This is a genomic window from Pseudomonas jinjuensis, from assembly GCF_900103845.1.
Taxonomy (GTDB): Bacteria; Pseudomonadota; Gammaproteobacteria; order Pseudomonadales; family Pseudomonadaceae; genus Pseudomonas; species Pseudomonas jinjuensis.
The window spans coordinates 167,176-224,570 of record NZ_FNIJ01000004.1 but is presented as its reverse complement, the minus strand read 5'-3'; the positions used below and the strand labels follow the sequence as shown (position 1 = coordinate 224,570).

Genomic DNA, 57,395 nt, shown 5'->3' with positions numbered 1-57,395 from the left:
GTTATGGTGGCAGAAGCGGTAGGCGGCGCGCAGCAGGGTGTCCTCGACCTTCTCGTGAAGGGCGCCGCCCTGTTCCTCGAACAGCCGGAGGAAGGCGCGTTGCAGCAGCGCATCGGCGGATTCGTCCTGCGCCGCGGCGCTTTCCCTGCGACGTTCCAGGCGCAGGTTGGAGAGGTGCAGGTCGCTGGCGCCGATGCGGTCGTCGCGGCAGATCAGCAGGGTGTGGTGGATGACGTTTTCCAGCTCGCGGATGTTGCCCGGCCAGCTGTAGGCCGCCAGCTTGCGCTGGGCGTCCTCGTCGAGAGCGATCTCGCCGTAGCCCAGGCGCCGGCGGTATTCGGCGATGAAATGGCGGGCCAGCGGCAGGATGTCGCCGGGGCGTTCGCGCAGCGGGTGCAACTGCAGGCTGACGACGTTCAGCCGGTAGTACAGGTCTTCGCGGAAGTGCCCGGCGTTGATCGCCTTTTCCAGCTGCACGTTGGTCGCCGCCAGCACGCGGACATCGATCGGGATGCTCTTGCGCGAGCCGAGGCGCACCACTTCGCGTTCCTGCAGGACGCGCAGCAGCTTGACCTGGATCGGCATCGGCAGGTCGCCGATCTCGTCGAGGAACAGCGTGCCGCCGTTGGCTTCCTCGAACCAGCCGGCCTTGGAGGTCAGCGCCCCGGTGAAGGCGCCTTTCTCGTGGCCGAACAGTTCGGCTTCCACCAGCGATTCGGAGAAGGCCCCGCAGTTCACCGCGACGAAGGGGCCGTTGCGACGGGCGCTGAGGTTGTGCAGATGCCGGGCGACCAGCTCCTTGCCCGTCCCGGTCTCGCCGACGATCAGCACGCTGGCGTCGCTCGGCGCGACCTGCTGCAGGTGCGCGAGCAGCGCCTGGGATTTCGGGTCTTCGAAGACCTGCGCCGTGGCGCGGATGGAGGTGGCCAGCGCAGGGGACGGGGGGAGGGTCAGCAGTTGCATGGGCGTTTCTTCCTCAGGCGATCTTGCGCAGGTCGCTGGCACCGCCGAGCAGCGGTACGGCGCGTTCTGCCGCCAGGCGGATGCGTGCCTTGAGCGGTTCGCTGACGATCCGGTAGTCGCGGAAGTCCGCCTCGGTGCCATATACGCCGATGGGCAGGGTCAGTGACTGGAAGAAGGCGAACAGCGGGCGCAACTGGTGGTCGATGACCAGTGCGTGCAGCGGGCTGCCGCCGGTGGCGGCGAGCAGCACCGGGGTATCGACCAGCGCCTCCATGCCGACCAGGTCGAACAGGTGCTTGAGCAGGCCCGGGTAGGAGCCGCGGTAGACCGGCGAGGCGACCACCAGCAGGTCGGCGGTCTCGATGGCGCGAAGCTGTTCTTCCACCTCTTCCGGCAACTCCTTGCGCGACAGGGCGCCACCCAGCGGGCGGGCGATGTCGCTCAGCTCGATGAGGCGCGTCCGCACGGGGACCTGCAGGCGTTCGGCCAGCTCGCCGAGGATCGCCTCGGCCAGGACCAGGGTGCGCGAGGGGCGGTAGGCGCCGCCGGAGACTGCAACGATGTCGAGCGGGGTGGTCATGCGGGTGTCCTTTGCTGTTGCGGGATGGTCGGGTGTCTTCACGCTTTCCGGCATGTTGCCTGGCGGGCGCTTTGTCATTTCGCTGTTGGCTGGGCAGCGGCTGTGGAAGCAAGGTAGTTTCTTGAAAATGAATAGATAAATACTTTTTTAGAATATTTTTATATTAGAGCGATCGGGCAGCCGGAATGGCCGTGTCGCACTTTTGTTTCGGTGCGCTGCCAAAAGCACTTATCATTCAACGACATATCTTGAGGATGGCCGGATGCTGTCTGCCGTTAAGCGCTACAAGCTGATGCTCTCCGGGGCGCTGGAGCGCTATTTCCCGAGAACCACCGAGTACCTGCGCGCCGAGCAACAGGCCGCCGCGCCGAAGAAGAAGTCCCGGGCGAAGAAGTCCACCAGGACGAAACCGGCGGCCAGGAAGCAGGGCGAGGGCAAGGACAAGCCCGCGGCGGCGCGGGGAAGGTCCGCCACGGGCATCTATGCGGCCACGGCGATGAAGGTGGACGACGCGCAGGTCGCCGCCATGCGCGAGCGCGTCGCCCAGGCGGTGGCGGCCGGGGTGATCGCCATGCCGTCGGACGAGCAGTGGGCGATGATCCTCTGCCGCCAGCCGCTGACCCGCATCTTCGCCGGCGCCGGCTCGGGCAAGTCGACCACCCTGGTGCTGCGCGTGGTGTTCATGCTCTGCCACCTCGGCATCGAGCCCGGCAAGCTGACGGTGATCTCCTTCACCAACGCTTCCTGCGCGCAACTGCGCGAGCAACTGGTGAAGGTGCTCGGCTTCTGGCAGTTCCCCTTCGACGCCGCCCAGGCGCGGCAATGCGTGCGCACCTTCCACTCGGCCATGGGCGTGCTGGCGCGCGAGGCGCTGGGTAATCCGGCCTGGTTCGAGCAACTGGACGAGGAGGGCGAGCCGGACAACCCGCTGGCTTCCGCACGATTGCGCCCGCCGCAGCAGCGTCTGTTGAAACAGGCCTACCAGGATGCCTACGCCCGCGAGGCGGAATTCCGCGCCCGGGTGCATCGCCTGCTCGGCCTGCCAGCACCGGCGGAAGTGGAGGAGGGCAAGCGCCCGCGCCTGCCTCGCGAGGCGCTGGACGGCTTCAAGCTGGCCGGCGAATTCAGCCCGGCGCCGCTGTTCGAGGCCTTCCATGCCCAGGCGGGATTCATGGAGAGCATCGGTTTGCGCCTCGACCGGCTGCGTCCGCGCGAGCTGTCCTGTTCCGGCCGCGAGCGGGAATTCGTCGAGGCGCTGCTGACCTTCCACGGCTACTTCGAGGCGCGCCTGCGCGAGCGCGGCCTGATGACCTTCAACGCCGCCTTCCAACGCCTAGGCGACAGCGCCGAGAGCATCCCGGCGAAAGCCCTGGCGCCGCTCAGTCACTTGCTGATCGACGAGTTCCAGGACATCTCGCCGCAGATCGTGCAATGGCTGCAGGCGATGCACCGCGCGCTGGTGCGCCAGGGCGAGGCGGTCAGCCTGATGGCCATCGGCGACGACTGGCAGTCCATCTATGGTTGGCGCGGCAGCTCGCCGGAGCTGTTCATCGACTTCGACCGCCACTTCCCCGGTCGCGGCAGGAAGAAGAGCGTACTGCTGACCCTGGAGACCAACTACCGCTCCATCGAACCGGTGATCCGCGACGGCGAGAAGGTGCTGGACGGCGTGGCGCACAAGCAGGCCAAGGGCAGCCGGGCGTTCAGGCCGATGCAGCCGGGCGACCACGGGGTGAAGCTGGTGCGCGGCTTCGACATCCGCAGCGGCGTGCCGGAATTGCTCAAGGAAATCCGCGCGCAGTGCGAGCACGTCGCCAGTCGTGGTTCGAAGGAGCGCACCGCCGTGCTGCTGCTCAGCCGGCGCAACGAACCGCTGCAGGCGATCCAGGCGCAGCTCGACCGCAAGCTGCCGGTCAAGGCCTACACCATCCACCGCGCCAAGGGATTGCAGGCGGAAGTGGCGATCATCATCGACGACTGCGCCCCGGCGGAGGCGCACCCGCTGCGCAACGCGCTATACGCCCACTCGGGGTTCTTCCGGAACAGCTACGACCAGGCGATGCAGGACGAGGCCCTGCGCCTGGCCTACGTGGCGATCACCCGCGGAGTGAGCCGGGTGCTCTGGTATACGCGCAAGGTGCAGGGGGCGACCAGGTCGCTGGCGTAGGGTGTGTGGCGCGTCTCCATCCACCATCGGCGTGGCCGGTTGGTGGATCGATGGAGCTGATCCACCCTACGGTTCGTGCCGTGCGTATAGCGAGCGCCGATCGTTCCGATTTTCGTAGGGCGAATAACGCGCCAGCGTTATCCACCATCCCGACGATTCGTGCGGTGCCGCGCTTCCAGGAACTCAATTGTCCTGCAACGACTCAGCGAACACCGGCGCACGCTTCTCCAGTGCCGCCCGCACGGCTTCCCGCTGATTCGGGCTGCCAATGAGGCGATCCTGCTCGCGGGATTCCTCCAGCAGGACCTCGGCGGCGGTCGAATCGGTGGTCAGGTTCAGCAGGCGTTTCGCCGCGCGGACGGCGTCCGGATTGCCCTGGGCGATCTGCCGGGCGAGGGTGCGGGCGCGGGTCAGCGGTTCATCGCCCACCCAGGTCGCCAGGCCGAGCGCCTGGGCCTCCACGCCGGTGACGATGCGGCCGGTGTAGACCAGTTCGCGCAGTACGTCGCCACGTAGCACGTCGCGCAGCAGCGGGAAACACGCCATGTCCGGTATCAGCCCCCATTTGATTTCCATCAGGGAAAGCTTCGTCTCCGCTGCCACGCAACGCATATCCGCGCCCAGCGCCAACTGCAGGCCACCGCCGAAAGCCACGCCATGCACGGCGGCGATGACCGGAACCGGCAGCTCGCGCCATCCCCAGGCGGCCTGTTGCGGCTGGTTGGCGATGCCGTGGGTGCGTTGGCTCAGCGGGTGATTGCGGGCGCGACCGCCTTCGGCCATGGCGGCGAAGCTGCTCATGTCCAGGCCGGCACAGAAGGCCCGGCCCTCGCCATGCAGGACGACCGCGCGCACATTCCGCTCGCCACGCAATCGTTCCTGAGCGTCCAGCAGCGCCTCGAACATCGCCGAATCGAGCGCATTCATCTTGTCGGCGCGGTTGAGTTTGACCTCGGCGACACCTTCATCGTCGATATCGATCAGCACGCGTTCGTTCATCATGCCACCTCGCCGAATGCGCCCAGGGCGGATTGCAGGCTGCCGCGGCACTCGCTGACCATGCGCGATACCGGGTTGCTGAAGTAGCGGGCGGTGCGCTTGATCAGGGTGGTGTCGTGCTCGGTGGCAGTCAGCATGGCCGGTTTGATGTTGTCGTGGATGGCCGACTCCCGGGTCAGCATGAAACGGGTACCGGCGTTGGACACGGCCGCCGCCAGTTCCGCGCGGCCAACCCACTGCATGCCGCCTTCGACGATCGGATACTGGATGCCCAGCAGTTCGGTAATTCGGGTTTTCATGCCGCTCATACGAATGCATCTCCAGGTTCGGTAGGAGGCATGGTACGGAAGCCCGGTGCGGGGAGAGGCCACCCGCCGTGGGTAGGTCGGGCGCGGAGCTCTCCGGCGGCCTCGAATATGCGCAGGACGCCGGCCGCCCCGTGAATGCAATTACGCAGTCAGGTGAAAGCGTTCGATTACCGCTCCGATTACATGGACACCTTCGCGCCGGCCTCCGGCGTGACGCGGATCTGCATCCCGCCACTCACCCTGGTCGGGAACCGCTCCAGGCCGATCTGCCGGGTAGCCCCGGCCATGCGGGTGATCTCGACCTTGAGCGTGTCGGGGCCGAGGAGGAAGTCCACCAGCTTCTGCGAGAACGGCCAGTAGTTCAGCTCGGCCGTCAGTGCGAGCGGTCCCACGGCATCCTGCGGCACCAGGAAGGAAAACTGGCGGATATCATAGCCCTTCGGCAGCACGCGGTTGTCCGAGAGGATCTTCGCGGCGTTCCAGACCTCGATGTCCAGTACCTTGCCGTCCTTGTCGCTGAGGTGGACCTTGAAGTTTTCCGTGCCGGGCTCGATCTTGCCGTCCCTGACGGCGCCCAGCCGGTAGATCTCCCGCCCGCTGGCATCGACGACGCGGAAGTCGATCCACATTTCCCGCCCTTCCGGGAAGCCGGTGGGCAGCTTTGGGCAACAGCTGGCGCGGGCCACAGGCTTTTCGAGACGGCGATCGGGCAAAGCGGGAGTTCGGCGCCGGGGCACGCCTCTGGTCCCGGTTCCGGCGTCGGTCTGGGAAGTAATAGGTGTGAGACAGGGGAGTGTCAAGAAATTGATATGGATACTATCTGTCGTCATAAGCCATTGATTTTTAAAAGTATATTTTGAGTAACCGGTCTCGTCGGCGTTACATCCGGCGCACGGCCTGCAGTCCGGAGTGAACGGCAGTTATCGTGAATAGCTGCCGTTCGCGGACGACGACTTCGGCAGCTAGGGTTGTTCCGAAGCGGCTTCCGGCATCCAGCGCGGAACGGCTTTCTTCTCTGCCTGAACGGGCGCATGCCAATGCTGACGATCCAGGGCCTGTGCAAGAGCTATCCGACCTCCCAGGGGCCGGTTGCAGTGCTGCGCGGCGTGGACCTGGAGCTGGAGGAGGGCGGCAGCCTTGCCCTGATGGGCGAGTCCGGCAGCGGCAAGAGTACGCTGCTGCACCTGGTGGCGGGCCTCGACCGGCCGGATGCCGGAGATATCCGCCTCGCCGGCACCTCCCTGCCGACCCTTGGCGAAAGCCGGATGGCGGCCTGGCGACGCAGCGAGATCGGCCTGGTGTTCCAGCAGTTCAACCTGATCTCCAGCCTGACGGTGGAGCACAACCTGGCATTCCAGGCGCGTCTCGCGAGCCGCCTCGACCCGCGCTGGCAGGCGCAACTGGTCGAGCGGCTCGGCCTTGGCGAATTGCTCGCGCGGTATCCGGAGCAACTGTCCGTCGGCCAGCAGCAGCGTCTGGCCCTCGGCCGGGCTCTGGCCGCGCGACCGCGCCTGCTGCTGGCCGACGAGCCGACCGGCAATCTCGACGAGGCATCCGCCGGACAGGTGCTGGAACTGTTGCTGGAGCTGCTTGCGGAGTCCCGCACCACGCTGTTCATGGTCACCCATAGCCCGCAGGTGGCCGGGCGACTGCAGCGCTGCCTGGTCCTGCAGGGCGGTCGCCTGCGGGAGCCATGACATGACTGCGTTCTTCTGGGCCCTGCACGGACTGATCAGCCATTGGCGGCGCCATCGGGTGCAGTTCTTCAGCGTGCTCACCGGCCTCTGGCTCGCCACCGCGCTGTGGAGCGGCGTGCAGGCGCTGAACGGGCAGGCGCGGGAAAGCTATGCGCGGGCCGGCCAGCTGCTTTCCGGCGCCGCACAGCATCATCTGGTCGCCCGCGATGGCGGGTTCGTGTCCCAGCAGGACTATGTCGACCTGCGTCTGGCCGGCTGGCCGGTTTCGCCGCTGTTGCAGGGGCGCCTGCGTCTAAGGGGGCATGACGATCTGCGCCTGCAACTGATCGGCATCGAGCCGCTGACCCTGCCGGCCGGCACCCGTCTCGCCGGACAGGTGGCGAGCAGCGAAGACGTGGTGGCCTTCATCGGCCGGCCCGGACGCACCTGGATCGCTCCGGAAACCCTCGCCGAACTGGGCGTGAAGGCCGGCGCGCAACTGCCGGGCGAGAACGGCCAGACCCTGCCGCCGCTGGAAGAGCGAGCGCAGATGCCGCCGGGCGTGCTGCTGGTGGATATCGGCGCGGCCCAGCGCCTGCTCGATGCACCGCAACGACTGTCCCGCCTGCTGCTCCCCGGCGAATTCGCCCGCGGCAATCCGCGATTGCCGGCGGCACAGGGTGGGCGGCTGGTGCTCGGCAGCAGCGACGACGTGGCGGACATCGCGCAGCTGACGGACAGCTTCCACCTCAATCTCACGGCCCTCGGCCTGCTGTCCTTCGTGGTCGGAATGTTCATCGTGCATGCCGCCATCGGCCTGGCGCTGGAACAACGTCGCCCGTTGCTGCGCACCCTGCGCGCCTGCGGGGTGAGCCTGCGCATGCTGATCGCTGCCCTGGCGCTGGAACTCTGCGGGCTCGCACTGATCGGCGGGATGGCGGGCATGCTCAGCGGCTACTGGCTGGCCAGCCTGCTGCTGCCCGACGTGGCGGCCAGCCTGCGCGGCCTGTATGGGGCGGAGGTGGCCGGGCAATTGCGGCTGGACGCGCTGTGGTGGTTCGGCGGATTCGCCATCTGCCTGGCCGGGACCCTGCTGGCCGGCGCCGCCAGCCTGCTCAGGGCGGCACGACTGCCGCTGCTGGCGCTGGCCCGGCCGGAAGCCTGGCATCAGGCGCAGGCGCTCTGGCTGCGCCGCCAGGTATGGTGCAGCGCGATCCTGGGGCTGCTGGCACTGGCGCTGCTGGCATTCGGCGAGGGACTTCCGGCCGGTTTCGCCTTGCTCGCCTGCCTGCTGCTCGGCGCGGCGCTGGTCCTGCCACCCTGCCTGAACTGGCTGCTGGAGCGGGTCTCGCCGCGCACCCGCACGCCACTGGCGCAGTGGTTCGTCGCCGACAGCCGCCAGCAGCTGCCGGCGCTGGCCATGGCGCTCATGGCCCTGCTGCTGGCGCTGGCGGCGAACATCGGCGTCGGCAGCATGACCGAAGGCTTCCGCCGAACCTTCCAGACCTGGCTCGACCAGCGCCTGGCCGCGGAGCTGTATATCAGCGTGCAGGATCTGCGGCAGGCCGGTGACATCGGCGCGTGGCTGCAGCGGCAACCGCAGGTGCGCGCGGTCCTGCCGAGCTGGCGGGTCGACCTGCAGCTCCGCGGCTGGCCGGCGCAGCTCAGCGGCGTCATCGATCATCCGCACTATCGGAGCCAGTGGCCGCTGCTGGAGTCCGCCCCGGATGCCTGGGAGCGCCTGGCCCGGCAGGACGCGCTGATGCTCAGCGAACAACTGGCCCGACGGCTCCAGCTAAGTCTCGGCGACCATCTGGACCTGCCGACGCCGACTGGCGAGTGGCAACTGGAAGTGGTGGGCATCTATGCCGACTACGGCAATCCAAAAGGGCACCTGCTGGTCAATGCGGCCGGCCTGCGGCGGTACTGGCCGGGACTGCAGCCAGCCAGTTTCAGCCTGCGCCTGCCAGCCGAGGCGGTGCCCGGGCTCAGCCGGGCCGTGCAGCAGGCGTTTGACCTGGAGAGCAGCCGGGTCACCGATCAGGTCCAGCTGAAATCCTGGTCGACCCGCGTGTTCGAGCGCACCTTCGCCGCCACCGCCGCGCTCAACAGCCTGACCCTGGGCGTGGCTGGCGTGGCCCTGTTCATCAGCCTGCTGACCCTCGGCCAGACGCGCCTGACCCAGCTGGCGCCGCTCTGGGCCCTGGGCGTGAGCCGTGCGCAGCTGGCCTGGCTGAGCCTCGGCCAGACCCTGCTGCTGGCGCTGATCACCCTGCTGCTGGCGGTTCCCCTCGGCCTGTTGCTGGCCTGGTGCCTGGTGGCGGTGGTCAACGTGCAGGCGTTCGGCTGGCGGCTGCCGCTGCAGGTGTTCCCGCTGCAGATCCTGCAACTGCTGGCGTTCGCCCTGCTGGCGACTCTGGTCGCCGCCGCCTGGCCGCTGTGGCGGCTGGGCCATGGCACGCCGTCCTCGCTGCTCAGGACCTTCAGCGATGAACGCTAGGTTCGTGCTGGCCGGCGCCTTGCTGATCGCCGCCTGCGACGCCCAGCCGCCAGCCGGGCAGAGCTACGCCGAACTCGGCCGGGAGGTGGCGAACTTCGCCCGGGTCGTGCCGGGCAGGGCGATAGTCTTCCCGGCCGACCACGGCGCGCATCCGGATTTCCGTATCGAGTGGTGGTACGTCACCGCCAACCTGGTGGACGAGCAGGGCCGCGACTGGGGTATCCAGTGGACGCTGTTCCGCAGCGCCCTCCAGCCCGGCTCGACGGAGGAGGGATGGGCCAACCAGAACATCTGGATGGCCCACGCCGCCGTCACCAGCCCCCATGGCCACCGTCATGCCGAAGACTTCGCCCGCGGCGGAATCGGCCAGGCGGGGGTGAAGGGGGCGCCGCTGGACGCCTGGATCGACGATTGGCGGCTCAGCAGCCGCTCGCCGGAGAATGGCGGGCTGGCGCTGCTCGACCTGCGCGCGGACGGTCCCGGCTTCGCCTACGACCTGCAGCTCTCCAGCAGCCGGCCGCCGGTGCTGCACGGCGACGCCGGCTACAGCCGCAAGTCGTTGCAGGGGCAGGCGTCCTGGTACTACAGCCAGCCGTTCTTCCAGGTACAGGGGCGCGTTCGCTGGGACGGCCAGGAGCATGCGGTCAGGGGGCGCGCCTGGCTGGACCGCGAATGGAGCAGCCAGCCGATGGCGCCGAACCAGCAGGGCTGGGACTGGCTGGCGCTGCATCTGGATTCCGGCGGGAAGCTGATGCTCTACCAGTTCCGCCACAAGGACCGGCCCAGCTACTACGCCGGAAGCTGGATCAGCGCGGATGGCCGGTCGCGAGCGCTACGGCCTGACGAAATCGCCATGGCGCCGGTGGGATACACGGAGATCGCCGGACGACGGTTGCCAACGAGCTGGTCGGTACGAATCCCGAGCGTCGGCCTGGACATCTCGACCACGCCGGTGCGCGCGGATGCCTGGATGGGGACGCGCTTCCCCTATTGGGAAGGGCCGATACGCTTCGGCGGGAGCCATGCGGGAGTGGGGTATCTGGAGTTGACGGGGTACTGACGGCGGCTGTCCCACTGCCGGCGGTGCGATCGCGGTTTCCACCTGCCCCGGCATGCTCTAGCCTTCAGATATGGTCGTGCCGTCGTGCTGCCGATCCACATCCGTCGGTTTCAGGATGCGGATAGTCGTTTGGGTGCAATCTCCAGGCAGCGGGGATGGCAAGCTTTCAGGATGCCCCGGGCCAAGGTGCGTCAAGACACCTGGCCGGAGTGCAAGGATGGTGACCGGAGAAGCCACGCGCCCGTGACGTGGCCGGTTCGCCGCAGCCCAAGACTCCGGACAGCTGCCAGCATGCGGCAGCCTCGTTCGTGATGCCGAGGTACGCTGTATGCCCGATGAGATGCTTCACCTGCCCCTGATTCAAAGCGTGCTGGAACGCGAGAAGGACACCCCCGGCGCCCTGTTGCCGATCCTCCACGCCATCCAGGATGGCGTCGGCTACATCCCCGATGCCGCCGTCCCGGAGATCGCCCATGCCCTCAACCTCAGCCAGGCCGAGGTGCGCGGGGTGATCAGCTTCTACCACGATTTCCGCAGCACGCCGCCGGCGCGGCACACCCTGCGCCTGTGCCGGGCAGAGTCCTGCCAGAGCATGGGCGCCGAGCGCCTGGCCGCGCAGCTGCGCGAACAACTGGCGCTGGACGACCACGGCACCAGCGCCGACGGGCAGATCGGTCTGCGACCAGTCTATTGCCTGGGGGCCTGCGCCTGCTCGCCGGCCCTGGAGCTGGACGGCCAGCTGCATGCGCGAATCACTCCCGAGCGCCTGCGCGAGCTGGTGAACGGCTGCCTGGAGGACGAAGCATGCTGAAGTTGTTCGTCTCCTGCGATTCGGTCGCCCGCGCGGTGGGCGCCGACAGGCTGGCCACCGCCCTGGTCGACGAGGCCGAGCGTCGAGGAATGGCGCTGGACCTGCAGCGCACCAGTTCCCGTGGCCTCTACTGGCTGGAGCCGCTGCTGGAGCTGGAAAGCGCCAACGGCCGGCTGGGCTTCGGCCCGCTCACCCCCGAAGACGTGCCGGCGTTGCTGGACGCCCTGGCGAGCGATCCCGGCAGTCATCCGCTGGCCCTGGGGCCGGTGGAGGACATCCCCTATCTGAAGAGCCAGCAGCGCCTGCTGTTCGCCCGCGCCGGCATCACCCGGCCGCTGTCGCTGGACGACTACCGCGCCCACGGCGGCTTCGAGGGCCTGACCCGCGCCATCGGCCAGAGCGGCGAGGACATCGTCGCCGCCGTGCTCGATTCCGGCCTGCGTGGCCGCGGCGGCGCGGCCTTCCCGGCCGGCATCAAGTGGCGCACCGTGCGCGGCGCCGTGGCCGAGCAGAAATACGTGGTGTGCAACGCCGACGAGGGCGACTCCGGTACCTTCGCCGACCGCATGCTGATGGAAGGCGACCCCTTCCTGCTGATCGAGGGCATGGCCATCGCCGGCCTCGCCGTCGGCGCCAGCAAGGGCTACATCTACGTGCGCTCGGAATACCCGGACGCCATCGACGCGCTGCGCATGGCCATCGGCATCGCCCGCGCAGGCGGCTACCTGGGCGCCGACGTGGGAGGCAGCGGACGCGCCTTCGACCTGGAGGTACGGGTGGGCGCCGGCGCCTATATCTGCGGCGAGGAAACCGCCCTGCTGGATTCGCTGGAAGGCAAGCGCGGCGTGGTTCGCGCCAAGCCGCCGCTGCCGGCGCTGGAAGGCCTGTTCGGCCAGCCGACGCTGGTGCACAACGTGCTCACCCTGGCCTCGGTGCCGGTGATCCTGGCCAGGGGCGCACAGTTCTACCGCGACTTCGGCATGGGCCGCTCGCTGGGCACCATGCCGTTCCAGCTCGCCGGCAATATCCGCCACGGCGGCCTGGTGGAGCGCGCCTTCGGCCTGACCCTGCGCGAGCTGGTGGAAGGCTACGGCGGCGGCACCGCCAGCGGCCGGCCGCTGAAGGCCGCGCAGGTGGGCGGCCCGCTGGGCGCCTGGGTGCCGCCGGCGCAATTCGATACACCGCTGGACTACGAGGCCTTCGCCGCCATGGGCGCCATGCTCGGCCACGGTGGCGTGGTGGTGGCCGACGACAGCCTGGACATGGCCCGCATGGCCCGCTTCGCCCTGCAGTTCTGCGCCGAGGAATCCTGCGGCAAGTGCACGCCGTGCCGGATCGGCTCGACCCGCGGCGTGGAAGTGGTGGACCGGCTGATCGCCGCCACCGACATCACCGCCCGCGAGGAACAGGCAGAGCTGCTCAGGGACCTTTGCGACACCATGACCTACGGCTCGCTCTGCGCCCTGGGCGGGATGACCGCCTTCCCCGTGACCAGCGCCCTCAAGCATTTCCCCGCCGACTTCGGTCTGGCAACTTCGGAGGCCGACCAGTGATCAACATATTCGACCCCGCCAGCGACATCGACCTCGGCACCCCGGCCCGCGAAAGCGAGGTGCAGGTCAGCCTGAGCATCGACGGCCGCGAGATCAGCGTGCCCGCCGGCACCTCGGTGATGCGCGCCGCGGCGCTGCTCGGCACCACCATTCCCAAGCTCTGCGCCACCGACAGCCTGGAAGCCTTCGGTTCCTGCCGCATGTGCCTCGTCGAGATCGACGGCATGCGCGGCTACCCGGCCTCCTGCACCACGCCGGTGACCGAGGGCATGGTGGTCCACACCCAGACTCCCAAGCTCGCCACCCTGCGCCGCAACGTGATGGAGCTGTACATCTCCGACCACCCGCTGGACTGCCTGACCTGTTCCGCCAACGGCAACTGCGAGCTGCAGACCGTGGCCGGCCAGGTCGGCCTGCGCGAAGTGCGCTACGGCTACGACGGCGCCAACCATCTGGATGACGCCAAGGACGTTTCCAACCCCTATTTCGACTACGACCCGAGCAAGTGCATCGTCTGCAACCGCTGCGTGCGCGCCTGCGAGGAAACCCAGGGCACCTTCGCCCTGACCATCAGCGGACGCGGCTTCGACTCCCGCGTGGCGGCGGCCGGCGGCGAGGACTTCCTCGACTCCGAGTGCGTGTCCTGCGGCGCCTGCGTGCAGGCCTGCCCGACGGCCACGCTGATGGAGAAGAGCGTGGTCGAGATCGGCCAGCCGGAGCGCGCCGTCATCACCACCTGCGCCTACTGCGGCGTGGGCTGCTCCTTCCGCGCCGAGATGAAGGGCGAGCAGCTGGTGCGCATGGTTCCCGACCGCAACGGCCAGGCCAACCACGGCCACGCCTGCGTCAAGGGCCGCTTCGCCTGGGGCTACGCGACCCACCCGGACCGCATCACCAAGCCGATGATCCGCAAGCACATCAGCGATCCCTGGCAGGAAGTCAGCTGGGAAGCGGCGGTGAACTACGCAGCCAGCGAGTTCCGCCGCATTCAGCTGAAGTACGGGCGCGACTCCATCGGCGGCATTACCTCCAGCCGCTGCACCAACGAAGAGACCTACCTGGTGCAGAAGCTGGTGCGCGCCGCCTTCGGCAACAACAACGTCGACACCTGCGCCCGCGTCTGCCATTCGCCCACCGGCTACGGCCTCAAGCAGACCCTGGGCGAATCCGCCGGCACCCAGAGCTTCGACTCGGTGATGCAGGCCGACGTGGTGCTGGTGATCGGCGCCAACCCCACCGACGCCCACCCGGTATTCGGCTCCCAGCTCAAGCGGCGCCTGCGCCAGGGCGCGCGGCTGATCGTCATCGATCCGCGGCGCATCGACCTGGTGGATTCGCCCCACGCCCGCGCCGAGCTGCACCTGCAGCTGCGCCCGGGCACCAACGTGGCCATGCTCAACGCCCTGGCCCACGTGATCGTCACCGAGGGGCTGGTCAACCAGCGTTTCGTCGACGAGCGCTGCGAGGCGGCGGACTTCGCTCACTGGCGCGACTTCGTCAGCCAGCCGGAGAACGCACCCGAGGTGCTGGGAGCGGTCTGCGGCGTGCCCGCCGAGCAGATCCGCGCCGCCGCACGGATCTACGCCACCGGCGGCAACGCGGCGATCTACTACGGCCTCGGCGTCACCGAGCACAGCCAGGGCAGCACCGCGGTGATGGGCATCGCCAACCTCGCCATGGCCACCGGCAACATCGGCCGCGAAGGGGTAGGGGTGAACCCGCTGCGCGGGCAGAACAACGTCCAGGGTTCCTGCGACATGGGCTCCTTCCCCCATGAGCTGCCCGGCTACCGGCACATCTCCGGCGACGCGGTACGCAGCCAGTTCGAGCAGGCCTGGGGCGTGAGCCTGCTGCCCGAGCCGGGCCTGCGCATCCCCAACATGTTCGAGGCGGCGCTGGACGGCAGCTTCAAGGCGCTCTACTGCCAGGGCGAGGACATCGCCCAGAGCGACCCCAACACCCAGCACGTCACCGCCGCCCTGTCGGCCATGGAATGCGTGGTGGTGCAGGACATCTTCCTCAACGAGACGGCCAAGTTCGCCCACGTCTTCCTGCCGGGCAGTTCCTTCCTCGAGAAGGACGGCACCTTCACCAACGCCGAGCGGCGCATCTCCCGCGTGCGCAAGGTGATGGAGCCGCTGGGCGGCAAGGCCGACTGGGAAGCCACGGTGGCGCTGTCCAATGCCCTGGGCTACCGGATGGACTACAGGCACCCGTCCGAGATCATGGACGAGATCGCCCGCCTGACGCCCACCTTCGCCCGCGTCAGCTACGCCGAGCTGGACCGCCACGGCAGCCTGCAATGGCCGTGCAACGACGAGGCGCCGGACGGCACCCCGACCATGCACATCGACCAGTTCGTGCGCGGCAAGGGGCGCTTCATGCTCACCGGCTACGTGCCCACCGAGGAGAAGGTCAACAGCCGCTATCCACTGCTGCTGACCACCGGACGCATCCTCAGCCAGTACAACGTCGGCGCCCAGACCCGGCGCACCGGCAACGTCGCCTGGCACGGCGAGGACCGCCTGGAGATCCACCCGAGCGACGCCGAGAGCCGCGGCATCGCCGACGGCGACTGGGTCGGCGTGGGCAGCCGCTCCGGGCAGACGGTGCTGCGCGCCAAGGTCAGCGAGCGGGTGGCGCCAGGGGTCGTCTACACCACCTTCCACTTCCCGGAATCGGGCGCCAACGTGATCACCACCGACAACTCCGACTGGGCCACCAACTGCCCGGAATACAAGGTCACGGCGGTGGAAGTCATGCGGGTCTACCACCCTTCGGAATGGCAGAAGCGCTACCAGGAATTCAGCGACGAACAACGCCGCCTGCTGAAGGAACGCCGCCACGCCGAGAAAGCCGAGGTCCGTAGATGAGCATCGACAACCTGATCAAGATGGCCAACCAGATCGGCCAGTACTTCGCCAGCGAACCGGACCGGGAACTCGCCGTGCGCGGCGTGCAGCAGCACCTGCAGAGTTTCTGGACCCCGGCCATGCGCCGGCAGCTCGTGGCCTGGCAGGCGGAGCACCCTGGCGACGGGTTGCATCCGCTGGTGCGGGAAGCGCTGGGGGAATCGTCGGTGGAGGAGGTGTAGCGGCGGCTGCCGGATCGCCGCCAAATCCAGCGCCGGGATGCCGCATTTCTGCATCCGGCGCGCGGGAAGGCGGCGATCCGCTCAGGCGACTCACATGACCTGCGTCGTGCAGGCTTTCATCCGGCACGCCGGGCGCGCAGACGCGCGTACCGGCGTTTCGTCTGCTCCATCGCCGGCAGGCTTTTCAGCCAGTCGCGCGGGCTCATCCCGTACCAGCGCTGGAAGGCGCGGGAAAACGCACTGAGGTCGGAGTAACCGAGAAACTGCGCCAGCTCGCTCAGGCTGACGTTCGATTCCTTCAGGTAGCGCAGGGCCGTTTCCTGGCGAACCTCGTCCAGCAGGCGCTGGAAGGTCGTGCCCTCAGCGGCGAGATAGCGCTGCAGGGTTCGCGGGTTGAGCATCATGTACTCGGCGATCACCTCGATGCTGGCACGGCCGCTGGAGAGGAAGCTGTGTACCAGTTGCCGGGTGTGGACCGCCGTTCCCTGGTCGGAAAGCTCGTCGACGCTCTGCAGGTGGCGCTGGACCAGATCGTGCAGCGTTCCGTCCGCGGTGGCCAGCGGCGCATCCAGCAACCGCGCCTCGAACACATGGCCGTTGAACGGGCTGTTGAACTGCGGCTCCAGGCCCAGCAGCCGCCGATAGACGCTCAATTCGCCGACAGGCGCGTGCTGCACGTAGGCCGCCACCGGCTGCCAGCGATTGCCGAGCAGCATCCGCATCAACTGGGTACCGATTCCCTTGGCCAGTTCAGCCCCGTGATGGGCATCGGCGTGATCAGGCTCCAGCGGCAGATAGCTGATCATGACCAGGTCACCCTGCGGTTCGAGCGCGAACGCCCCCGCACCGGAATGACGCTGGTAGTTCCTCGCCAGGCCTTGTAGCGCCTCGCGCACGTTCTTCGCGTTGAGAATCAGATAGAGCAGGGGACCGAATATGCCGACGCCCTGGTGCAGGCCGAACTGCAGGCTGAAGAACGGATTGCCGCTGCGCTGCACGCACAGCTCCAGCAACCCGAGCAGCTTGCGATAGGAAATCAGCCCCTCCGGATGCTCCAGCACATCCGTTGGGAGGCCGGCGGCCTTGAGCATCTCGGCCGGGTTCAGCCCCTGGCTGATGGCGAATTCGGCGAAACCATGAAGGGAGGAGGCGCGGGAAAGGTCTGTCATGGGATGACTGTTCCGTGGAAAGCGCTCCAAGTAACGCGCAAACTGTCGCCAATTGTCAAATTGGTGGCATCCATTACCTATCTGGCGCTTCCATCCATTGCCAATAATCGGACTCGGCCGAGAGGCTCCATCCCAAAAACAAGAGAGAAGTCCGACTATGCGTATGCGCGACAAGAACGCCCTGGTCACCGGCGGTGCCTCCGGCATGGGCCTGGCCTTTACCCGCCGTCTGGCCCAGGAAGGCGCCAGGGTCTACTTCACCGACATCAACGAAGCCGCCGGGCGCGACGCCGAGAAGAGCCTGCGCGAGGCGGGGCTGAACGTCGAGTTCCTGCAGCAGGACGTTACCCTCGAGGCCGACTGGCAGCGCGTGCTGGAACACATCGAGGCCGCCGACGGGCACCTGTGCGTGCTGGTCAACAATGCCGGTATTGCCCTCTCCAATCACATCGAGAACTGCACCCTCGAGCAGTTCGACAAGCAAATCAACGTCAACCTGAAGAGCGTTTTCCTCGGCTGCAAATTTGGCCTGGCGCTGATGAAGGAGAAAGGCGGCTCGATCCGCGTCAACAGCCTGCACCCGGGCTATATCGAAACGCCCATGATGGCCAACGGCTCGAGTGGACTGGAAACGGAAGAATTGCTGGCTCTGCGCAACCGTCTCGCCAGCGAGATTCCGTTCAAGCGCCGCGGAACGCCGGCGGAAGTGGCCGGCGCGGTGCTGTACCTCGCCAGTGACGACTCGGTGTACGTCACCGGTACCGAAATGATTGTGGACGGCGGCTACGCCTGTCACTGATCCCAGCCCCTCATTTAATCTTGGAGAAAGACCATGGCCCTTCCAGGCACGTTTACACATCAGGACAGTCTGCTCAGCATCAACACCAACGAACACCCGTTCCTTGAGTCGCTGGGCGGGCACCCCGGCATCAACGTATTCCCGCTGTTCATCGACCCGTACAACGGTCTGTGGATCATGCGCGCCCGCTTCAAGCCGGGCCTGACCCTGCCGCTGCACTTCCACACCGGCTCTGTACATCTCTACACCATGTCCGGCTGCTGGTACTACACCGAATACCCGGACCAGAAGCAGACCGCCGGTTGCTACCTGTTCGAGCCGGGTGGCTCGATCCACCAGTTCAACACCCCGGCCGACAACACCGAAGATACTGACTTCATCTTCATGGTCACCGGCGCCAACGTGAACTTCCTCCCGGACGGCGAGTACGCCGGAATGCTCGATGGCGGCACGCTCAAGGCCTGGGTCGATGTCGCGATCAAGGAACAGAACAATCCGCTGAAGTACATCCACGCCTCCGTCCCGACCTTCACGCGCTGAACCGCACCTCCGGCCATGGCTCGCGCCACGGCCGGACTGACATTCGACCCAGAATGCCAACAACAAGAAACTGGAGTTCCGATATGAACCGCCTGACGATGCTGGGCCGCCTGGCCCCTCGCGCACTGCTGGCCCTGGGGCTGGCAGCGACCTTTTCGAGCGCCATGGCCGGCGAAACGCCGACCGCCAAGCCCATTGCCGATCAGCAGGCACTTGACCTGGTGCTCTGGGGCGTTCCGGCCGTCAACTTCGAGCGCCTGTTCAACGCCGCGCGCGCCGCCACCGGCACGCAGGATATCGCCGTGGTCTACTGGTCGAAACCGCCAACCGCGACCCGGCAGACCCTCACCCCCAATGGCGAGACCCTGGCCTGGTGGGCCTTCGCCGACGGCCACGGCACCGGCCCGATGGTCCTGGAGATTCCGCCGTCGGGCGGCGCCGAGGTCTTCGGCTCCGTGGTCGACAGCTGGAACCATGCCATCACCAACCTCGGCCTGCAGGGCGAGGACGCCGGCAAGGGCGGCAAGTACCTGATCCTGCCCGCCGGCAGCGACACGCCTGTGCCGGACGGCTATATCCCGATCCGCCTGGAGACGCTGCGCTTCTACGTACCGCTGCGCATCGTGCCGAAGAGCTGGAGCACGCAGGACCTCGCCAACGCGGCGAACTACCTGAAACAGGTCAGGTTCTACCCCTTGAGCGAAGCCGCCAGCCGGCCCGCCACGGCGATGACCGATGTCTCCGGCGTCGAATTCGACAGCACCATCCCCTACGACCTGCGCTTCTACGAGGCGCTGGCGCAGGTCGTCCGGCACGATCCTTTGCCGCCGGACAGCGCATCGATCAGCCAGGCCCTGGCCAGCGCCGGCATCGCCAAGGACAAGCCGTTCGCGCCCGACGCAGCAACGGCAAGCGCACTGACCGCGAGCGCCCACGCCGGCAAGGCCTGGCTCGAGAATCGCCTGCTCAACTACCGTCCGCCGTTCTATGCCGGCAAGAGCTGGCTGTATCCGGCCGAGCGCCTGGCCAGCGGCGGCCAGGGCACCTTCAAGCCAGGCGCCAACTACGGCCCCAGGGAGCGCGCCGCCAACTTCTTCATGTACGACGCACCGATGAAAAGCCTCGGGACTGCATCGTTCTACCTGCTGGGTCTGCGGGACAAACAAGGACAGTTACTGGAGGGCGGCAACAGCTACCACCTGCACGTGCCGCCCAACGTGCCGGCGCGCCAGTTCTGGTCCCTGACCGCCTACGACCTGGACACCATGGCGTTCATCAAGGGCTCGCCACGGGTGTCGTTGTCGTCCTTCGTCGAAGGACTGGAGCGCAACGCCGATGGCTCCGTCGACCTCTATCTCGCGCCCAAGGCGCCGGCCGGCAAGGAGCGCAACTGGATTCCCACGAAACCGGGCGTTCGCTCGCTGCTGATCTTCCGCTTCTACCGTCCGGACAAGGGCGTTGCCGACAAGAGCTGGCAGTTGCCGGACATCGAAGCGCTGCCATCGCCCGCCAGCGAGACAGCCGCGACGAGGTGAGCCTATGAAAGCTGTAGCCATGGGCCAGAGCGAACTGTTGCTGGAAGTACTCGCCGCCCCGCAGCCGGGGGCCGGCGAACAACATCACAAGGGCTCTCCGATGCCATTCACAAGAAACCTCTCGCCGACCACCGCGTTGAGTGCCGCCACCTTCACGCTGTTGGCGTTCGCCGGCACCACGCTGGCGGCGCCAGCTCCCGCTGCGGCCACATCATCGGACTGGCGGGAAAACTACGCCTATCACGTCGGGGTTCTCGCCTACACCTATGGCTACCCGGCGCTGCATCTGGCCGAATTGCGCTATGGCACTGATCGTGCCGCTGGCGGCCTCATGCTGAACACGTTCAAGCATTACCGGAAACTCAGTGACCTGAACTGGAAGCAGGGTGGCTCACCCAATCGCGATACCCTGTATTCCTCGGCCTTTGTAAACCTGAACAAGGGGCCGGTGGTGGTCAGTGTCGGGAATGCTGGCACGCGCTACTACAGCCTGGCACTGAACGAGTTCTACAGCGATGTCATCGGCTACATCGGCACACGCGCAACCGGCAACGAGGCTGGCGCCTATCTGCTGGCCAGCTCCGACTGGCAAGGTCAGCCGCCCGCCGATGTAAAGGCTATCTACCGCTCGCCAACGCCCTGGGTCCTGTTGGCTGGCCGCGTCGAGGCGCACAGCGATGCGGACCTGGATGACGCCAATCGTCTTCAGGACAGTTTCAGGATCACGCCGCTCGCCGACTGGGGAAAACCCGCGGCATCAGCTCCAGTCCCTGTCGCGCCTATGACGCCTGAGCTCAACAAGAACGATCCGCTTGCAGCCTTCAAGACCATGAATCTGGCCATGACGGAAAATCCGCCGCCAGCCCAGGACCAGGCGCTGATGAAGCTGTTTGCCGAAGTCAATCTGGGGCCCGGCCATAGTCCGGCCGAACTCGACAGCCTCGACCCGGGTACCCGTCAGGGTCTGGCCCGCGCCATCGTCGATGGGAAAAAACTGCTGGTCGATGTCACCCAGGCGGGCGGTCGCACCAAGACGAGCAATGGCTGGGCCTATGGCCAGGAAAATTGGGGACGCATGGCGCAGGCCGGCGACTACCTCGGCCGCGCGGCCACCCAATCCTATTCCGGCATCATCGAGAACTACGTCGAAGAGGCGGTCAAACTGCGCACCTATACCGACGAACAGGGTAGGCCGCTCGATGGCGATAGCCGCTATGTCATCCACTTCACGGCCGACCAGTTGCCGCAAGTCGATGCATTCTGGTCGCTCACCGCTTACGGCCCGGATTACAACCTGCTGGATACGCCGGCCAAGCGCTTCGCGATCACTGACCATCAGCCATTGCAAAAAGGCGCAGACGGCTCACTCACCCTCTACCTGCAGAAGGATTCACCGGGTGCTGACAAGGAGTCGAACTGGATCTCCCTCGCCAAGGGTCCGTTCAACCTGTTCCTGCGCGCCTACCTGCCCCATCGATCCCTGATCGAACAGAGCTGGCAACCGCCGGCCATCCAGCGACTGAATTGACCATCGGGACAAAAGGCACGCGGGCAGCGGGAGCTGCCGGACATCGAAGCGCTGCAATGACCACCGATCAAGACAACCCAGGAAAGATAACGCCATGAAAGCAGTAGTCATGCGCCAGAACGAACTTCTGGTGGAAGAACTCGCCAACCCCGAGCCGGGGCAGGGCGAGGTATTGGTGAAAACGCTCGCCTGCGGCATCTGCGGCTCGGACCTGCACATGTTCCAGCACTGCGACCACGTACTCGACACCTTCAAGCACGGTGGCATTCCGATCAGCTTCAATCCCGACCAGGGCGTGGTGTTCGGCCACGAGTACTGCGCAGAAATCCTCGACCACGGCCCCGGCAGTCCCAAGACCCTGAAGGCCGGCACCCGCGTATGTGCCATTCCACACATGATCACGCCGACCAGCTTCCACCATGTGGGCCTCTCCAACCGCTATCCAGGCGGCTACGGCGAACAGATGGTGCTCGCCGAGCGGCTGCTGGTGCCGGTGCCCGGCGACCTGCCGTCGGACATCGCCGCGCTCACCGAGCCGCTGGCGATCGCCGTACACGCGGTCGGCCGCGCGCAGCTGCAGGGCGACGAGGTTCCGGTGGTGATCGGCTGCGGGCCGATCGGCCTCGCCGTGATCATGGCGCTGAAGGCGCGTGGCATCGGCCCGGTGGTCGCTTCCGACTTCTCCGCCAAGCGCCGCGCCCTGGCCGAGAAGCTCGGCGCGGACGTGGTGGTCAACCCGGCCGAGCGCAGCCCCTACGCCACCTGGGCCGAACTGGCGGCGCCGGGGACCGATCCGCGTATTTCCGCGGCGGTGCTCGGCACCGAGGCGCAGCGGCCCTGCGTGGTGTTCGAATGCGTCGGCATCAAGGGCCTGATCCAGCAGATCCTGCGCGACGCCCCGGCGCGCTCGCGGGTAGTGGTGGTCGGCGTGTGCATGGAGTCCGACAGCTTCGAGCCGATCTTCGCCATCCGCAAGGAAGTGAACCTGAACTTCGCCTTCGGCTACACCGAGGAGGAGTTCTCCCGCACGCTGCACGACCTCGCGGACGGCCGGCTGGACGGCGCGGCGATGATCACCGCGCGCATCGGCATGGATGGCGTGGCCGAGGCGTTCGATACGCTGAAGACGCCCGAGGACCACGCCAAGATCATGATCACCTTCGACTGAAACCCTCGGGAACAGAGGCATGACCCACACAAGAAAATGGCTGGCAGGGTTCGCTCTCGCCGCCTCGACGCTGAGCCCGGCCTTCGCCGCCGACAAACCGAACATCCTGGTGATCTTCGGCGACGATATCGGCCAGACCAACATCAGCGCCTACGGTGACGGCGTGGTCGGCTACCAGACGCCGAACATCGACCGCATCGCCCATGAAGGCATGAAGTTCACCGACTACTACGGCGAAAACAGCTGCACCGCCGGCCGCTCCACCTTCATCACCGGCCAGGCCGCGCTGCGCACCGGCCTGACCAAGGTCGGCGCCGCCGGCGCCGCGGTGGGCATCCAGCCGCGCGACATCACCCTGGCACAGGCGCTGAAAGGCCAGGGCTACGTCACCGGCCAGTTCGGCAAGAACCACCTGGGCGACCGCAACGAGTACCTGCCGACCAACCACGGCTTCGACGAGTTCTTCGGCAACCTCTACCACCTCAACGCCGAGGAGGAGCCCGAGCGCCCGTACTGGCCGAAGGACGGCTCGTCCGCGAAACACGCCGGGCCACGCGGCGTGCTGCATAGCTACGCAGACGGCAGGGTCGAGGATACCGGCGCGCTGAACCGCAAGCGCATGGAAACCGTCGACGACGAAACCACCAACGCGGCGCAGGCGTTCATCGAGAAGCAGGTCAAGGCCGACAAGCCGTTCTTCGTGTGGATGAACAGCACGCGGATGCACGCCTACACCCACATCCGCGACTCGCTGAAGGGCCAGAGCGGCCGCCCGGGCTACGAATATGCCGATGGCATGATCGAGCACGACGGCCACGTCGGCCAGTTGCTGAAGACCCTCGACGACCTCAAGGTCAGCGACAACACCATCGTCGTCTACACCACGGACAACGGCCCGAACCGCTACACCTGGCCGGACGCGGCGACCTCGCCGTTCCGCAACGAGAAGAACTCCAACTGGGAAGGCGCCTTCCGCGTTCCGGCGATGGTGCGTTGGCCGGGGCACATCAAGGCCGGTACGATTTCCAACGAAATCTTCTCCGGGCTCGACTGGTTCCCCACCATCATGGCCGCCGCCGGCGTGCCGGACGTGAAGGAGAAGCTGCTCAAGGGCTGGGCGCCGGTCGCCGGCGGCAAGACCTTCAAGGTGCACCTTGATGGCTACAACCAGCTCGACTACCTGACCGGCAAGGCGCCGAAGAGTGCGCGCGAGGACTTCTACTACTTCAACGACGACGGCCAACTGGTCGCCATGCGCCATCAGGACTGGAAATTCGTGTTCTGCGAGCAGCGCGCCCAGGGCGGCTTCAAGGTCTGGCGCGAGCCCTTCGTGTGCCTGCGCGTACCGAAGCTGTTCAACCTGCGCATGGACCCCTTCGAGACCGCCGACTACGCCTCCGACCAGTACGACGACTGGCTGGTGAAGAACCTCTACCTGGTCGGCATCGGCTTCCGCAAGGGTGCCGAGTTCATGCAGACCTTCGTCGAGTGGCCGCCGAGCCAGCTGCCGGCCAACTACAACATGGAAGACATCGGCAAGGCCGTGAAGGCCAGGTACGTGGAGAAGATGAAGCAGCAGCCCTGAGGCCGCTGCCAGAGAACGAAACGGCGCCCCGAGAGGCGCCGTTTTTCTTTTTTTCGCCACCACCATGTGGAACGCCCGTACAGGCTACTTTTGAAGACATGGATTTCCGCGCGTTCGGAGATCCATTCAGGGATTCGAGGAGGTTGGAGCGACGCCTGAACACTGCACCTGTTTCATCTGCCTGAGCACAAGGACTCGAAGAATAATGAACAAGAAAAAAGTCCCATCTTCGCCTGCCACGCGACAACCGATTGCGGAAGCCGCACCACCCGCTGCCGTTCCTTTCCCGTCTCCCGGCTACCCGACCACGCTGCGTGCCGGCCAGCTCGACCGCGATGCGCGCAACTTCCTGCGGGCGGTCAACCTGGTACCCAACCCGGCGGCCGCCGACAAACCTTCGCCATCCCAGCTGAAGATCGTGCGCGAGAGCTTCCGGCTCGCCGCGCTGGCGCTGGGCAGCCGGCCGGCGGTCGCTTCCGTCAGGGAGCGCGAGATCGCCGGGCCCGGCGGGCCGATAGTCCTGCGCATCTTCGTTCCGTTCGCATCGAAGCAGCCGCTGCCGGCCCTGCTGTGGAACTTCGGCGGCGGCTTCATCGTCGGCGGCCTGGATACGGGCGAATCGATCTGCCGCAACATCGCCCTCGCCGCAGGCTGCATCACCGTGGCGGTGAACTACCGGCGCTCGCCGGAACACGACATCTCCGCCAGCCGCGCGGACGTCCTCGCCGCACTCGAGTGGCTGGCCGGGCATGGCGCGGAGGAGGGGATCGATACCTCGCGCCTGGCCATCGGCGGCGATTCGGCGGGTGGCAACCTGTCCGCCGCCGTGGCCCAGGAGGCGCAACGGCGCGGCGGCCCGGCGCTGCGCATGCAGGTGCTGGTCTACCCGGCCACGGAACTACTGGAGAGATTCCCGTCCTACGAGGAGAACATCGACGGCGGTTATTTCCTCACCCGCGAGGGGGTGGACCTGATCGAAGCCTTCCTTGCCGAATCCATCGAAAATCTCGACCTGGCGGACCCCTGGTATTCGCCGCGGCGCAGCCCGGACCTGGGCGGACTGCCGCCGGCGCTGGTCCTCACCGCCGGCTTCGACCCGATCCGCGACGACGGCCTCGACTACGCCGCGCGCCTGCGCGACGCCGGAGTGCCGGTGGAAGTCCTGCACTATGCCGGACAGTTCCACGGCTTCCTCAACTTCGACACCCTGGTCGGCGCCGCGCGCAACGCCCTGCGGCGCATCGGTGCGGCGCTGAAGGATGCCTTCGCCGACACACCGGCAGTCGACCGGACCATCGAGATCTACGACGACTCGCCGACATCGGCCGTCAGTGCGACCGCCGGGGAGGTGGCCACCCTGGCACTGACGGCATGGACGGCGACCGTGGGCTGGCGCGACGCCCTGCTGCGCATCGTTTCGCCGAAGGCCGCCTCGGCCTGCAGGGTGGTGCTGAGCCCGTGGTCGGTGCCGACGGCATTCCTGCGGCGCCGGCTCCGCCGCCATCTCAATCGGCTAACCGAGTACCAGACCTATTCGGGAGAAGCACCCAACTGATGCGGCCATTGCGCAGCCCCGGCTGCGCAATGCGTCTCGCGCCGACCAGGTGATTCAACCCGGCGGCGTGGCCGCCTTCCGGGGCGAGGAGGGCGAGCGAGCGGCGATTGGATTGTTCGAATCCAATTTTTCTCACGTTTAGGTTTGCAGAAACTCACCTGATCCTTCGCCATCGAACGGGGCCAAAGCCGCATTCCCAGGCGCTTTCCGGGCTAGCCGGCAGCATTTGCGAATCGCCCGAGTCTCCCCATCCGACATACCCCTGAGCGGAAACGACAACCGAACCCGGTTGACAGTCTTTTACGTCTCTCCATACTCTGCATACATCGCTGCACACATCTAAGAGTGCAACAAACCACGCAGCGAAAAGTTGTTTGCCTTCTGCCTACAAAAACAAATCAACGGAGAGGTCAAAATGGCTCGTATGCTCCCTCGCTCCATCCGCAAAGTCCTCGCTTGTGCGACCGCCATCGGCGCCTTGCTCACCCAGGTTCCCTCCCAGGCCGCCGCCGAGCCATCCATGTGGCAGGGCGTGCAGAAGGCCGGCGTCCTGCGCTGCGGCGCGGCGGTCGCCGCGCCCTATGTGATGCGCGACCCCGGCAGCGGCCAGTACAGCGGCTACTTCGTCGATCTGTGCCGTGACTTCGGCGAAAAAGTGCTGAAAGTGAAGGTGGAGTTCGTCGACACCAACTGGGACAACCTGGTCGCCGGCCTGCAGAGCGGCAAGTGGGACCTGGCGATGGCCCTGAACCAGACTCCGGAACGCGCGCTGGCGGTGTCCTTCTCGGCGCCGGCGACCGACTACCAGATATCGCTGGTGGTGAACAAGGAGAACCCCAAGTTCAGCGGCGCCGGCAATGCCATCGCCGACTACGACAAGCCGGGCGTGACCTTCGCCGTGATGTCCGGCACCGCCCAGGACAAGGCGATCTCCGCGGTGATCAAGCAGGGCACCGTGATGCGCCTGCCGGGCATGGACGAAACCCGCCTGGCGCTGATGTCGCGCCGCGCCGACGTGCTGGTGGACGCCAGCGACACCAACCATCTCTTCACCATGGCCAACGACTGGGCCAGGGAAGTCCTGCCCAAGCCGGCGCTGGCCAAGCAGGGCGTCGCCTTCGGCGTGCGCCGTGACGCATCGGCCGCCGACCTGCAGGTGCTGAACATCTACATCACCCAGCGCCGCGAGACCGGCGAGATCGACCGGCTGGTCGACAAGGCTTCCGCCCAGGTCAACGCCGCCAAGGCCCAGTAACTCCCGATGCGCCCAGCGGGCTGCCGCCCACCGGCAGCCCTTCGGAGAAGGTTTGCAATGAATACTCCCCGTTTGGTGGCTGCCCAGCCACAGGCCTCGCTCGCCCCGAATTCCACTGCCGGCGGCGACTTCATCCAGCTTCGTGGCGTGTGCAAGTCCTACGGCGCCGAGCTTGTGGTGATGGACAACCTGACCCTCGACATGCGCGCCGACGACCGCCTGGTGATCATCGGCCCCAGCGGCAGCGGCAAGAGTTCGCTGCTGCGCGTGCTGATGGGCCTCGAAGGCGTCCAGGGCGGCACCATCGCCTTCCAGGGCAAGCCGTACATCGCCGGTGGCCAGCGTTGCGGCAAGCCGCTGGACGAAAACCTGCGCACGCAGATCGGCATGGTGTTCCAGCACTACACCCTGTTCCCGCACCTGTCGGTGCTCGGCAACCTGATCCTGGCGCCGTGCAAGGTCCACGGGCTGTCGAAGGCGGAGGCCACCGAAAAGGCCCGCGCCTATCTCGCCCGGCTCGGCCTGGAGAGCAAGCTGCACGCCTATCCCAGCCAGCTGTCCGGCGGCCAGAAGCAGCGCGTGGCCATCGCCCGTGCGCTGATGCTCGAACCCAAATTGATGCTGTTCGATGAAGTGACCTCGGCGCTCGACCCGGAAATGGTCATCGAGGTGCAGAACGTGATGCTGCAGCTCGCCGAGCAGAAGATGGCGATGATCATCGTCACCCACGACATGCACTTCGCCCGCCACATCGCCACCCGCGTGGTGTTCTGCGCCAATGGCAAGGTCGTCGAGCAGGGCCACCCGGAACAGATCTTCACCCAGCCCAGGGAAGCCCGCACCCGCGAGTTCCTGGAAAAGGTCGTGCACCTGGATTGAGGGCTGGCGCCATGAACTATCAATTCGATTTCCACTTTCTCAGCGGCACCGTCCCGGCGCTGCTCGACGGGCTGAAGGTCACGCTGGAACTGGCGCTGGTCTCCAACCTGATCGGCCTGGTACTGGGCTTCGGCCTGTGCCTGATGACCCTGAGCCGCTGGTTCTTCATCCGCTGGCCGGCGCAGCTGTTCATCGAGTTCTTCCGCTGCACCCCGGCGTTGCTGCAGATCGTCTGGTTCTTCTATTGCGTGCCGATGCTGTTCAACCTGTTCATCGACCCGATCGCCATGGGCTTCCTCGCCCTGGGCCTGAACCTCACCGCGTTCAACGCCGAGGCCTACCGTGCAGGCGTGCAGGCGGTGCCGCGCGAACACCTGGACGCCTCCATCGCCCTCGGCCTTCGCCCCTGGCAGCGCACCCTCTACGTGGTGCTGCCGCAGGCCCTGCGCAGCGCCGTGCCGGTGCTGATGACCAACGGCATCGGCAGCCTGCAGCAGAGCGCGCTGGTCGCGATCGTCGCGGTCGCCGACCTGATGTACGTGGGCAAGAGCCTGGCGACCGAGGCCTACCGCCCCCTGGAAACCTACACCCTGATCGCCCTGATCTACTTCGCCATGTCGCTGCCGATCGGCCAGCTGGTGCAGTACATCGAGCGGCGCCAGGACGTGGCGACGCAGCGCTGAGGAACCGGCCATGATGACCATCGACTTCTCCATCGTCTTCTCGTACTGGCACGTGCTGCTCAAGGGCCTTGCGCTGACCCTGGCCTTCACCCTGGGCTGCGCGCTGGTCGGCAGCCTGGTCGGCTTCGTCCTCAGCCTGCTGCGCAACACCCGCAGCCGTCTGCTGAAGCTGCCGACCACGCTGTTCGTCGAGTTCTTCCGCGGCACGCCGCTGCTGATCCAGCTGTTCTGGGTGTTCTTCTGCTTCCCGGTGGTGTTCGGCGTGGACATCCCGCCGTACCTGTCGGTGGCGATCTCCCTGACCCTGTTCATGGCGGCGATAACCAGCGAGACCTTCCGCGGCGCGCTGAAGTCCATCGCCAGCGAACAGCACGACGCCTGCACCGCGCTGGGCCTGACCTCGCGGGTCAAGGTGCTCTACGTGATCTTCCCGCAGGCCCTGCTGCGCGCGGTTCCGCCGCTGCTGTCGAACGTCGTCAGCCTGTTCAAGGAAAGCGCGCTGATCTCCTCGGTAGGTGTCGCCGACCTGATGTTCGTCGGCCAGAACATTTCCAACAGCACCGCGCGGCCGGTCGAGTTCCTCTCGGCCGTGGCGGTCATCTACTTCCTCGTGGCTTTCCCGCTCACCCGCCTGGTCGGCGTGATCGAAGCCCGGATGCTCAGGCGCTTCGCCTACTGACTCCCTCGTCCAACCCGGAGAATCACCATGCAAATGAAAGGCATCCTGCCCGCCCTCGTCACGCCCTTCGACAAGTCCGGCGCCGTCGATCACGAAACCCTGGCCTCCATCGTCGAGTACCAGCTGAACGCCGGCGTCAGCGGCTTCGTCCCGCTGGGTTCCACCGGCGAGTACTACGCGCTGACCAACGAGGAGCGCCGCCAGGTACTGGCGACCGTGAAGGAAGTGGTCGGCGACCGCGGCGTGCTGATCGCCGGCGCCAACGGTTCCTGCACCCGCGAAGTGCTGGAACAGGTGAAGCAGACCGTCGAGGCCGGCTATACCAACCTGCTGATCGCGCCGCCGTACTACGCGCTGCCGTCCCAGGAAGAACTGGCTGCGCACTACCAGACCATTCTCGACACCTTCCCGGAGATCAACGTCGTTCTCTACAACTACCCGGTGCGCACCAACGTCGAGGTCGGCTTCGGCGTGCTGGACGCGCTCAAGGACCACCCGCGCGTCGTCGGCATCAAGGAGAGCAGCGGCAACCTGCTGCGCGCCATCGAGATCGGCACCACCTACAAGGACAACTTCCAGCTGTCCTGCGGGTCCGACGACCAGGCGCTGGACTTCTTCATCTGGGGCGCCAGCAGCTGGATATGCGGCCCGGCCAACTGCTTCCCGAACCAGGTGGTGGACTTCTACCGCAAGTTCTCCAGCGGCGACCTGTCCGGCGCCCAGGAAGTGGTGAAGTCGCTGTTCCCGGTGATGGCGAGCATGGAAGCCGGCAAGTTCGTGCAGAAGGTGAAGTACGGCTGCGAACTGGCCGGCTTCAAGGCGGGCAATGCGCGCGCGCCGCTGCTGCCGCTGACCGATGAAGAGAAGGCCGAATTCCGCAAGGTGTTCGAAGCCTCCCAGCGCTGACCGCTACAGGCACCGCTGCCGACCTCGGTGGCGTGCCTATGAGGAATCGATGATGACCCGGCACATTTTCAGCTGTATCGAAGGACACACCGAAGGCATGCCGGTGCGCATGGTGGTGGACGGCGCACCCGAGCTGCACGGTTCCACAATGAGCGAGCGACGCCAGCACTTCGTCGCCGAATCCGACTGGGTTCGCCGCGCGCTGATGCTGGAACCGCGCGGGCATTCGCACATGTCCGGCACCATCTTCTACCCCCCGACCAGCCCCGAAGCGGACTTCAGCCTGCTGTTCATCGAGACGTCCGGCTGCCTGCCGATGTGCGGGCACGCCACCATCGGCTCCATCACCTTCGCCCTGGAGGCCGGGCTGGTGCAGCCGAAGACGCCGGGGACGGTGGTCGTCGACGTGCCGGCGGGGCAGGTCAGTGCGCGTTACGAGATGAACGGCGACAAGGTCGCCTCGGTGCGCTTCACCAATGTGCCGAGCTTCCTGCTGCATCGCGACGTGTCGGTGGATTTGCCGCCGCTCGGCACGCTGACCTTCGACATCGCCTACGGCGGCAACTTCTATCCGATCATCGAGCCGCAGGCGAACTACCCGGGCTGCGAGCACTTCACTGCGCAGCAACTGCTGGAGTGGGGGCGTGACATCCAGCAACGGGTTAATCGTGAGTTCGACGTGGTGCATCCGGAGAACCCCTCCATTGCCGGCGTGAAGCACTGCATGTGGTCGGGGCGGCCGCTGGCGGCGGACTCCGATGGGCGCAGCGTGGTGATCGCCGGCGACAGCCTGGTCGACCGCTCGCCCTGCGGCACCGGCACCTCGGCACGGGTCGCCCAGCGCTTCGCCCGTGGACTGTTGCCGCGGGATGGCGTATTCCGGCATGAGAGCCTGATCGGCAGCCGCTTCGATGGGCGCGTCGAATCGCTCGTCAGCCTGGGCGACGCCACGCCGGCCGTGCGGCCCAGCGTCGAGGGCAGGGCGTACATCACCGGCCGCGCCGAGTATTACGTCGACGATGCGCAGCCGTACTGGAATGGCTTCAGCCTGGATGAATTCACCGACAACCACTCGCAGAAAGAGAGTGTGAAATGAACAACCCGAATCCGGCCCCCGCCGTGGTCGTTGGCGGCGGCATCGTTGGTGTGTGTTGCGCGCTGTACCTGCAGCGCGAAGGCTACGCCGTGACCCTGGTCGACCCGGCCGCGCCGGGCGACAGCACGGCGAAGTGGAGCTGCGGACAGATGGCGGTGAGCGAAGTCATCCCGCTGTCCAAGCCGGGCATCCTGATGAAGGTGCCGGGCTGGCTGCTCGACCAGAAGGGCCCGCTGGCGCTGCGGCCCAGCGCGCTGCCGGGCATCCTGCCGTGGTTCCTGCGCTTCGTGGCCTGCGCGCGGCACGCGCGGATCGAGCAGATCGCCCGGGAAATGGCGGCGCTGACCCAGCATGTCTACGACGACTACGCGCCGCTGCTGGATGCCTGCGAAGACAGGACGCTGCTCGGCCAGCGCCCGATCATCGAGGTCTTCGATTCGCCCACCGCGCTGACCCGCGAGCGCCCGCATCTGGAGATGCGCAAGGCGCTGGGCTTCCAGTCCGAGGAACTCGACGGCGCGGCCATCGGCGACCTGGAACCGGCGCTGGCCGGCAAGTTCCGGCATGGCCTGCTGTTCCCCGACTGGCGCGCGGTGAACGATACCGAGGGCTTCATCGCGGCGCTGACCGCCAGCTTCGTCGAGCGCGGCGGCGTGCGCGTGCGCGATCAGGTGAAACGCATCGACGAGAATGCCGGGCAGGCCTCCGGCGTCACTCTTAACAGCGGTGCGCGCTACCCGGCGAAATTGGTGGTGGTCGCGGCCGGCACCGGCTCGCGGCAGTTCTTCGGCCAGTTGGGCGTGGATATCCCGCTCACCGGCATCGCCGGCTACCAGGCCGTGCTGCCGACCCCGGAAGTGGAGTTCCGCCATTCGGTGATCTACGCCGACGGCGGCTTCTGCTTCAGCCCCATGACCCGCGGCCTGCAGATCGGCGGCACCATCGAGTTCGCCGGTCCGAATGCCGAACCCAATTTCAGGCGGGCGGAAATCATCCTGGAAAAGGCCACCCGCATCCTGCCCCAACTGCAGACCCGCAACGTCGAGTTCGGCGTCGGCTACCGGCCGTTCCTGCCGGACACCAAGCCGGTCATCGACCGCTCGCCGAAGCTCGACAACGTGCTCATGGCCTTCGGCCACGGCCAGCTTGGCCTGACCCTCGGCGCCACCACCGGCCGCCTGATCGCCGATCTCGCCGGCGGCCGCAAGCCCGCCCAGGACCTCACCCCATTCAGCGCCCGGCGCTTCGCTCGTAAAGCCTTTCAAGGTCTAGCCGAGCGCAGATCAGGCAAGGCGAAAGCAGGCGAGAAAGCGCAGTTTACGAGCGGTAAATGAGCATTTCGAGCCTGCTTTCAACGCTGCATGAGCAAGCGCAGGCAGACATTGAACAGGCTTTTATCGGAGGAGTTGCATGAACAAGCTATATATCAACGGACAGTGGGTCTCCCCGGCGAAAGGCGGCAGCTTCGAGACCGTCGACCCCGGCAGCGAGCAGGTGATCGCCCAGGTCGCCGCCGCCACCGCCGAGGACATCGATGCCGCGGTGAAGGCTGCCCGCGTTGCCTTCGACGAAGGCCCGTGGCCGCGCATGTCCGGCGCCGAACGCGCGGCGGTCCTGCGCCGCATTGGCCAGGGCATCCGTGACCGCCAGCAGGAGCTGGCCGAGCTGGAAGTGCGCGACAACGGCAAGCCGCTGCCCGAGGCGCTGTGGGATATCGGCGATACCGCCGGTTGCTTCGACTTCTACGCCGATCTGGCCGAGAAGCTGGATGCATCGCAGGAGCAGCAGGTCGCGCTGGCCGACGAGCGCTTCAGCTCGGTGGCGCGCAAGGAGCCGGTCGGCGTGGCCGGGGCGATCATCCCGTGGAACTTCCCGATGCTGATGGCGGCCTGGAAGGCCGCCCCGGCGCTGGCGGCCGGCTGCTGCATGGTCCTCAAACCCTCCGAACTGACCCCGCTGACCGCGCTGCAACTGGCGGATATCGCCGACAAGGCCGGGCTACCTGCAGGCGTGCTCAACGTGGTGACGGGGCTCGGCCCGGATGCCGGCGCGCCGCTGGCCGAACACCCCGGCATCGACAAGCTGGCCTTCACCGGCAGCGTGCCCACCGGCAGCCGGATCATGCAGGCGGCGGCCCGCGACATCAAAAACGTCAGCCTGGAGCTGGGCGGCAAGTCGCCCTTCGTGATCTTCGCCGACGCCGACGTCGAGGCAGCGGTGGAATGGATCATGTTCGGCATCTTCTGGAACCAGGGGCAGGTCTGCTCGGCCACCTCGCGGGTGCTGGTACAGCGCGAACTCTACGAGCCGCTGCTCGCGCGCCTGGCTGAGGAAGCCCGCAAGGTCCGCATCGGCAATGGCCTGGAGGAGGGCGTGCTGCTCGGTCCGCTGGTCAGCCAGGTTCAGTACGACAAGGTGCTGGAGGCCATCGCCCGTGGTCGCGAGGAGGGCGCGCAACTGGTCTGTGGCGGCGAGCGTCCGGCCGGCTTCGACAAGGGCTTCTACCTGCAGCCGACCATCTTCGCCGACGTGCCGGAAGACAGCTGGATCTGGCAGGAAGAGATCTTCGGCCCGGTGGTCTGCGTGCGTCCCTTCGATAGCGAGGAAGAGGCGGTTCGTTCCGCCAACGACTCGCGCTTCGGCCTGGCCGCTGCTGTGATGTCCCGCGATATCCCGCGCTGCGAGCGCGTGGCCCGTCGCCTGCGTGCCGGCATCGTGTGGATCAACTGCTCGCAGCCGACCTTCACCGAGGCGCCGTGGGGTGGCTACAAGCAGAGCGGCATCGGCCGCGAGCTGGGCGAATGGGGCCTGAACAACTACCTGGAAACCAAGCAGATCACCCGCTATGACAGCGAGCAGCCCTGGGGCTGGTACATCAAGTGAGGTGCGACTGATGCGCTGGAAGAAAACGCTGCAACTCGCCGACGTGCACTGCGAAGGCGAGATCGGCAAGGTCATCACCGGCGGGGTGCTCGGCATCCCCGGCGCGACCATGCTGGACAAGATGAACCATATCAACGAGGTGGACGACAGCCTGCGCCGGCTGGTGGTGCTGGAACCGCGCGGCTGCCTGCAGATGTCGGTGAACCTGCTGCTGCCGCCAACCCACCCTGAGGCTGATGCGGGCTTCATCGTGCTGCAGGCGGACAAGGCGCACCCGATGTCCGGCAGCAACTGCATCTGCGTGGTCACCGCACTGCTGGAACTGGGCATGCTGCCGATGCAGGAGCCGGAAACCACCGTGGTGCTGGATACCCCGGCGGGCCTGGTGACGGCGCGGGCGCGCTGCGCGGACGGGCGCTGCCTGAGCGTGTCGCTGGACATGGTGCCGTCCTTCGTCGAGCAGATGGATGTGGGCATCGAGACGGCGGAATTCGGCACGCTCAAGACCGATATCGCCTTCGGTGGCGTGTACTACGCGCTGATCGATGTCGAGCAGGTCGGCCTGACCATTGCCCCGGAGAACGCCCGCGAGCTGGCGGCGGCCGGGGTGAAGCTGAAGGAGGTGATCAACCAGCAGGTCCGCGTGCAGCATCCGCTGTTCCCGCAGATCGACGAGGTTGCCTACGTGATGTTCCGCAACCGCGTGGACGAGCGCATCTACCAGACCTGCACCACGCTGCCGCCAGGCCGGGTCGACCGCTCGCCCTGCGGCACCGGCAGTTCGGCCAACCTGGCGACGCTGGCGGCGCGGGGGCTCGTCGAGGTGGGCGACCGGCTGACCTCGCGCTCGACCATTGGTGGCGAGTTCAAGGTGGAGCTGCTCGGCCGCACCGAGGTGGGTGGCCGCCCGGCCGTGCTGCCGCGGGTGGAGGGCAGGGCGTGGCTGTACGGCATCCAGCAGATCGGCGTCGATCCGGACGATCCGCTGGCGGCGGGGTTCATGCTGAGCGATACCTGGGGGCCGGCGTTCCCGTCCACCTGATAAAATGACGGGCTGGTCTGTACGACACAGCCCGCATATTCCGAGACCTGATGATGGCCAAGAAAGAAAAGGAAACAGAAGGGGAGAGCAACGGCCGCCGCCATGGCGGGCGCTACATCTATGAGGAACTGCGCAAGCAGATTCTCACGCTGAAGCTCAAGCCCGGGGTTCAGCTGGACGAGGTCTCCCTCGCCGCGCAATTCGGCCTGTCTCGCTCACCGGTGCGCGATGCACTGGCCCGCCTGATCACCGAAGGCCTGGTGACCATCCTGCCGAACCGCACGACCCTGGTGACGCCCTTCGAGATCGAGGAATTCCCCAACTACATCGGCGCCCTGGACCTGATCCAGCGCGCCGTCACCCGCCTGGCGGCAACGCAGCACCGCGACGAGGACCTGGTCCGCATCCGCAAGGCCGACGAGGCCTACATGGATGCCGTGGTGAGCGGTGATTTCCAGAAGATGTCGGAACTGAACAAGGCCTTCCACATGGCCATCGCCGAGGCGGGGCGCAATCCGTACTTCATCACCTACTACGAGCGCCTGCTCGGCGAAGGCCAGCGCCTGCTGCACCTGCATTTCGACCATATCGTCAGCTCCGCCAGCTCGATCAAGCTCGGCCGTGATCACGAGGAAATCATCCAGGCCATCGCCGCCCGCGACGCCGACGCCGCGGAAAAGGCCGCCCACGAACACACCATGCTGTTCCAGCGGCGCTTCCTCGACTACATGCAGCAGAACCTGACGGCGAAGATGGCGGTGGTCTGACCCTGCCCGGATGTGGGAGCGTGGGAAGGATGGAGCCCGGACCTCGAAGCGGCGGAGCTATTTGTTGTGGCCACCGCTGCACCAGGAGCTTCTCCGCCACGACCCGAGGCAGTCCTGCGTCCTGGACAAGCTTGCAGATACCGGTGCGACAGGTCCGATCCCGGGCCGCCTGATCGGCCTGCCTGGCGCAAAGCAGCACGAGTCACCATAGCGGCTGATCTCACCACTGATCCGGGCCGCCGGACATATCCTGCCGGTCTCCGCCAGCATGCGCTGGACCAGGAATGGTCCTGAACGAACAGCTGCGCCAATCGTTGGAGCAAGTCGCCTTGCTTCCTACGATCCCTGCCAATTCCTCTGGTTCTCGGTGTAATGGATTTGAGGTCATTGCTTCATCTCAAGTGCTCCTTCTGCGCCCCAGAACTCATTGCGTCGCATCCATCGATTGAATCTACAGAGCATGATTGACAGTGTTCGTTTGTGAGTATATTTTTTCGAAAACGAACACGGCGACCGTCAGGTCCGAAAATAAATACAAGAACGCAGGTAGACCTCCATGCACGACATGCCCGCACCCTCACTCCTCGGCCAATGCCTGGCCGAATTCGTCGGAACAGCCCTTCTCATCTTCTTCGGCACTGGCTGCGTCGCCGCCCTCGTGGTCGGTGGCGCCGACCTCGGTCTGTGGGAGATCAGCCTGATCTGGGGCCTGGCAGTAAGTCTGGCGGTCTACGTCAGCGCCGGTATTTCCGGCGCCCATCTCAATCCGGCGGTCAGCGTCGCGCTGTGCCTGTTCGGCGGCTTCGACCGCCGCAAGTTGCCCGCCTACATCCTCGCCCAGCTGACGGGAGCCTTCCTGTCCGCCGCGTTGGTCTACTGGCTGTATTCGAACTTTTTTTTCGCTTACGAACAAAGCCACCATATCGTTCGCGGCAGCCAGGCCAGCCTTGCCTTGGCCTCGGTCTTCTCCACCTACCCCAACCCCCTGCTTTCGGTCGGCCAGGCATTCGTCGTGGAGACGGTGATTACCGGCATCCTGCTGACCGTGATCATGGCCCTGACCGACGACGGTAACGGACTGCCACGCGACCCTCTCGCGCCACTGCTGATCGGCTTTCTGGTCGCGGTCATCGGCGGCTCGATGGGACCCCTGACCGGTTTCGCCATGAACCCTGCCCGTGATCTCGGCCCCAGGCTGATGACTTACCTTGCCGGCTGGGGAGACATCGCCCTGACCGGCGGGCGGGACATCCCCTATTTCCTGGTCCCCTTGACGGCTCCGCTTCTCGGCGCCTGCCTGGGCGCCGCCGCCTACCGTTGGCTGATCGCCCGCCACCTGCCCAGCCACACCTGACTGCCGCAGCCCTCCTACGGGCCAAAGAGGCCCGCTCCTGTTACACCCGAACTCCAGAAGGCCACCCAAATGACCCAGACCAACAATAAGCAATACATCGTCGCCCTGGACCAAGGCACCACCAGCTCACGGGCCATCGTGCTCGACCGCGATGCCAACATCGTCAGCGTGGCGCAACACGAGTTCACGCAGATCTATCCGCAGACGGGATGGGTCGAGCACGACCCCATGGAGATCTGGGCCACGCAAAGCGCCACCCTGGTGGAAGCACTGGCGCAAGCCGGCATCGACCACCGGCAGGTGGCTGCCATCGGCATCACCAATCAGCGCGAAACCACGATTATCTGGGACAAGCAGAGCGGTCGCCCGATCCATAACGCCATCGTCTGGCAGTGCCGGCGAAGCGCCGCGATATGCGAGGAGCTCAAGAGCAGAGGGCTGGAGGAGTACGTCAAGGAGCATACCGGCCTGGTCATTGACCCCTACTTCTCCGCAACCAAGATCAAATGGATTCTCGATCACGTCGAAGGCAGTCGCGAACGCGCGCGGCGCGGAGAACTGCTGTTCGGCACGGTCGACTCCTGGCTGATCTGGAAGATGACCCAGGGCCGAGTGCACGTCACCGACTTCACCAACGCCTCGCGGACCATGCTTTTCGATATCCATACCCTGGATTGGGACGCCCGGATGCTCGAGATCCTCGACATCCCGCGCGAAATGCTGCCGCAGGTCCGCTCCTCCTCGGAAATCTACGGCCACGCCTGCATCGCCGGCTGCGACGAGGACGACGGCATCCCGATCGCCGGCATCGCCGGAGACCAGCAGGCGGCGCTGTTCGGCCACATGTGCGTCGAGCCCGGCCAGGCCAAGAACACCTACGGTACAGGCTGCTTTCTGCTGATGAATACCGGCGCCAAGGCCGTGCAGTCTGCACATGGGTTGCTCACCACCATCGCCTGCGGGCCCCGCGGCGAGGTGGCCTATGCGCTGGAGGGGGCGATCTTCAACGCTGGCTCGACAGTCCAGTGGCTGCGAGACGAACTCAAGCTGATCGACGACTCGTTCGATTCCGAATATTTTGCGACCAAAGCCAAGGACAGCCATGGCGTCTATCTTGTGCCCGCCTTTACAGGCCTGGGCGCGCCCTACTGGGACCCCTATGCACGCGGCGCGGTTTTCGGCCTGACCCGCGGGGTGAAGACCTACCACCTGATTCGGGCAGCGCTCGAATCCATCGCTTACCAGGCCTGCGATGTGCTTGAAGCCATGCAGCGCGACGCTGGCGAGCCGCTCAGGGCGCTACGTGTCGACGGCGGCGCGGTAAGCAACAACTTCCTCATGCAGTTCCAGGCCGATATGCTCGGCACGCTGGTCGAGCGCCCGGCGGTGAAGGAAGTCACTGCACTTGGCGCCGCCTACCTGGCCGGACTGGCCAGCGGCTTCTGGAGCAGTCTCGACGAGTTGCGCGACAAGGCTCGGATCGAGCGGGTGTTCGAACCGAATTGCTCCGAGGACAATCGACGGGTACTGATCGCCGGCTGGAAGAAGGCGGTGGCGCGTACCCGTCGCTGGACCGAGGACGACTGATCGCCCGGCAGAACCTCGCCTGGAAGGGGAGAGCGGTTGGCCTGGATGTTCGTTGGGGTATACTGCGGGCGCTAAAAAGGAACGCCATATGAACTTAGCGCCCCGCCAACAGAACATCCTCGAACTGGTCCGCGAGCGCGGCTACGCCAGTATTGAAGAACTGGCCCGCTCCTTCGTCGTCACGCCGCAAACTATTCGTCGCGATATAAATCTGCTCTCCGAACTGGGTCTATTGCTGCGCTATCACGGTGGTGCTGCCTACGACTCCAGCGTCGAGAACACCGCATACTCCATGCGTGTCGGCCAGATGCACGACGAGAAGCGGCGCATAGCGGAGGCGGTCGCCGCTGCTGTGCCGGACCATGCCTCGCTGTTCATCAACATCGGCACCACCACCGAAGCGATTGCCAGCGCCCTGCTTGGCCATCAAGCGCTCAAGGTGATCACCAACGACCTGCATGTGGCCAACATCCTCAGTGCCAAGGAGGATTTCGAGGTATTGGTCGCTGGCGGCAAAGTGCGTAACGACGGCGGCGTTGTCGGCCAGGCCACGGTCGACTTCTTCCAGCAGTTCAAGGTCGATTACGCCCTGGTCGGCATCAGCGGCATCGACGAGGACGGCAGCCTGCTGGACTTCGACTTCAGCGAGGTGCGGGTATCCCGGGCCATTTTCGACAACGCGCGCCAGGTCTTCCTCGCAGCCGACTCGAGCAAGTTCGGGCGCAATGCCATGGTCCGCCTTGGCTCCATTACCCAGGTCGACCGCGTCTTCACCGACGCCCAGCCAGCCCCGCGTCTGGCGCAGCTTCTGGCCGAGCACAAGATCAAGCTGGAAGTCGTCTGACTGCACCAGAGCTCTGGGGGGCGCCTTGACCCGCCAGAGCTAGCCGTACCTCGTAAACCCTCCCTTCGCTTCCCCCCTCATATCCCCAGCTACCAGTAGCCTCCACTGTTTTTCCCTTATCGCCCGTTCGTCCCTGGGCGCGAAAAATTCGAAAACGCGCGAATTCGAGCTGGAAATGTTCGTTTTGTTATCATAGTATTTTCGAAAACGAACTATCGTTTTCGTTTAAGAAAAGGTAACCCGTATGAGCCCTTCCAATTCCTCCAATACCGAGCTCTACGATGTCGCCGTGATCGGCGGCGGCATCAATGGCGCGGGTATCGCTGCCGACGCCGCCGGGCGCGGTCTTTCCGTGTTCCTTTGTGAGCAGGACGACCTCGCCCGGCATACATCCTCCGCCAGCAGCAAGCTGATCCATGGCGGCTTGCGCTACCTGGAGCATTACGAATTCCGCCTGGTCCGCGAGGCGCTGGCCGAGCGCGAGGTGCTGCTTGCCAAGGCCCCGCACATCGTGAGGCCGCTGCGCTTCGTGCTGCCGCATCGTTCGCACCTGCGTCCGGCATGGATGATCCGCGCCGGCCTGTTTCTTTACGACCACCTGGGCAAGCGCGAGAAGCTGCCGGGCTCACGCAGCCTGCGATTCGACTCTCGCAGCCCGCTCATGGCGGAGATCCGCCGCGGCTTCGAATACTCCGACTGCTCGGTCGACGACGCCCGCCTGGTGGTGCTCAACGCCATGGCTGCCCGCGAGCACGGCGCCGAGGTGAGGACCCGCACGCGCTGTGTTTCCGCCAGCCGCCGGCAGGACCATTGGTGCCTGCAACTCGAGCATGCCGATGGCAGCAGGTTCACCGTCCGCGCCAAGGCGCTGGTAAATGCCGCCGGCCCCTGGGTCGCCCGTTTCATCGAAACCGGCCTGGAGCAGAAGGCGCCCTACGGCATCCGCCTGATTCAGGGCAGCCACCTGATCGTGCCGCGGCTGTACGAGGGCGAGCATGCCTACATCCTGCAGAACGAGGACCGGCGCATCGTCTTTGTCATCCCCTACCTGGGCCGCTTCACGCTGGTCGGCACGACCGATCGCGAATACCAGGGCGATCCGGCCAGGGTCCGGATCAGTGACGAGGAAACCGACTACCTGCTCTCGGTGGTCAACCGCCACTTCAAGCACCAGCTGAGCCGGGACAGCGTCCTGCACAGCTACTCCGGTGTTCGCCCCCTGTGCAACGACGAATCCGACGATCCCTCGGCGGTGACCCGTGACTACACCCTGGCGCTGTCGGGCGCCGCCGGCGAACCGCCACTGCTGTCGGTGTTCGGCGGCAAGCTCACTACGTATCGCAAGCTGGCCGAGGCTGCGCTAGAGCTGCTGAAGCCCTGCTTCCCGCTGATGGGGCGGCCGTGGACCGCGACGATGCCGCTGCCAGGTGGAGAACAGATGAGCGACAGCCAGACGCTGGCCGAGCAGTTGCGCGAGCGGCATGCATGGATTGCCCCGGAGCTCGCCCGGCGCTGGGCAACCACCTACGGCAGCCGGACCTGGGGCCTGCTCGAGGGCGTCAGCGGCCCCGCCGATCTCGGCGAGCACTTCGGCGCCAGTCTGCACGCCCGTGAAGTCGACTACCTGTGCCAGCAGGAATGGGCCTGCGAGGCCGAGGACATCCTCTGGCGACGCACCAAGCTCGGCCTGTTCCTCAGCTCGCAGGAGCAAGAGCACCTGCGCGCTTACCTGCAATCAATGTCGCGCCAGGTTCGTGTCCTGGCCTCCTGAATGTTTTTCCCGGCGAACACACTCAATCCCCCTGGAGGATGCAGACCCATGCTGCGCAGAACAAAAATTGTCGCCACCCTCGGTCCGGCCACCGAAACGGCCGAGGCCATCGAAGACCTGGTCATCGCCGGCGTCGACGTAGTGCGCCTGAACTTCTCCCACGGCAAGGCCGAGGAGCACCAGGCGCGTGCCGCGCTGGTTCGGGAGATGGCTGCCAGGCACGGGCGCTTCGTCGCCATCCTCGCCGACCTGCAGGGACCGAAAATCCGGATCTCGCGTTTCGCCGAGGGCAAGGTGATGCTGCACAAGGGGCAGTCGTTCATCCTCGATGCGGCCCTGGACAAGGACGCTGGCGACTCGAAGCGCGTGGGCATCGATTACGAGGCGCTCATCACCGACAGCCAGCCGGGCGACATCCTGCTGCTGGACGACGGGCGCGTGGAGCTGAAGACCGTCAAGGTCGAGGCGACCCAACTGGTCTGCGAGGTGCTGGTCGGCGGCCCGCTGTCCAATAACAAGGGCATCAATCGCAAGGGTGGCGGCCTGTCCGCCTCTGCGCTCACCGAGAAGGACTGCGAGGACATCAGGACCGCGGCCAGCATGCAGGTCGACTACCTGGCCGTGTCATTCCCGCGCGATGCCGCGGACATGCAGCATGCCCGCCGTCTGATGCGGGAGGCCGGCGGTAACGCCGGACTGGTGGCCAAGATCGAGCGCGCCGAAGCAGTCGCCGATGCCAGGGTGCTGGACGAGATCATCCTTGCCTCGGATGCGGTGATGGTGGCGCGCGGCGACCTGGGCGTGGAGATAGGCGATGCCGAACTGGTCGGCTTGCAAAAACTGATCATCGAGCGGGCACGCGCGCTGAACCGGGTGGTCATCACGGCCACGCAAATGATGGAGACCATGATCAGTCAGTCGCTGCCGACCCGCGCCGAGGTTTTCGACGTGGCCAACGCAGTGCTCGATGGCACGGATGCCGTGATGCTCTCGGCGGAAACTGCCGCCGGCGCCTACCCGGTACAAACGGTGGAGGCCATGGGGCGGATCATCCTCGGCGCCGAAAAGCACCCGCTGGCGCACCGCTCCAGGCACCGGATAGACCAGGTGTTTCACAAGATCGACGAGACCGTGGCCCTGTCGGCAATGTATGCGGCCAACCACCTGGACGGGGTCAAGGCGATCATCTGCCTGACCGAAAGCGGCGACACGCCGCGGCTGATGTCACGCATCCGTTCCCATCTGCCGATCTATGCATTCTCCCGCCATCCGCGTACCCAGAGCCGGGTGGCGCTGTTCCGCGGCGTCAGCCCGATCCCCTTCGAGAACGACGGGATCACCGACAGCGAGCTCAACGCCCGCGCGGTCAGGGAGCTGGCGCAGCGCCGTCTGGTGTCCGAGGGCGACCTGGTTCTGATCACCAAGGGTGATGCGGGAGCCCAGGGTGGCACCGACAGCCTGCGCATCCTGCGTGTCGGCGAAGTCATCAACTGAGGGGGAGGCCCGATGCCGTACCGCATGCAGCATGACCAAGCCGACCGGGACTGGCCGCGCGACTTCGATATCCGCTCATCCCATTCCGAACAACAGGAGCTGCTCGCCGAGGGCGACGCCGCTTCGACTTCCGTACAGGACCAGAACGACAATGCATAACTCCAGATGTTCGATCCAGCAGGTCTTGGCCCGCGAAATCCTCGATTCGCGCGGCAACCCCACCATCGAGGCGGTGGTCACGCTGCGGTGCGGAGTCGAAGGCGTCGCCAGCGTGCCCTCCGGCGCCTCGACCGGCACTCGCGAGGCACTCGAATTACGCGACGGTGCGGGGCGCTACAAGGGCAAGGGCGTGATGCGGGCGGTGGACAATGTCAACCAGTCGATTCGCGAGCGGGTGATTGGCCTCGATGCCCGCGACCAGCGCGCAGTCGATAACGCCATGATCGAGCTGGATGGCACCGAGAACAAAAGCATCCTCGGCGCCAACGCCATCCTCGCCGTATCCCTGGCCACCGCCCGCGCCGCTGCCGCGGCGTGTGGCCTGCCACTCTATGCCCACCTCGCGGAGCTATACGGCACGCTGGGCGCCTACAGCATGCCGGTGCCCATGATGAACATCCTCAATGGCGGCGAGCATGCCGATAACAATGTCGATATCCAGGAGTTCATGATCCAGCCGGTCGGCGCGACCACTTTCAGGGAAGCCCTGCGCATGGGCGCCGAGGTGTTCCACGCCCTCAAGCAGGTTCTGTCCGAGCGCGGCTTGAGCACTGCAGTGGGCGATGAGGGTGGCTTCGCCCCATCCCTGTCCTCCAATGAGGAAGCGCTGGTGGTGATCCAGCTGGCAGTCGAGCGCGCCGGTTACACGCTGGGCAAGGACATCACCCTGGCGCTGGACTGCGCCGCCTCGGAGTTCTACCACGACGGCCAGTATCGGCTCGCGGGCGAGGGCAAACGCTTCGACTCCAGGGGTTTTGCCGACTACCTGGCTGGCCTGTGCGAGCGCTACCCGATCGTCTCGATCGAGGATGGCATGCACGAGAGCGACTGGGAGGGCTGGACCTATCTGACCGGGAAGCTGGGTAAGCAGGTGCAACTCGTTGGCGACGACCTGTTCGTCACCAACACCAAGATCCTCAGGGAAGGCATTGCCATGGGCATCGGCAATTCGGTTCTGATCAAGTTCAACCAGATCGGCAGCCTGAGCGAGACCCTGGATGCAATCCGCATGGCCCGGCAGGCCGGCTACACGGCGGTGATCTCGCACCGCTCGGGCGAGACCGAGGACACCACCATCGCGGACCTGGCGGTTGCGACCCGCGCCGGGCAGATCAAGACCGGCTCGCTGTGCCGCTCGGACCGGGTAGGGAAGTACAACCAACTGCTGCGCATAGAGGAGGCGCTGAGGGGCAGGGCGCCTTACGACACATCGGCGCTGCTGCAACGTCGTTGCAGCGGAGGTGCGGCATGAGAAGGAAACGCATCGTCGCCAACTGGAAGATGAACGGCAGTCTGGCCGCCAATAGCGCGTTGCTGGGTGAGTTGCTGCCGCAACTTGCGCTGCTGGAGGGCGTGGACCTGGCGGTCTGCCCGCCATTTCCCTACCTGGCCCAGGTCGCAGCCCTGCTGGAAGGCTCCGCCGTAGCGCCAGGTGCGCAGAATCTCGGCGCATCGGCAAAGGGCGCCTTCACCGGCGAAGTCAGCGGCGGAATGCTCAGGGAGCTGGGCTGCCGCTACGTGCTTGTGGGTCATTCGGAGCGCCGCACCCTATACGGCGAGTGCGACGAAACAGTGGCGGAAAAGTTCGCCACGGCCCTCGCGGCGGGGCTGGTTCCTATCCTGTGCGTCGGCGAGACCCTGGAGCAGCGCCTCCAGGACAAGACCGAGTGGGTTGTCTCCGCCCAGTTGCAAGCGGTCCTGCGTCGTTCGGGCATACAGGGCCTCTGCGCAGGGTTGATCGCATACGAGCCGGTGTGGGCAATCGGCACCGGCAAGACCGCCATCCCGGAGCAGGCGCAGTCCGTGCACCGGTTCATTCGGGATTCGCTGGCCCGGCACGATCCCGCGCTCGCCGCGATCACGGCGATCCTCTACGGCGGTAGCGTCAAGGCTGACAACGCCGCCGCGCTGTTCGCACAACCGGATATCGACGGGGGCCTGATCGGCGCTGCCTCGCTGGACCCGGAAGCTTTCCTCGCCATCTGCCAGGCCGCCGCGCACTAAGACCATTCTGCGTACGGGACGCGCGTTCCCGGAGCCCAGACAACGACAAAAAGAGGCAACCCATGAGCACAAAAAGTCACTTGCATAACTTTTTTCCCACTGTCGCCGAGATTCCCGAACAGTACCGTCCGGGAGCCCCCATCGAGCAGCGCGAGTACCTGGTGAATGGTGGGCTGCTGCGCTGGGACGGCCCCCTGGCCACTGTGCGCAGCCCGATCTTCCTGGCCAGTGACCAGGGGGATGAACAGGTGGTTCTGGGCAGCACGCCGCTGCTGAATGCCGATGCCGCGCTGGCAGCCCTGGATGCCGCCGTCGCGGCCTACGATCACGGCCAGGGCGCCTGGCCGACGATGCGGGTGGGCGAGCGTATCCAGCATGTGGAAGCGTTCCTCGCCCGCATGCGCGAGCAACGCGAGGCGGTGGTCAAGCTGCTGATGTGGGAGATCGGCAAGAACCTCAAGGACTCCGAGAAGGAGTTCGACCGCACCTGCGACTATATCGTCGACACCATCGAGGCCCTCAAGGCGCTGGATCGCCGCTCCAGCCGCTTCGAGCTGGAGCAGGGCATCCTCGGCCAGATCCGCCGCGTGCCGCTGGGCGTGGCCCTGTGCATGGGCCCCTACAACTACCCGCTGAACGAGACCTTCACCACCCTGATCCCGGCGCTGATCATGGGCAATACCGTGGTGTTCAAGCCGGCCAAGCTAGGCGTGCTGCTGATCCGCCCGCTGCTGGAGGCCTTCCGCGACAGCTTCCCGGCCGGGGTGATAAACATCATCTACGGGAGTGGTCGCGAGACGGTCAGCGCGCTGATGGAGAGCGGCAAGATCGACGTCTTTGCCTTCATCGGCACCAACAAGGTCGCCAGCGACCTGAAGAAGCTGCACCCACGCCCGCACCGCCTGCGTGCCACCCTCGGCCTGGATGCGAAGAACCCCGGCATCGTCCTGCCCCGGGTCGACCTGGACAACGCGGTCAGCGAGGCCCTCACCGGCGCGCTGTCGTTCAACGGCCAGCGCTGTACCGCGCTGAAGATCCTCTTCGTCCACGAGGAGGTGCTCGAACCGTTCCTCGACAAGTTCTGCGCCAGGCTGGGCAAACTGAAGCCCGGCATGCCCTGGGACGACGGCGTGGCCCTGACCCCGCTGCCTGAGCCGGGGAAAATCGATTACCTCGACACCCTGCTGGAGGATGCCGTAGCCAAGGGCGCCAGGGTGGTCAACCCGGGCGGCGGCCGCCACCAGCAGAGCTTTTTCTATCCTGCCGTGCTGAGTCCGGTCAGCCCGACGATGCGCCTTTACCACGAGGAGCAGTTCGGCCCGCTGATCCCGGTAGTGCCTTACCGTGATCTGGACGAGGTGATCGACTACGTGCGCGAGTCCGACTTCGGCCAGCAACTCAGCCTGTTCGGCAATGACCCGGACGAAATCGGCAAGCTGGTGGACGCGTTTGCCAACCAGGTGGGGCGCATCAACATCAACGCCCAGTGTCAGCGCGGTCCGGACAGTTTTCCGTTCAACGGCCGCAAGAACTCCGCCGAGGGCACCCTCTCGGTGCATGACGCGCTGCGCGCGTTCTCCATCCGCACCCTGGTGGCAACCAGGTTCCAGGACGACAACAAGGCACTGGTCAGTTCGATCATTCGCAATCGTGCGTCGGGCTTCCTGAGCACTGACTACATCCTGTGAAGTGAGGTGGCGATGAGCACCCGTACCCTGATCATTCTGGATGGCGTCGGCGTGCGCGATGCCGCGGAGGCGAATGCCTTCGCGGCAGCACGACCAGTCCGCGAAAGCGGATGCGGCGGGCCTTCTCGAGTTCATGGCCCAAAGAAACAGAAGGGGAACGCTTAATAATTCAGCATTATAATGCTGAATGCATGGCCAGAAGACAGGAATATCAGAACTATATTGCCGATAAAGGCTAGTACTTCTATTCTACTCGGCATTAAAGTTCTGAAACTGGAATCCCTGAATGCCCGAGCAGATCACGATCCAGACCTATGTCGATGGCCAATGGCATGACGCCCTGGTGCTCACTGTCGACAACCCGCAGAAGGTGGCCAACGGTGCCTGTTCGGTCGCCTACGACCAGGCCTATCTGCTGCAGTTCATCGACAGGGTCGAGTCGGTTTTCGAGCCTGCGGTCAGCGTGAATTTGCCGATGAACTGGACCTTCGTGCGCGAGACGGGCTATCCGGCATTCATCTTCGACATCGTCCCTGCAGGCGCCGCCCGGAGGTCGCTGGAAGTGCGCTTCTCCAGCGAGAAGCCCGAAGGGATGGACATGGAGTTCTTTCTCCTGAAGCGTTGTACGCCGGCGCCCATCGGACATCTGCGAGTGAAGGAATCCTTCGAACATATCGATCTGGGCCGGACCGTCGCCTTTTCGCGCGAGGAGGTCGTGGAGAGGTCGAACGAATTCCTCGAGTACGCATACGAACTTGGCGCGGCCATCGGAGGCGCAACGGGCGCTCAGGGAGAGGCTCCGAAGCTCCTGATGACCGAGGATGCCAAAGGTGGCCTGCATGCGGATGCGGTGCTGGCTGACGCACAGGTGCGCCGTCACTGGCTCGTCAAGTTCGCGCGCAACAAGGTGACCGAGCGCGACAAGAACATCCTGCGTGCCGAGTATCACTACTACAGGGCGATTTCGCAGCTGGGGCTGGATACCGTGTCGATGGATGGGTTGGCACTGGAAGAGGCGGGCAAGCCCAGCCTCTGGATGCCTCGCTTCGACCGGCGCATCGTGGATGGCAGGGTAGAGCGCATCCCGATGGAGTCGGTCTATTCGATCTGCGGAAATACCGTCCCGGGCTCGCCGATGAAACATGAGGACGTGCTGCGCCGCCTGGCCGGCCTGTGGCGGGCGAACCAGCAGTCCGATGAAGTCGAGGGCCTGGTATTCGAGTACGTGCGGCGCGACCTGCTCAACCGCATCCTGGGCAACTCGGACAACCACGGCCGGAATACCGCGATCTTCCGCTACCAGGGTCGCTTCCAGCTGGCGCCGATCTACGATCTTGCCCCGATGGTGCTCGATCCCGAAGGGGTTACACGTGTCACCAAATGGGAGAGCGAGCGATCAGGCGCGCCCGACTGGGCGGCAGTATGCGCATCCCTGGAGGGCCTGCTCGATCCGAACCATCTGATGCGCCGGTTGAAGGATGCGGCGCAGGAATTCCGAGCGCTGCCTGGTCTGCTTGTCGACCTCCCGGAAGAAGTGCGGACTGCCCGGTCGATTCCCTTGAGCAACCTGGATGCCCGCTTGGGCGAATGGGGCCTGCTATGAACAACCTTCCGGCCGAAGAGCGCCACAAGCTGCTCGAAGATATCCAGCTGCAGAATGCGCTGGGCAAGGAAACGCTTGGAACCTCGATACGCCGCCTGCGTGTCGAGGTGACCGGGCTCGACCAGGAGACTTTCGCCTCCATGTGCAGGATGTCGACGAAAGCCCTGTACCAGCTGGAAAGCGACAAGGGCAATCCGACGATCAATACGCTCAACGGCATCCTGCGGATGTTCGGCATGACCATGACGCTCGGCTCGATCAGGACCAGCCCGGTCGTTCCAGCGGAGAACCGGGTCGCGATCCGGAAGCGGGGCGCGCGGCCAGTGTCGCGGAAATCCAACGCGCAGGGTGAATAACGCGCCAGCGTTATCCACCATCCTGACCGGTGGATGAAGCATTCCGCTTCATCCACACAGCACCCAAACGCAGGGCGTCACAAGGTTCCGAGCAACTTCCGCGCGGCCTGGGTGTGATCCGCGATCAGCCCCTTCAGGTCGAGTCCTTCGACTTCCCCGTCCACCACGCGCCAGCTGCCGCCGATCATGATCCGGTCGGCGCGGTCGGCGCCGCAGAGGAGGAGGGCGGAGAGGGGATCGTGGCTGCCGGAGAAGCGCAGTTCGTCGAGCTTGAACAGGGCGAGGTCGGCCTGCTTGCCCGGCGCCAGTTCGCCGATGTCGCTGCGGCCCAGCAGTTTCGCCGAACCGCGGGTGGCCCAGCCCAGCGCCACTTCCGGGGTGACCTTCTCGGCGCCGTAGCGCAGGCGCTGCAGGTACAGGGCCTGGCGGGCTTCGAGGATCATGTTGGAGGCATCGTTGGACGCCGAGCCGTCGACGCCGATCCCCACCGGCGCGCCGGCTTCTTCCAGCGCCAGGGTCGGGCAGATGCCCGAGGCCAGGCGCATGTTCGAGCTGGGGCAGTGGCAGACGCCGGTGCCGGCTTCGCCCAGGCGGCGGATTTCCTCGTCGTTGAAGTGGATGCCGTGGGCCAGCCAGGTGCGCGGGCCGAGCCAGCCGACGCTGTCGAGGTAGTCGACGGTGCGCTGGCCGAAGCGCTGCAGGCAGAAGTCTTCCTCGTCGAGGGTTTCGGCGAGGTGGGTATGCAGGCGCACGTCCTCGCGCTCGGCCAGTTCGGCGCTGGCGCGCATGATTTCCGGAGTCACCGAGAAGGGCGAGCAGGGCGCCAGGGCAATCTGCACCTGGGCGCCTTCGCCACGCTGGTGGTAGTCGCGGATGAGGCGCTGGCTGTCGTCGAGGACGGCCTCGGCGCTCTGCACGGTCTGCTGCGGCGGCAGGCCGCCGTCGGCCTCGCCCAGGCTCATGGAACCGCGGGTGAGCATGGCGCGCATGCCCAGTTCGGCGACCACGCCGGCCTGCACGTCGATGGCCTGCTCCAGGCCGTCCGGGAACAGGTAGTGGTGGTCGGCGGCGGTGGTGCAGCCGGAGAGCAGCAGCTCGGCCAGGGCGACCTTGGTGGCCAGCGCCAACTGGTCCGGCGTCAGGCGCGCCCACACCGGGTAGAGGGTCTTCAGCCAGGGGAACAGCGGCTGGTTCACCACCGGCGCCCAGGCGCGGGTGAGGGTCTGGTAGAAGTGGTGGTGGGTGTTGATCAGGCCGGGCGTCAGCACGTGCCGGCTGGCGTCGAAGGTCTGTTCGCAGGGGCGGGAAGGTTGCTGGCCGGCGGCGACCAGTTCGACGATGCGGCCGTCCTGGGCGACGATGCCGCCGCGGGCGTCGAGGTCGTTGGCGGTGAAGATGGCGAGCGGATTGCGCAGCCAGAGACGCGGGGATGACATGGAGGAGTCCTCGTCAGTCGCGGAGCCGCGCGCGAGGCGAGCCGGCTCCTGGGTTGAGAGAGCCAGCTCAGTGTTGACCCTGTCTGCTGATCCAGGTCCGCCGCCGCATCCAGTTCCGCCAGGGAACTGACCTCGCGGTCAAGCGTGGAACGGATGGTAGCGCCAGCGGAACCGTTCGTCACCTGCCAGCAAAATAATCGCAGGAAAATCAGCGTGTTCTGATTATTGAATCAATTCTTGTATACAAATTCATTTTGGCTGTTGTACATTTTTTCCGGCCCCCTCGTACAACAAAAACAAGCGAGTCCTCCAGCCATGAATGATCGTTCAGCTGTAGCGTCCACCGGAGAGCGTCCGGAAGACGAGAACCTCGGTATCGGCGCCAACCTGGCGTACGGCCTGCAACACGTTCTGACCATGTATGGCGGCATCGTCGCCGTGCCGCTGATCCTCGGTCAGGCCGCCGGCCTGTCGCCCGCCGAGATCGGCACCCTGATCGCCGCTTCGCTGTTCGCCGGCGGTCTGGCCACTCTGCTGCAGACCCTCGGCCTTCCCTTCTTCGGCAGCCAGCTGCCGCTGGTGCAGGGCGTATCCTTCGCCGGCGTGGCGACCATGCTCGCGATTCTCACTACCGGTTACGAGGGTGGTGGCATTCCCGCGGTGCTGGGGGCCGTCATGGCCGCGTCGGTCATCGGCCTGCTGATCACACCCATCTTCTCGCGCATCACCCGGTTCTTCCCGCCGCTGGTCACTGGCGTGGTCATCACCACCATCGGCCTGACGCTGATGCCGGTGGCCGCGCGCTGGGCCATGGGCGGCAACAGCAAGGCGCCGGACTTCGGCAGCACCGCGAACATCGGCCTGGCTGCCGTCACCCTGGTGATAGTGCTGCTGCTGAGCAAGCTGGGCAGCGCCGCCATCTCGCGCCTGTCGATCCTCCTGGCCATGGTGATCGGCACCGGCATCGCCTACGCCCTGGGCATGACCGACTTCTCCAAGGTGACCGAGGGCCCGATGCTGGCCATGCCGGAGATCTTCCACTTCGGCATGCCGACCTTCCACGTGGCCGCCATCATCTCCATGTGCATCGTGATCCTGGTGACCCTGGTGGAAACCTCGGCGGACATCCTCGCGGTCGGCGAGATCATCGGCACGAAGGTGGACTCCAAGCGCCTGGGCAACGGCCTGCGCGCGGACATGCTGTCGAGCATCGTCGCGCCGGTATTCGGTTCCTTCACCCAGAGCGCCTTCGCCCAGAACGTCGGCCTGGTGGCGGTCACCGGCGTGAAGAGCCGCTACGTGGTAGCCACCGGCGGCCTGATCCTGGTGACCCTCGGCCTGCTGCCGGTAGTGGGGCGGGTAGTGGCCGCAGTACCGCCGGCGGTGCTCGGCGGCGCGGGCCTGGTGCTATTCGGCACCGTGGCGGCCAGCGGCATCCGCACCCTGTCGAAGGTGGACTACCGCAACAACATGAACCTGGTGATCGTGGCCACCGCGCTGGGCTTCGGCATGCTGCCGATCGCGGCGCCGACCTTCTATCACAACTTCCCGGGCTGGGTGGAAACCATCTTCCACTCCGGGATCAGCTCCTCGGCCATCATGGCGATCCTGCTGAACCTGCTGTTCAACCACTTCAAGACCGGCAACTCGGACCAGCAGTCGGTGTTCGTCGCCGCCGAGGAACGCACCCTGCGCTACCGCGACATCGCCGCACTGGCCGAAGGCGACTACTTCCTCGACGGCAAGCTGTTCGACAAGGATGGCAACGAGGTACCCGTGATCAGGGACGACCACGAGCATGGGCACGACGAGATATCGCCACCCAGCCTGAAGAAGACGGTGGCAGCTGAAACCTGACGCCATGCATGAACGAGACGGCCCTTCGGGGCCGTTTTCGTTCAGGGGTAGATCCGGTTATCCCGGAAACCTGATCGAGCGATCGGACTGCGCCGCTGGATAGTTCTTTTCCATTCGGACTTTCATCTAACCGCAGGAAATCAGTCTAAGAAGTCCCGGCCGTGCGCCGGGCCTTTTGCTACCCTGAATTCAGTAGGTGAAAACGCAGACTGATGCGCAAGTGGATAGCAAGGAGACGTGGGGCACGTTCCCGGGGTACACGGCTGGCGAGACCAAGATTTGCCCCATATGCCGCGTGAAGTGGAGGGGGGTTGACACTCCTCCGCCAGATTCCTCAGAAACCTTGTAAGCCGGAGACCAGCGCCGGCCACCTACTAGAATCTCGAAGCCCGACCAGCGTGTCGGGCTTTCTTTTTTGTTCGAGCATCACGCCTGATTCATGACCAGACCTACATGGGCGAGCCCCTCGTGACTTGCTCGTCACCATGGCTGGATCGCCCCCTCAATTCCTGCGTCTCCGCCAGCAACCAGTCCCGAAGCATCCGCATTTCCGTCGAACCCGCCAGGTCGCGGCGGCAGACGAAGTAGTGCTTGCGGTCGTCGGCGAAGAAGGTTTCGCCGAGCGGCCGGACCAGCCTGCCCGAGTCCAGCTGGTGCTGCACCAGATGGCGCCAGGCCAGGCCGACGCCCACTTCTTCCTGGACCGCGTCCAGCAGCATGGAGAAGTGGCTGAAATCCATCGTCTCCTTGCACATCGCGGCGTCGAAGCCGAACTGCTTCAGCCAGAACGCCCAGTCGACGGGCGCCCAGAGCCTGGCTTTCCAGTGGCTGGCGCTGAGGTTCAGCAGGGTGACGCTCGTCAGGCCTTCAAGGGACGCGATCTGCGGGTGCTGTTCGAGGAAGCCCGGGGTGCAGACCGGGAATATCTCTTCGGAGAAGAGGAACTCCGCCACGTAGTGCGGATGCTCCTCCAGCCCCAGGGTCACCGCGGCATTGAAGCTCTCCTGATAGTCCGGGTTCGCGTCGGAGCTGATCAGGTGCAGCTGAAGCTCGGGATGCTGGACGCGCAAACGCTTCAGCCGCGGCAGCAGCCAGAGCTGGGCGAAGGCGGTGGTGGTGATCAGGGCCAGGTAGTCCTGGCTCTTGCGCCGCAGCAGGTCGCGGGATGCCGTGGCGATGTGGTGCAGGGCGGAGGAGGCCGCCAGGAACAGCGCATGCCCGTCGCTGGTGAGCTGGACCTTGCGGTTGCCGCGCTGGAACAGCTTCAGGCCGTAGAAGTCTTCCAGCGTCTGGATCTGCCGGCTGACCGCCGCCTGGGTCACGCAGAGTTCCTCCGCCGCCAGCTTGAAACTGCCATGTCGGGCGGCGGCTTCGAAAGTGCGCAGCGCATTCAGTGGCGGGAGCAGATGCCTGAGGTTGCTCATTGGGCATACCTGATGAGTCGGACACTGCGAACAGTTAACCAGAGCGCAACTGGAAATGGCAGTTCCTGGCGCGGACGGATAACGCCCCAGCGTTCCCGCGCTGAGGCCATTGGCGGATGACGCTGGCGCGTCATGCGCCCTACGTCGAGTTGCGGTTTCACTTAACAAAAAGGCAAGCGAATGCCGCGCAAAACTCGTTTGTCAGCGCTCCGCCATCTCCCGATCATCGGCCTCAGGTCACCCACCCAGAGGAACAAGAACAATGAGATTCGAAAACAAGGTCGTCGTGATCACCGGAGGCGCCGGCGGCGTCGGTCAGGCGCTGGTCCGGCTGTTCGCCGCCGAAGGCGCGCGCCTGATGATCTCGGACATCAATGCCGACGGCTGCCAGGCCATGGTCGAGCAGGCCCGCGAGCTGGGCGCCGAGGCCGACTGCCTGGCCGGCAACCTGCGCGAGAAGGAGTATTGCGAAGCGGTGATCGCCCGCGCGGTGGAGCGCTTCGGCGGCGTCGATATCCTGCTCAACAATGCCGGCATCATTCCCCGCGGGACCATCGAGGAAACCACCGACGAGATGTGGTTCACCGCCATGGACGTCAACCTGAACGCGGCGTTCTTCCTCTGCCGCGCCGCCATCCCGCACATGAAGAAGCGTGGCGGCGGCGCCATCGTCAACACCTCTTCGGTGTGGGGCACCCATCCGGGGCCCGGCCATGTCGCCTACTGCACCAGCAAGGGCGCGGTGGCGGCCTTCTCGCAGAACCTCGGCCGCGACTGCGCGCCGTTCGGCATTCGCGTCAATGCCGTCTGCCCGCACGAAATCAACACGCCGATGATCCGCACCGGCTTCGAACGCCGCGGCCTCGATCCGGACAAGGCCGTCGAGGAGCTGAACCGGACCGTGCCGCTGGGGCGCATCGCCGAGCCGGAGGACATCGCCGACGTGATCGCCTTCCTGGCTTCCGACCAGGCCCGCTACGTTGCCGGCGCGACGCTCGAAGTCACCGGCGCCAAGCCGGTTTCCGGCTGAGGAAAGAATGATGCTGAACGACAAGGTGGCCGTCGTGACCGGCGGCGGACGCGGCATCGGCCGCGGGATTAGCGGAAAACTGCTGCAGGCGGGTGCGCGGGTCCTGATCGCCCAGCGCCAGCCGCTGGATGAAGAACTGGGCGCCAACCCGCAGGTGGCCTGGGTCGAAGCCGACCTGGCGGATCGCGAAGCGCCCTACATCATCGCGCGGGAGGTCGAGCGGCGCTTCGGCGGCGCCGACATCCTGGTCAACAATGCCGGCTTCATGTTCGAGCAGTCGCTGGACGAGATGACCGAGGACGACTGGGACCGGATGATGGCGGTCAACATGCGCGCCCCGGTCTTCCTGGCCAAGGCGCTGCTGCCGCTGATGCGCGCGCGGGGCGGCGGCAGCATCGTCAATATCGGCTCCATCGAAGGCATCGGCGCCAATCCCTGGCACACCGCCTACTGCGGATCGAAGGCCGGCGTGCACGGCTTCACCCGTGCGATGGCGGTGGACCTGGGGCGCGACGGCATCCGCTGCAACGCCATCGCCCCCGGCTGGATCAATTCCGACCTGAGCGACGCCTACATCGACGCCCAGCCCGATCCCGCCCAGGCCCGCGCCGGACTGCTCGGGCTGCATCCGGTCGGGCGTACCGGCGAGCCGCAGGACATCGGCGGCGTCGTGGTGTTCCTCGCCAGCGACGATGCGGCCTTCATCACCGGCCAGGTGATAGTCGTGGACGGCGGTCGGACCGCGAAGCTGCCGTTGCCGTTCTGAGGCTGCGAATGGCAGGCCGCGCCTGCTCATGGCCGGTGCGGCGCCTGCGTGGAAGGGCCCGGGAATGCCTCGGGCCCTGTCGTGGCGATCAGCGCAGCGTGTAGCCGTTGTCCACGACCAGATCCTGACCATGGATGCCGCGCGCCTGCTCGGACAGCAGGAAGAGGACTGCGTCGGCCACGGCGCCCGGTTCGAGGAAGCGGCCATCCAGCAGGCGCTGGTTGACGGCGGCGGCGACTCCGTCCAGCGCATCGGCTTCGAGACCCAGGGTGCCCCAGATCGGCGTTGCAGTCGGTCCGGGGGAAACCATGTTGATGCGAATCCGCTCGGCTGCCAGCTCCACTGCGAGGGTCCGCGCCTGCGCCTTCAGCGCCGCTTTCGAGGCGATATAGGCGGCGAGGCCGGGGAAGGTCACCTGCGACAGGAAGGTGCCGATGAACACCACCGATGCCGGGCGGGCCAGCTGGTCGCGCAGCGCGGCGAGCGTATTCAGCGCACCCGCGCCGTTGACCTCCCACTGCTGCTGGAAGGCAGCGCCATCCAGTCCGTCGGCCAGCCGGGCGATGCCGGCGTTGGGGACCAGATGATGGATCGGCCCCAGCTCGCGCGCACACTCCGCCAGCCGCTGCAGGTCTTGCGCATCGGTGACGTCGCCGGACAGCCAGTGCAGCCGCTCGCCGGGGTGATCCAGCAACTGCGGCGGTGCCTCGCCGCTGCGGGCCATTGCCAGTACCCGATTGCCCTGGCGCAACAGGCGCTCGGTCACCGCCAGACCTATCCCGGAACTGGCGCCGGTGACCACGGCAAGGGGAGGGTGGCTTTCAATGCTTGGCATCTGTCTTTCTCCTGAGGGGTGTGATGGTCAGCGCGGTTCTCCGCGCGGCATCTTCCTCTCAGTTTTCATGCCACCAATTGTGCCTTTCAGATCAATAACTTACGGCGATCATGGTGAAGATGACAACGAGCCGGGAGGGTCGTTAGCACCCACCGAGGTCATTTCGACCGTCGATCCCGGGCTGGACCGTTCCAGCCGCTGCGTCCGGACGGGATACCCGAATGCGGCTAGTCTGAGCCAGACGTGAAGAACCGTCGGCTGCACGTCGACGCCATTTCCAGCCCCGTACAGGCGGTGCCGCCATGTCCCTCGTTCTCTACGGTCATCCGTTTTCCTCGTACACGCAGAAGGTCCTGATCGCGCTGTACGAGAACGCCATCCCCTTCGAATTCCGCTGCATCGGGCCGGACACTCCGCAGCACTCGGCGGACTGGCTGCGCCTGTGGCCGCTGGCCAAGTTCCCGCTGCTGCTGGACGGTCCGCGCAGCGTCGCCGAGACCAGCATCATCATCGAGTACCTGCAGCTGACCCATGGCGGGCCGGTGCGCCTGCTGCCGGACGAGCCGCTGGCGGCGCTGGACGTGCGCTTCCTCGACCGCTTCTTCGATCTGCACGTGATGAGCCCGGTGCAGCATGCGGTCGGCGGGGCGCTGACCGGCGATGCGAGCAAACGCCGGGAGGCACTCGCGACCGCGGTGGAGAAGCTGGAACTGGCCTACGCCTGGCTCGAAGGCCATCTGCCCGGCAGGACCTGGGCGGCAGGGGAGACGTTCAGCCTGGCCGATTGCGCGGCGGCGCCATCGCTGTTCTATGCCGACTGGACGCAGCCGATTTCCGACGCCTATCCCGTGCTGCGAGCCTACCGTTCGCGCCTGCTGGCCCGCCCCTCGTTCGCCCGGGCGGTGGACGAGGCAAGGCCCTATCGCCCGCTGTTTCCCCTCGGCGCGCCCGATCGGGACTAGTGGCCTGTGTGGCTGATTCGACTAATCAATTTCGGCGCCAGGCTTCGCCATACTGCGTTGCCGCTCATCACCGTAGCCCTGCTACGACTCGTCGCGGCGCCTTGTCTGGCAAACCCTGGCACTCGAACTTCAATTGCCGAATCAACCGTACAGGCCACTAGACCTTCAGCGCACCACGGAATCCCCGCGCGGCGTAATAGGACTGCGCGCCGTTGTGATAGGCGAAGACACGGTCATAGCGGCGGTCGCAGAAGAGCGCGCCGCCGAGCTTGCGCATGGCGGGAGGCGTTCGTACCCAGCTGGAGGTGCGGATGTCGAAGACGCCCAGCTTCTGCAGGTCGCGGTACTGGTCTTCGGTGAGCAACTCGATGCCCATGGCCGCGGC

At 65.9% G+C, this 57,395-nt stretch carries 49 protein-coding genes and 1 pseudogene (2 of these 50 only partly in view); 40 read left to right on the top strand and 10 right to left on the bottom strand.

The window, feature by feature from the left end; genetic code table 11:
- Both BLR75_RS07380 and msuE read right to left on the bottom strand, forming a co-directional pair.
- Positions 1 to 963 carry the 5' portion of a sigma-54 interaction domain-containing protein gene (locus BLR75_RS07380; RefSeq protein ID WP_084311838.1) on the bottom strand. 141 nt of this gene lie to the left of the window's left edge, so only the first 963 of its 1,104 coding nucleotides appear in the window; its start codon is at positions 961 to 963; its stop codon lies off the left edge, out of view.
- Between the two features lie 13 nt (positions 964 to 976).
- Positions 977 to 1,543: an FMN reductase gene (gene msuE, locus BLR75_RS07375; RefSeq protein WP_084311839.1), complete on the bottom strand. Its 567-nt coding sequence runs from the start codon at positions 1,541 to 1,543 to the stop codon at positions 977 to 979.
- Positions 1,544 to 1,805: 262 nt separating this feature from the next.
- Between msuE and BLR75_RS07370 the strand changes: the two genes are divergently transcribed.
- Positions 1,806 to 3,710: a DEAD/DEAH box helicase gene (locus BLR75_RS07370; protein ID WP_084311840.1), complete on the top strand. Its 1,905-nt coding sequence runs from the start codon at positions 1,806 to 1,808 to the stop codon at positions 3,708 to 3,710.
- Positions 3,711 to 3,893: 183 nt separating this feature from the next.
- Here the strand turns inward: BLR75_RS07370 and BLR75_RS07365 are convergent, their stop codons facing one another.
- The 3 genes and pseudogenes from BLR75_RS07365 to BLR75_RS07355 form a co-directional block, all read right to left on the bottom strand.
- Positions 3,894 to 4,712, bottom strand: a complete 819-nt coding sequence (locus BLR75_RS07365) for a crotonase/enoyl-CoA hydratase family protein (RefSeq protein WP_217633589.1) — start codon at positions 4,710 to 4,712, stop codon at positions 3,894 to 3,896.
- A gap of 188 nt (positions 4,713 to 4,900) precedes the next feature.
- Positions 4,901 to 5,017: pseudogene (locus tag BLR75_RS26335) on the bottom strand (nitronate monooxygenase); the annotation flags it as partial.
- Positions 5,018 to 5,196: 179 nt separating this feature from the next.
- Entirely contained in the window at positions 5,197 to 5,646 is a 450-nt protein-coding gene (locus BLR75_RS07355) for a hypothetical protein (protein ID WP_307638498.1), read from the bottom strand.
- 408 nt (positions 5,647 to 6,054) lie between these two features.
- Here BLR75_RS07355 and BLR75_RS07350 point away from each other — a divergent pair, with 408 nt between their 5' ends.
- From BLR75_RS07350 to BLR75_RS07320, 7 genes are all read left to right on the top strand, one after another.
- Complete coding sequence (locus BLR75_RS07350) at positions 6,055 to 6,714, top strand: ABC transporter ATP-binding protein (RefSeq protein ID WP_084311843.1); 660 nt, start codon at positions 6,055 to 6,057, stop codon at positions 6,712 to 6,714.
- Between the two features lies 1 nt (position 6,715).
- On the top strand, positions 6,716 to 9,193 hold the full coding sequence (locus BLR75_RS07345) for an FtsX-like permease family protein (RefSeq protein ID WP_084311844.1): 2,478 nt from the start codon (positions 6,716 to 6,718) through the stop codon (positions 9,191 to 9,193).
- Positions 9,183 to 10,253, top strand: a complete 1,071-nt coding sequence (locus BLR75_RS07340; protein ID WP_084311845.1) for a lipocalin-like domain-containing protein — start codon at positions 9,183 to 9,185, stop codon at positions 10,251 to 10,253. Before BLR75_RS07345 ends, BLR75_RS07340 begins: the two co-directional genes overlap by 11 nt.
- A 328-nt stretch (positions 10,254 to 10,581) precedes the next feature.
- Positions 10,582 to 11,064 (top strand): formate dehydrogenase subunit gamma, encoded by a 483-nt coding sequence (locus BLR75_RS07335; RefSeq protein WP_084311846.1) that lies wholly within the window; start codon positions 10,582 to 10,584, stop codon positions 11,062 to 11,064.
- Positions 11,058 to 12,617: a formate dehydrogenase beta subunit gene (locus BLR75_RS07330; RefSeq protein ID WP_084311847.1), complete on the top strand. Its 1,560-nt coding sequence runs from the start codon at positions 11,058 to 11,060 to the stop codon at positions 12,615 to 12,617. The genes BLR75_RS07335 and BLR75_RS07330 overlap by 7 nt, the downstream gene beginning before the upstream one ends.
- Positions 12,614 to 15,490 (top strand): formate dehydrogenase subunit alpha, encoded by a 2,877-nt coding sequence (fdhF, locus tag BLR75_RS07325; protein ID WP_084311848.1) that lies wholly within the window; start codon positions 12,614 to 12,616, stop codon positions 15,488 to 15,490. The genes BLR75_RS07330 and fdhF overlap by 4 nt, the downstream gene beginning before the upstream one ends.
- The gene (locus BLR75_RS07320; protein ID WP_084311849.1) at positions 15,487 to 15,711 is read left to right on the top strand and encodes a formate dehydrogenase subunit delta; all 225 of its coding nucleotides are present in this window, start codon (positions 15,487 to 15,489) and stop codon (positions 15,709 to 15,711) included. The genes fdhF and BLR75_RS07320 overlap by 4 nt, the downstream gene beginning before the upstream one ends.
- A 116-nt stretch (positions 15,712 to 15,827) precedes the next feature.
- Here BLR75_RS07320 and BLR75_RS07315 read toward each other — a convergent pair whose 3' ends face one another.
- Positions 15,828 to 16,880, bottom strand: a complete 1,053-nt coding sequence (locus BLR75_RS07315; protein WP_084311850.1) for an AraC family transcriptional regulator — start codon at positions 16,878 to 16,880, stop codon at positions 15,828 to 15,830.
- Positions 16,881 to 17,037: 157 nt separating this feature from the next.
- On the opposite strand from BLR75_RS07315, the gene BLR75_RS07310 reads away from it, so the two are divergent.
- From BLR75_RS07310 to BLR75_RS07180, 28 genes are all read left to right on the top strand, one after another.
- The gene (locus BLR75_RS07310) at positions 17,038 to 17,679 is read left to right on the top strand and encodes an SDR family NAD(P)-dependent oxidoreductase (RefSeq protein ID WP_084311851.1); all 642 of its coding nucleotides are present in this window, start codon (positions 17,038 to 17,040) and stop codon (positions 17,677 to 17,679) included.
- Between the two features lie 33 nt (positions 17,680 to 17,712).
- A complete protein-coding gene (locus BLR75_RS07305) occupies positions 17,713 to 18,219 on the top strand; it encodes a 2,4'-dihydroxyacetophenone dioxygenase family protein (protein ID WP_084311852.1) in 507 nt (168 codons plus the stop codon).
- 83 nt (positions 18,220 to 18,302) lie between these two features.
- Entirely contained in the window at positions 18,303 to 19,754 is a 1,452-nt protein-coding gene (locus BLR75_RS07300) for a DUF1214 domain-containing protein (RefSeq protein WP_169720251.1), read from the top strand.
- A gap of 4 nt (positions 19,755 to 19,758) precedes the next feature.
- Entirely contained in the window at positions 19,759 to 21,282 is a 1,524-nt protein-coding gene (locus BLR75_RS07295; protein WP_084311854.1) for a DUF1254 domain-containing protein, read from the top strand.
- A gap of 94 nt (positions 21,283 to 21,376) precedes the next feature.
- The gene (locus tag BLR75_RS07290; protein WP_084311855.1) at positions 21,377 to 22,450 is read left to right on the top strand and encodes a zinc-binding dehydrogenase; all 1,074 of its coding nucleotides are present in this window, start codon (positions 21,377 to 21,379) and stop codon (positions 22,448 to 22,450) included.
- 19 nt (positions 22,451 to 22,469) lie between these two features.
- Positions 22,470 to 24,035 (top strand): arylsulfatase, encoded by a 1,566-nt coding sequence (locus tag BLR75_RS07285; protein ID WP_084311856.1) that lies wholly within the window; start codon positions 22,470 to 22,472, stop codon positions 24,033 to 24,035.
- Between the two features lie 205 nt (positions 24,036 to 24,240).
- Positions 24,241 to 25,590: an alpha/beta hydrolase gene (locus tag BLR75_RS07280; RefSeq protein WP_084311857.1), complete on the top strand. Its 1,350-nt coding sequence runs from the start codon at positions 24,241 to 24,243 to the stop codon at positions 25,588 to 25,590.
- 415 nt (positions 25,591 to 26,005) lie between these two features.
- Positions 26,006 to 26,845 (top strand): transporter substrate-binding domain-containing protein, encoded by an 840-nt coding sequence (locus BLR75_RS07275; protein ID WP_084311858.1) that lies wholly within the window; start codon positions 26,006 to 26,008, stop codon positions 26,843 to 26,845.
- Positions 26,846 to 26,902: 57 nt separating this feature from the next.
- Positions 26,903 to 27,724 carry an amino acid ABC transporter ATP-binding protein gene (locus BLR75_RS07270; RefSeq protein ID WP_084311859.1) on the top strand — a complete coding sequence of 274 codons (822 nt, stop codon included), beginning with the start codon at positions 26,903 to 26,905 and terminating at the stop codon, positions 27,722 to 27,724.
- Positions 27,725 to 27,735: 11 nt separating this feature from the next.
- Positions 27,736 to 28,407 carry an amino acid ABC transporter permease gene (locus BLR75_RS07265; RefSeq protein ID WP_084311860.1) on the top strand — a complete coding sequence of 224 codons (672 nt, stop codon included), beginning with the start codon at positions 27,736 to 27,738 and terminating at the stop codon, positions 28,405 to 28,407.
- A 13-nt stretch (positions 28,408 to 28,420) separates the two neighbouring features.
- On the top strand, positions 28,421 to 29,086 hold the full coding sequence (locus BLR75_RS07260) for an amino acid ABC transporter permease (protein WP_084311937.1): 666 nt from the start codon (positions 28,421 to 28,423) through the stop codon (positions 29,084 to 29,086).
- Between the two features lie 27 nt (positions 29,087 to 29,113).
- On the top strand, positions 29,114 to 29,992 hold the full coding sequence (gene dapA / locus BLR75_RS07255) for a 4-hydroxy-tetrahydrodipicolinate synthase (RefSeq protein ID WP_084311861.1): 879 nt from the start codon (positions 29,114 to 29,116) through the stop codon (positions 29,990 to 29,992).
- Positions 29,993 to 30,044: 52 nt separating this feature from the next.
- Positions 30,045 to 31,088 (top strand): 4-hydroxyproline epimerase, encoded by a 1,044-nt coding sequence (locus BLR75_RS07250; RefSeq protein WP_084311862.1) that lies wholly within the window; start codon positions 30,045 to 30,047, stop codon positions 31,086 to 31,088.
- On the top strand, positions 31,085 to 32,422 hold the full coding sequence (locus BLR75_RS07245; RefSeq protein WP_084311863.1) for an NAD(P)/FAD-dependent oxidoreductase: 1,338 nt from the start codon (positions 31,085 to 31,087) through the stop codon (positions 32,420 to 32,422). Before BLR75_RS07250 ends, BLR75_RS07245 begins: the two co-directional genes overlap by 4 nt.
- A 76-nt stretch (positions 32,423 to 32,498) precedes the next feature.
- Positions 32,499 to 33,971 carry an aldehyde dehydrogenase family protein gene (locus tag BLR75_RS07240; protein ID WP_084311864.1) on the top strand — a complete coding sequence of 491 codons (1,473 nt, stop codon included), beginning with the start codon at positions 32,499 to 32,501 and terminating at the stop codon, positions 33,969 to 33,971.
- 10 nt (positions 33,972 to 33,981) lie between these two features.
- Positions 33,982 to 35,013, top strand: a complete 1,032-nt coding sequence (locus BLR75_RS07235) for a proline racemase family protein (protein WP_084311865.1) — start codon at positions 33,982 to 33,984, stop codon at positions 35,011 to 35,013.
- A gap of 53 nt (positions 35,014 to 35,066) precedes the next feature.
- Positions 35,067 to 35,780 carry a GntR family transcriptional regulator gene (locus BLR75_RS07230; protein WP_084311938.1) on the top strand — a complete coding sequence of 238 codons (714 nt, stop codon included), beginning with the start codon at positions 35,067 to 35,069 and terminating at the stop codon, positions 35,778 to 35,780.
- A 556-nt stretch (positions 35,781 to 36,336) separates the two neighbouring features.
- The gene (locus BLR75_RS07225; protein ID WP_084311866.1) at positions 36,337 to 37,134 is read left to right on the top strand and encodes an MIP/aquaporin family protein; all 798 of its coding nucleotides are present in this window, start codon (positions 36,337 to 36,339) and stop codon (positions 37,132 to 37,134) included.
- A 69-nt stretch (positions 37,135 to 37,203) separates the two neighbouring features.
- Positions 37,204 to 38,721 (top strand): glycerol kinase GlpK, encoded by a 1,518-nt coding sequence (glpK, locus tag BLR75_RS07220; RefSeq protein ID WP_084311867.1) that lies wholly within the window; start codon positions 37,204 to 37,206, stop codon positions 38,719 to 38,721.
- 88 nt (positions 38,722 to 38,809) lie between these two features.
- Positions 38,810 to 39,565 carry a DeoR family transcriptional regulator gene (locus BLR75_RS07215; RefSeq protein ID WP_084311868.1) on the top strand — a complete coding sequence of 252 codons (756 nt, stop codon included), beginning with the start codon at positions 38,810 to 38,812 and terminating at the stop codon, positions 39,563 to 39,565.
- A gap of 244 nt (positions 39,566 to 39,809) precedes the next feature.
- The gene (glpD, locus tag BLR75_RS07210; protein WP_084311869.1) at positions 39,810 to 41,336 is read left to right on the top strand and encodes a glycerol-3-phosphate dehydrogenase; all 1,527 of its coding nucleotides are present in this window, start codon (positions 39,810 to 39,812) and stop codon (positions 41,334 to 41,336) included.
- Between the two features lie 48 nt (positions 41,337 to 41,384).
- Positions 41,385 to 42,830, top strand: a complete 1,446-nt coding sequence (pyk, locus tag BLR75_RS07205) for a pyruvate kinase (RefSeq protein ID WP_084311870.1) — start codon at positions 41,385 to 41,387, stop codon at positions 42,828 to 42,830.
- A 12-nt stretch (positions 42,831 to 42,842) separates the two neighbouring features.
- Positions 42,843 to 42,989, top strand: a complete 147-nt coding sequence (locus BLR75_RS26680) for a hypothetical protein (RefSeq protein ID WP_169720249.1) — start codon at positions 42,843 to 42,845, stop codon at positions 42,987 to 42,989.
- Positions 42,982 to 44,301 carry a phosphopyruvate hydratase gene (eno, locus tag BLR75_RS07200; protein WP_084311871.1) on the top strand — a complete coding sequence of 440 codons (1,320 nt, stop codon included), beginning with the start codon at positions 42,982 to 42,984 and terminating at the stop codon, positions 44,299 to 44,301. The genes BLR75_RS26680 and eno overlap by 8 nt, the downstream gene beginning before the upstream one ends.
- Positions 44,298 to 45,053 carry a triose-phosphate isomerase gene (gene tpiA / locus BLR75_RS07195; protein WP_084311872.1) on the top strand — a complete coding sequence of 252 codons (756 nt, stop codon included), beginning with the start codon at positions 44,298 to 44,300 and terminating at the stop codon, positions 45,051 to 45,053. Before eno ends, tpiA begins: the two co-directional genes overlap by 4 nt.
- A gap of 62 nt (positions 45,054 to 45,115) precedes the next feature.
- Entirely contained in the window at positions 45,116 to 46,741 is a 1,626-nt protein-coding gene (locus BLR75_RS07190; protein WP_084311873.1) for an NADP-dependent glyceraldehyde-3-phosphate dehydrogenase, read from the top strand.
- Positions 46,742 to 47,027: 286 nt separating this feature from the next.
- On the top strand, positions 47,028 to 48,344 hold the full coding sequence (locus tag BLR75_RS07185; protein ID WP_084311874.1) for a type II toxin-antitoxin system HipA family toxin: 1,317 nt from the start codon (positions 47,028 to 47,030) through the stop codon (positions 48,342 to 48,344).
- A complete protein-coding gene (locus tag BLR75_RS07180) occupies positions 48,341 to 48,700 on the top strand; it encodes a helix-turn-helix domain-containing protein (RefSeq protein ID WP_084311875.1) in 360 nt (119 codons plus the stop codon). Before BLR75_RS07185 ends, BLR75_RS07180 begins: the two co-directional genes overlap by 4 nt.
- Positions 48,701 to 48,777: 77 nt before the next feature.
- Here BLR75_RS07180 and BLR75_RS07175 read toward each other — a convergent pair whose 3' ends face one another.
- A complete protein-coding gene (locus BLR75_RS07175) occupies positions 48,778 to 50,136 on the bottom strand; it encodes an 8-oxoguanine deaminase (protein WP_084311876.1) in 1,359 nt (452 codons plus the stop codon).
- Between the two features lie 315 nt (positions 50,137 to 50,451).
- Between BLR75_RS07175 and BLR75_RS07170 the strand changes: the two genes are divergently transcribed.
- Positions 50,452 to 51,993, top strand: coding sequence for a nucleobase:cation symporter-2 family protein (locus BLR75_RS07170; RefSeq protein ID WP_084311877.1), 1,542 nt, complete (start codon positions 50,452 to 50,454; stop codon positions 51,991 to 51,993).
- Positions 51,994 to 52,442: 449 nt separating this feature from the next.
- Here BLR75_RS07170 and BLR75_RS07165 read toward each other — a convergent pair whose 3' ends face one another.
- The gene (locus BLR75_RS07165; RefSeq protein ID WP_084311878.1) at positions 52,443 to 53,417 is read right to left on the bottom strand and encodes a LysR substrate-binding domain-containing protein; all 975 of its coding nucleotides are present in this window, start codon (positions 53,415 to 53,417) and stop codon (positions 52,443 to 52,445) included.
- Between the two features lie 262 nt (positions 53,418 to 53,679).
- Here BLR75_RS07165 and BLR75_RS07160 point away from each other — a divergent pair, with 262 nt between their 5' ends.
- A complete protein-coding gene (locus tag BLR75_RS07160; RefSeq protein ID WP_084311879.1) occupies positions 53,680 to 54,447 on the top strand; it encodes an SDR family NAD(P)-dependent oxidoreductase in 768 nt (255 codons plus the stop codon).
- Positions 54,448 to 54,457: 10 nt separating this feature from the next.
- The gene (locus tag BLR75_RS07155; protein ID WP_084311880.1) at positions 54,458 to 55,213 is read left to right on the top strand and encodes an SDR family NAD(P)-dependent oxidoreductase; all 756 of its coding nucleotides are present in this window, start codon (positions 54,458 to 54,460) and stop codon (positions 55,211 to 55,213) included.
- A gap of 88 nt (positions 55,214 to 55,301) precedes the next feature.
- Here BLR75_RS07155 and BLR75_RS07150 read toward each other — a convergent pair whose 3' ends face one another.
- Entirely contained in the window at positions 55,302 to 56,048 is a 747-nt protein-coding gene (locus BLR75_RS07150; RefSeq protein WP_084311881.1) for an SDR family NAD(P)-dependent oxidoreductase, read from the bottom strand.
- Positions 56,049 to 56,350: 302 nt separating this feature from the next.
- On the opposite strand from BLR75_RS07150, the gene BLR75_RS07145 reads away from it, so the two are divergent.
- Positions 56,351 to 57,010 (top strand): glutathione S-transferase family protein, encoded by a 660-nt coding sequence (locus BLR75_RS07145; protein ID WP_084311882.1) that lies wholly within the window; start codon positions 56,351 to 56,353, stop codon positions 57,008 to 57,010.
- Positions 57,011 to 57,167: 157 nt separating this feature from the next.
- On the opposite strand, the gene BLR75_RS07140 is transcribed toward BLR75_RS07145, so the two are convergent.
- Positions 57,168 to 57,395: the 3' portion of a DUF4256 domain-containing protein gene (locus BLR75_RS07140; RefSeq protein WP_084311883.1), read on the bottom strand. The gene runs 318 nt beyond the window's last position; only the last 228 of its 546 coding nucleotides appear in the window; its start codon lies beyond the right edge, outside the window; its stop codon occupies positions 57,168 to 57,170.

Coding starts and splice junctions, on each gene's coding strand:
- msuE (WP_084311839.1), bottom strand. CDS start 1,543: ATGACCACCCCGCTCGACATCGTTGCAGTCTCCGGCGGCGCCTACCGC.
- BLR75_RS07370 (WP_084311840.1), top strand. CDS start 1,806: ATGCTGTCTGCCGTTAAGCGCTACAAGCTGATGCTCTCCGGGGCGCTG.
- BLR75_RS07365 (WP_217633589.1), bottom strand. CDS start 4,712: ATGATGAACGAACGCGTGCTGATCGATATCGACGATGAAGGTGTCGCC.
- BLR75_RS07355 (WP_307638498.1), bottom strand. CDS start 5,646: ATGTGGATCGACTTCCGCGTCGTCGATGCCAGCGGGCGGGAGATCTAC.
- BLR75_RS07350 (WP_084311843.1), top strand. CDS start 6,055: ATGCTGACGATCCAGGGCCTGTGCAAGAGCTATCCGACCTCCCAGGGG.
- BLR75_RS07345 (WP_084311844.1), top strand. CDS start 6,716: ATGACTGCGTTCTTCTGGGCCCTGCACGGACTGATCAGCCATTGGCGG.
- BLR75_RS07340 (WP_084311845.1), top strand. CDS start 9,183: ATGAACGCTAGGTTCGTGCTGGCCGGCGCCTTGCTGATCGCCGCCTGC.
- BLR75_RS07335 (WP_084311846.1), top strand. CDS start 10,582: ATGCCCGATGAGATGCTTCACCTGCCCCTGATTCAAAGCGTGCTGGAA.
- BLR75_RS07330 (WP_084311847.1), top strand. CDS start 11,058: ATGCTGAAGTTGTTCGTCTCCTGCGATTCGGTCGCCCGCGCGGTGGGC.
- BLR75_RS07320 (WP_084311849.1), top strand. CDS start 15,487: ATGAGCATCGACAACCTGATCAAGATGGCCAACCAGATCGGCCAGTAC.
- BLR75_RS07315 (WP_084311850.1), bottom strand. CDS start 16,880: ATGACAGACCTTTCCCGCGCCTCCTCCCTTCATGGTTTCGCCGAATTC.
- BLR75_RS07310 (WP_084311851.1), top strand. CDS start 17,038: ATGCGTATGCGCGACAAGAACGCCCTGGTCACCGGCGGTGCCTCCGGC.
- BLR75_RS07305 (WP_084311852.1), top strand. CDS start 17,713: ATGGCCCTTCCAGGCACGTTTACACATCAGGACAGTCTGCTCAGCATC.
- BLR75_RS07300 (WP_169720251.1), top strand. CDS start 18,303: ATGAACCGCCTGACGATGCTGGGCCGCCTGGCCCCTCGCGCACTGCTG.
- BLR75_RS07295 (WP_084311854.1), top strand. CDS start 19,759: ATGAAAGCTGTAGCCATGGGCCAGAGCGAACTGTTGCTGGAAGTACTC.
- BLR75_RS07290 (WP_084311855.1), top strand. CDS start 21,377: ATGAAAGCAGTAGTCATGCGCCAGAACGAACTTCTGGTGGAAGAACTC.
- BLR75_RS07285 (WP_084311856.1), top strand. CDS start 22,470: ATGACCCACACAAGAAAATGGCTGGCAGGGTTCGCTCTCGCCGCCTCG.
- BLR75_RS07280 (WP_084311857.1), top strand. CDS start 24,241: ATGAACAAGAAAAAAGTCCCATCTTCGCCTGCCACGCGACAACCGATT.
- BLR75_RS07275 (WP_084311858.1), top strand. CDS start 26,006: ATGGCTCGTATGCTCCCTCGCTCCATCCGCAAAGTCCTCGCTTGTGCG.
- BLR75_RS07270 (WP_084311859.1), top strand. CDS start 26,903: ATGAATACTCCCCGTTTGGTGGCTGCCCAGCCACAGGCCTCGCTCGCC.
- BLR75_RS07265 (WP_084311860.1), top strand. CDS start 27,736: ATGAACTATCAATTCGATTTCCACTTTCTCAGCGGCACCGTCCCGGCG.
- BLR75_RS07260 (WP_084311937.1), top strand. CDS start 28,421: ATGACCATCGACTTCTCCATCGTCTTCTCGTACTGGCACGTGCTGCTC.
- dapA (WP_084311861.1), top strand. CDS start 29,114: ATGCAAATGAAAGGCATCCTGCCCGCCCTCGTCACGCCCTTCGACAAG.
- BLR75_RS07250 (WP_084311862.1), top strand. CDS start 30,045: ATGACCCGGCACATTTTCAGCTGTATCGAAGGACACACCGAAGGCATG.
- BLR75_RS07245 (WP_084311863.1), top strand. CDS start 31,085: ATGAACAACCCGAATCCGGCCCCCGCCGTGGTCGTTGGCGGCGGCATC.
- BLR75_RS07240 (WP_084311864.1), top strand. CDS start 32,499: ATGAACAAGCTATATATCAACGGACAGTGGGTCTCCCCGGCGAAAGGC.
- BLR75_RS07235 (WP_084311865.1), top strand. CDS start 33,982: ATGCGCTGGAAGAAAACGCTGCAACTCGCCGACGTGCACTGCGAAGGC.
- BLR75_RS07230 (WP_084311938.1), top strand. CDS start 35,067: ATGGCCAAGAAAGAAAAGGAAACAGAAGGGGAGAGCAACGGCCGCCGC.
- BLR75_RS07225 (WP_084311866.1), top strand. CDS start 36,337: ATGCACGACATGCCCGCACCCTCACTCCTCGGCCAATGCCTGGCCGAA.
- glpK (WP_084311867.1), top strand. CDS start 37,204: ATGACCCAGACCAACAATAAGCAATACATCGTCGCCCTGGACCAAGGC.
- BLR75_RS07215 (WP_084311868.1), top strand. CDS start 38,810: ATGAACTTAGCGCCCCGCCAACAGAACATCCTCGAACTGGTCCGCGAG.
- glpD (WP_084311869.1), top strand. CDS start 39,810: ATGAGCCCTTCCAATTCCTCCAATACCGAGCTCTACGATGTCGCCGTG.
- pyk (WP_084311870.1), top strand. CDS start 41,385: ATGCTGCGCAGAACAAAAATTGTCGCCACCCTCGGTCCGGCCACCGAA.
- BLR75_RS26680 (WP_169720249.1), top strand. CDS start 42,843: ATGCCGTACCGCATGCAGCATGACCAAGCCGACCGGGACTGGCCGCGC.
- eno (WP_084311871.1), top strand. CDS start 42,982: ATGCATAACTCCAGATGTTCGATCCAGCAGGTCTTGGCCCGCGAAATC.
- tpiA (WP_084311872.1), top strand. CDS start 44,298: ATGAGAAGGAAACGCATCGTCGCCAACTGGAAGATGAACGGCAGTCTG.
- BLR75_RS07190 (WP_084311873.1), top strand. CDS start 45,116: ATGAGCACAAAAAGTCACTTGCATAACTTTTTTCCCACTGTCGCCGAG.
- BLR75_RS07185 (WP_084311874.1), top strand. CDS start 47,028: ATGCCCGAGCAGATCACGATCCAGACCTATGTCGATGGCCAATGGCAT.
- BLR75_RS07180 (WP_084311875.1), top strand. CDS start 48,341: ATGAACAACCTTCCGGCCGAAGAGCGCCACAAGCTGCTCGAAGATATC.
- BLR75_RS07175 (WP_084311876.1), bottom strand. CDS start 50,136: ATGTCATCCCCGCGTCTCTGGCTGCGCAATCCGCTCGCCATCTTCACC.
- BLR75_RS07170 (WP_084311877.1), top strand. CDS start 50,452: ATGAATGATCGTTCAGCTGTAGCGTCCACCGGAGAGCGTCCGGAAGAC.
- BLR75_RS07165 (WP_084311878.1), bottom strand. CDS start 53,417: ATGAGCAACCTCAGGCATCTGCTCCCGCCACTGAATGCGCTGCGCACT.
- BLR75_RS07160 (WP_084311879.1), top strand. CDS start 53,680: ATGAGATTCGAAAACAAGGTCGTCGTGATCACCGGAGGCGCCGGCGGC.
- BLR75_RS07155 (WP_084311880.1), top strand. CDS start 54,458: ATGCTGAACGACAAGGTGGCCGTCGTGACCGGCGGCGGACGCGGCATC.
- BLR75_RS07150 (WP_084311881.1), bottom strand. CDS start 56,048: ATGCCAAGCATTGAAAGCCACCCTCCCCTTGCCGTGGTCACCGGCGCC.
- BLR75_RS07145 (WP_084311882.1), top strand. CDS start 56,351: ATGTCCCTCGTTCTCTACGGTCATCCGTTTTCCTCGTACACGCAGAAG.